This is a genomic window from Pseudomonas sp. USTB-Z (assembly GCF_019691255.1).
Lineage (GTDB): Bacteria > Pseudomonadota > Gammaproteobacteria > Pseudomonadales > Pseudomonadaceae > Aquipseudomonas > Aquipseudomonas alloputida.
On sequence record NZ_JAECZP010000003.1, the window covers coordinates 338,524 to 395,122 of the forward strand.

Annotated in this window: 50 protein-coding genes, 4 tRNA genes and 3 pseudogenes (1 of these 57 cut by a window edge); 20 read left to right on the forward strand and 37 right to left on the reverse strand. The window is 62.2% G+C overall.

The features are described 5' to 3' along the window. Window positions 1-478: 478 nt before the first annotated feature. Complete coding sequence (locus tag I8746_RS05625) at window positions 479-730, forward strand: Lpp/OprI family alanine-zipper lipoprotein (protein WP_003250288.1); 252 nt, start codon at window positions 479-481, stop codon at window positions 728-730. A gap of 132 nt (window positions 731-862) precedes the next feature. On the opposite strand, the gene I8746_RS05630 is transcribed toward I8746_RS05625, so the two are convergent. The 3 genes from I8746_RS05630 to I8746_RS05640 all read right to left on the reverse strand — a co-directional run bounded on the left by I8746_RS05630 (window position 863) and on the right by I8746_RS05640 (window position 2,908). Then, a complete protein-coding gene (locus I8746_RS05630; RefSeq protein ID WP_003250286.1) occupies window positions 863-1,840 on the reverse strand; it encodes a L,D-transpeptidase family protein in 978 nt (325 codons plus the stop codon). A gap of 113 nt (window positions 1,841-1,953) precedes the next feature. Next, window positions 1,954-2,244, reverse strand: a complete 291-nt coding sequence (locus I8746_RS05635) for a hypothetical protein (RefSeq protein ID WP_003250283.1) — start codon at window positions 2,242-2,244, stop codon at window positions 1,954-1,956. 58 nt (window positions 2,245-2,302) lie between these two features. Further along, entirely contained in the window at window positions 2,303-2,908 is a 606-nt protein-coding gene (locus I8746_RS05640; protein WP_003250280.1) for an arylesterase, read from the reverse strand. Between the two features lie 10 nt (window positions 2,909-2,918). On the opposite strand from I8746_RS05640, the gene I8746_RS05645 reads away from it, so the two are divergent. Both I8746_RS05645 and I8746_RS05650 read left to right on the forward strand, forming a co-directional pair. Further along, window positions 2,919-3,605 (forward strand): ABC transporter ATP-binding protein, encoded by a 687-nt coding sequence (locus I8746_RS05645; protein WP_003250278.1) that lies wholly within the window; start codon window positions 2,919-2,921, stop codon window positions 3,603-3,605. Next, window positions 3,602-6,109 carry an ABC transporter permease gene (locus I8746_RS05650; RefSeq protein WP_017147774.1) on the forward strand — a complete coding sequence of 836 codons (2,508 nt, stop codon included), beginning with the start codon at window positions 3,602-3,604 and terminating at the stop codon, window positions 6,107-6,109. Before I8746_RS05645 ends, I8746_RS05650 begins: the two co-directional genes overlap by 4 nt. A gap of 97 nt (window positions 6,110-6,206) precedes the next feature. Here the strand turns inward: I8746_RS05650 and greB are convergent, their stop codons facing one another. The 4 genes from greB to I8746_RS05670 all read right to left on the reverse strand — a co-directional run bounded on the left by greB (window position 6,207) and on the right by I8746_RS05670 (window position 9,219). Continuing rightward, window positions 6,207-6,695 (reverse strand): transcription elongation factor GreB, encoded by a 489-nt coding sequence (greB, locus tag I8746_RS05655; protein ID WP_010953283.1) that lies wholly within the window; start codon window positions 6,693-6,695, stop codon window positions 6,207-6,209. A gap of 11 nt (window positions 6,696-6,706) precedes the next feature. Further along, window positions 6,707-7,015: a hypothetical protein gene (locus I8746_RS05660; RefSeq protein ID WP_003250272.1), complete on the reverse strand. Its 309-nt coding sequence runs from the start codon at window positions 7,013-7,015 to the stop codon at window positions 6,707-6,709. 248 nt (window positions 7,016-7,263) lie between these two features. After that, window positions 7,264-7,701: a DoxX family protein gene (locus tag I8746_RS05665; protein ID WP_003250269.1), complete on the reverse strand. Its 438-nt coding sequence runs from the start codon at window positions 7,699-7,701 to the stop codon at window positions 7,264-7,266. 111 nt (window positions 7,702-7,812) lie between these two features. Then, window positions 7,813-9,219 carry a transglycosylase SLT domain-containing protein gene (locus I8746_RS05670; protein WP_041168497.1) on the reverse strand — a complete coding sequence of 469 codons (1,407 nt, stop codon included), beginning with the start codon at window positions 9,217-9,219 and terminating at the stop codon, window positions 7,813-7,815. 157 nt (window positions 9,220-9,376) lie between these two features. On the opposite strand from I8746_RS05670, the gene I8746_RS05675 reads away from it, so the two are divergent. From I8746_RS05675 to I8746_RS05685, 3 genes are all read left to right on the forward strand, one after another. Then, window positions 9,377-10,174, forward strand: a complete 798-nt coding sequence (locus I8746_RS05675; RefSeq protein WP_221100282.1) for a TatD family hydrolase — start codon at window positions 9,377-9,379, stop codon at window positions 10,172-10,174. A gap of 126 nt (window positions 10,175-10,300) precedes the next feature. Continuing rightward, a complete protein-coding gene (locus I8746_RS05680) occupies window positions 10,301-11,779 on the forward strand; it encodes a methyl-accepting chemotaxis protein (protein ID WP_012053065.1) in 1,479 nt (492 codons plus the stop codon). A gap of 75 nt (window positions 11,780-11,854) precedes the next feature. Continuing rightward, window positions 11,855-12,223, forward strand: coding sequence for an Mpo1-like protein (locus I8746_RS05685; RefSeq protein ID WP_004576795.1), 369 nt, complete (start codon window positions 11,855-11,857; stop codon window positions 12,221-12,223). 41 nt (window positions 12,224-12,264) lie between these two features. Here I8746_RS05685 and I8746_RS05690 read toward each other — a convergent pair whose 3' ends face one another. The 3 genes from I8746_RS05690 to I8746_RS05700 all read right to left on the reverse strand — a co-directional run bounded on the left by I8746_RS05690 (window position 12,265) and on the right by I8746_RS05700 (window position 14,212). Next, a complete protein-coding gene (locus tag I8746_RS05690) occupies window positions 12,265-13,062 on the reverse strand; it encodes an acyl-CoA thioesterase II (RefSeq protein WP_014753842.1) in 798 nt (265 codons plus the stop codon). Between the two features lie 77 nt (window positions 13,063-13,139). Next, window positions 13,140-13,919 carry a CHAD domain-containing protein gene (locus tag I8746_RS05695; RefSeq protein WP_014753843.1) on the reverse strand — a complete coding sequence of 260 codons (780 nt, stop codon included), beginning with the start codon at window positions 13,917-13,919 and terminating at the stop codon, window positions 13,140-13,142. A gap of 14 nt (window positions 13,920-13,933) precedes the next feature. Next, the gene (locus I8746_RS05700; protein WP_003250254.1) at window positions 13,934-14,212 is read right to left on the reverse strand and encodes a lipoprotein; all 279 of its coding nucleotides are present in this window, start codon (window positions 14,210-14,212) and stop codon (window positions 13,934-13,936) included. A 177-nt stretch (window positions 14,213-14,389) separates the two neighbouring features. On the opposite strand from I8746_RS05700, the gene I8746_RS05705 reads away from it, so the two are divergent. Beyond that, a complete protein-coding gene (locus tag I8746_RS05705) occupies window positions 14,390-15,430 on the forward strand; it encodes a patatin-like phospholipase family protein (RefSeq protein WP_003250250.1) in 1,041 nt (346 codons plus the stop codon). Between the two features lie 116 nt (window positions 15,431-15,546). Here I8746_RS05705 and I8746_RS05710 read toward each other — a convergent pair whose 3' ends face one another. From I8746_RS05710 to I8746_RS05760, 11 genes are all read right to left on the reverse strand, one after another. After that, a complete protein-coding gene (locus I8746_RS05710) occupies window positions 15,547-17,418 on the reverse strand; it encodes a SurA N-terminal domain-containing protein (protein WP_012053068.1) in 1,872 nt (623 codons plus the stop codon). Between the two features lie 181 nt (window positions 17,419-17,599). Continuing rightward, window positions 17,600-17,872 carry a nucleoid-associated protein HU-beta gene (gene hupB, locus I8746_RS05715; protein ID WP_003250246.1) on the reverse strand — a complete coding sequence of 91 codons (273 nt, stop codon included), beginning with the start codon at window positions 17,870-17,872 and terminating at the stop codon, window positions 17,600-17,602. 152 nt (window positions 17,873-18,024) lie between these two features. Further along, on the reverse strand, window positions 18,025-20,421 hold the full coding sequence (gene lon / locus I8746_RS05720) for an endopeptidase La (RefSeq protein ID WP_012053069.1): 2,397 nt from the start codon (window positions 20,419-20,421) through the stop codon (window positions 18,025-18,027). A 164-nt stretch (window positions 20,422-20,585) separates the two neighbouring features. Continuing rightward, window positions 20,586-21,869 (reverse strand): ATP-dependent Clp protease ATP-binding subunit ClpX, encoded by a 1,284-nt coding sequence (clpX, locus tag I8746_RS05725; RefSeq protein ID WP_003250242.1) that lies wholly within the window; start codon window positions 21,867-21,869, stop codon window positions 20,586-20,588. A 108-nt stretch (window positions 21,870-21,977) separates the two neighbouring features. After that, window positions 21,978-22,619 carry an ATP-dependent Clp endopeptidase proteolytic subunit ClpP gene (gene clpP / locus I8746_RS05730; protein WP_003259400.1) on the reverse strand — a complete coding sequence of 214 codons (642 nt, stop codon included), beginning with the start codon at window positions 22,617-22,619 and terminating at the stop codon, window positions 21,978-21,980. Window positions 22,620-22,710: 91 nt separating this feature from the next. Further along, window positions 22,711-24,024, reverse strand: a complete 1,314-nt coding sequence (tig, locus tag I8746_RS05735; protein WP_003250238.1) for a trigger factor — start codon at window positions 24,022-24,024, stop codon at window positions 22,711-22,713. A 249-nt stretch (window positions 24,025-24,273) separates the two neighbouring features. Continuing rightward, window positions 24,274-24,573: a DUF6388 family protein gene (locus tag I8746_RS05740; protein ID WP_012053070.1), complete on the reverse strand. Its 300-nt coding sequence runs from the start codon at window positions 24,571-24,573 to the stop codon at window positions 24,274-24,276. Window positions 24,574-24,761: 188 nt separating this feature from the next. Beyond that, window positions 24,762-24,837: transfer RNA gene (locus I8746_RS05745), tRNA-His, on the reverse strand. 36 nt (window positions 24,838-24,873) lie between these two features. Then, window positions 24,874-24,958 (reverse strand) — tRNA-Leu (locus I8746_RS05750). Between the two features lie 52 nt (window positions 24,959-25,010). Then, window positions 25,011-25,086: transfer RNA gene (locus I8746_RS05755), tRNA-His, on the reverse strand. 41 nt (window positions 25,087-25,127) lie between these two features. After that, window positions 25,128-25,204, reverse strand: a tRNA-Arg gene (locus I8746_RS05760). 269 nt (window positions 25,205-25,473) lie between these two features. Here I8746_RS05760 and folD point away from each other — a divergent pair. After that, on the forward strand, window positions 25,474-26,328 hold the full coding sequence (gene folD / locus I8746_RS05765) for a bifunctional methylenetetrahydrofolate dehydrogenase/methenyltetrahydrofolate cyclohydrolase FolD (RefSeq protein ID WP_003250234.1): 855 nt from the start codon (window positions 25,474-25,476) through the stop codon (window positions 26,326-26,328). A 141-nt stretch (window positions 26,329-26,469) separates the two neighbouring features. Here the strand turns inward: folD and I8746_RS05770 are convergent, their stop codons facing one another. Genes I8746_RS05770 through I8746_RS05795 form a run of 6 tightly spaced genes read right to left on the reverse strand, consistent with a single transcriptional unit; the run spans window position 26,470 to window position 32,392 of the window. Next, a complete protein-coding gene (locus tag I8746_RS05770; protein ID WP_003250232.1) occupies window positions 26,470-28,209 on the reverse strand; it encodes an ABC transporter substrate-binding protein in 1,740 nt (579 codons plus the stop codon). A 39-nt stretch (window positions 28,210-28,248) separates the two neighbouring features. Next, window positions 28,249-28,521 carry a DUF2160 domain-containing protein gene (locus tag I8746_RS05775; protein WP_003250230.1) on the reverse strand — a complete coding sequence of 91 codons (273 nt, stop codon included), beginning with the start codon at window positions 28,519-28,521 and terminating at the stop codon, window positions 28,249-28,251. A 12-nt stretch (window positions 28,522-28,533) separates the two neighbouring features. After that, entirely contained in the window at window positions 28,534-29,334 is an 801-nt protein-coding gene (locus I8746_RS05780) for a carbohydrate ABC transporter permease (RefSeq protein WP_003250228.1), read from the reverse strand. 3 nt (window positions 29,335-29,337) lie between these two features. Further along, entirely contained in the window at window positions 29,338-30,204 is an 867-nt protein-coding gene (locus I8746_RS05785) for a carbohydrate ABC transporter permease (RefSeq protein WP_003250226.1), read from the reverse strand. After that, window positions 30,201-31,298 (reverse strand): ABC transporter ATP-binding protein, encoded by a 1,098-nt coding sequence (locus tag I8746_RS05790; RefSeq protein ID WP_012053072.1) that lies wholly within the window; start codon window positions 31,296-31,298, stop codon window positions 30,201-30,203. The genes I8746_RS05785 and I8746_RS05790 overlap by 4 nt, the downstream gene beginning before the upstream one ends. After that, window positions 31,298-32,392: an ABC transporter ATP-binding protein gene (locus I8746_RS05795; protein ID WP_003250223.1), complete on the reverse strand. Its 1,095-nt coding sequence runs from the start codon at window positions 32,390-32,392 to the stop codon at window positions 31,298-31,300. The genes I8746_RS05790 and I8746_RS05795 overlap by 1 nt, the downstream gene beginning before the upstream one ends. Before the next feature lie 223 nt (window positions 32,393-32,615). On the opposite strand from I8746_RS05795, the gene I8746_RS05800 reads away from it, so the two are divergent. Continuing rightward, a complete protein-coding gene (locus I8746_RS05800; RefSeq protein WP_221100283.1) occupies window positions 32,616-34,364 on the forward strand; it encodes a sigma-54-dependent Fis family transcriptional regulator in 1,749 nt (582 codons plus the stop codon). A gap of 106 nt (window positions 34,365-34,470) precedes the next feature. Here the strand turns inward: I8746_RS05800 and I8746_RS05805 are convergent, their stop codons facing one another. From I8746_RS05805 to I8746_RS27465, 3 genes and pseudogenes are all read right to left on the reverse strand, one after another. Then, window positions 34,471-36,159, reverse strand: coding sequence for a bifunctional diguanylate cyclase/phosphodiesterase (locus I8746_RS05805; RefSeq protein ID WP_221100284.1), 1,689 nt, complete (start codon window positions 36,157-36,159; stop codon window positions 34,471-34,473). A 13-nt stretch (window positions 36,160-36,172) separates the two neighbouring features. Next, entirely contained in the window at window positions 36,173-37,048 is an 876-nt protein-coding gene (locus tag I8746_RS27460; protein WP_409077995.1) for a methyl-accepting chemotaxis protein, read from the reverse strand. A gap of 360 nt (window positions 37,049-37,408) precedes the next feature. Then, window positions 37,409-37,738, reverse strand: a pseudogene (locus tag I8746_RS27465) (PAS domain-containing protein); the annotation flags it as partial. Between the two features lie 266 nt (window positions 37,739-38,004). On the opposite strand from I8746_RS27465, the gene I8746_RS05815 reads away from it, so the two are divergent. The 5 genes from I8746_RS05815 to I8746_RS05835 all read left to right on the forward strand — a co-directional run bounded on the left by I8746_RS05815 (window position 38,005) and on the right by I8746_RS05835 (window position 42,487). Then, window positions 38,005-38,319, forward strand: a complete 315-nt coding sequence (locus I8746_RS05815) for a helix-turn-helix domain-containing protein (RefSeq protein WP_012053077.1) — start codon at window positions 38,005-38,007, stop codon at window positions 38,317-38,319. A 227-nt stretch (window positions 38,320-38,546) separates the two neighbouring features. Beyond that, window positions 38,547-39,857 (forward strand): C4-dicarboxylate transporter DctA, encoded by a 1,311-nt coding sequence (locus I8746_RS05820; RefSeq protein WP_012053078.1) that lies wholly within the window; start codon window positions 38,547-38,549, stop codon window positions 39,855-39,857. 44 nt (window positions 39,858-39,901) lie between these two features. Beyond that, on the forward strand, window positions 39,902-40,600 hold the full coding sequence (locus I8746_RS05825) for a FadR/GntR family transcriptional regulator (protein WP_003250211.1): 699 nt from the start codon (window positions 39,902-39,904) through the stop codon (window positions 40,598-40,600). 16 nt (window positions 40,601-40,616) lie between these two features. Continuing rightward, a complete protein-coding gene (locus I8746_RS05830; RefSeq protein ID WP_003250210.1) occupies window positions 40,617-41,285 on the forward strand; it encodes a GntR family transcriptional regulator in 669 nt (222 codons plus the stop codon). Window positions 41,286-41,437: 152 nt separating this feature from the next. Then, window positions 41,438-42,487: a hypothetical protein gene (locus I8746_RS05835; RefSeq protein WP_088512915.1), complete on the forward strand. Its 1,050-nt coding sequence runs from the start codon at window positions 41,438-41,440 to the stop codon at window positions 42,485-42,487. Between the two features lie 39 nt (window positions 42,488-42,526). On the opposite strand, the gene I8746_RS05840 is transcribed toward I8746_RS05835, so the two are convergent. After that, window positions 42,527-42,955 carry a PACE efflux transporter gene (locus tag I8746_RS05840; RefSeq protein WP_012053081.1) on the reverse strand — a complete coding sequence of 143 codons (429 nt, stop codon included), beginning with the start codon at window positions 42,953-42,955 and terminating at the stop codon, window positions 42,527-42,529. Window positions 42,956-43,055: 100 nt separating this feature from the next. On the opposite strand from I8746_RS05840, the gene I8746_RS05845 reads away from it, so the two are divergent. From I8746_RS05845 to mcpA (I8746_RS27475), 3 genes and pseudogenes are all read left to right on the forward strand, one after another. Continuing rightward, window positions 43,056-43,934: a LysR family transcriptional regulator gene (locus I8746_RS05845; RefSeq protein ID WP_003250205.1), complete on the forward strand. Its 879-nt coding sequence runs from the start codon at window positions 43,056-43,058 to the stop codon at window positions 43,932-43,934. 142 nt (window positions 43,935-44,076) lie between these two features. Further along, a pseudogene (gene mcpA, locus I8746_RS27470) lies at window positions 44,077-45,108 on the forward strand (methyl-accepting chemotaxis protein McpA); the annotation flags it as partial. A 258-nt stretch (window positions 45,109-45,366) separates the two neighbouring features. Then, window positions 45,367-45,963 (forward strand): annotated as a pseudogene (mcpA, locus tag I8746_RS27475) (methyl-accepting chemotaxis protein McpA); the annotation flags it as partial. 53 nt (window positions 45,964-46,016) lie between these two features. Here the strand turns inward: mcpA (I8746_RS27475) and I8746_RS05855 are convergent. From I8746_RS05855 to I8746_RS05865, 3 genes are all read right to left on the reverse strand, one after another. Further along, window positions 46,017-47,081, reverse strand: coding sequence for a membrane protein (locus I8746_RS05855; RefSeq protein WP_014753855.1), 1,065 nt, complete (start codon window positions 47,079-47,081; stop codon window positions 46,017-46,019). 112 nt (window positions 47,082-47,193) lie between these two features. Then, a complete protein-coding gene (locus tag I8746_RS05860) occupies window positions 47,194-47,571 on the reverse strand; it encodes a RidA family protein (RefSeq protein WP_003250199.1) in 378 nt (125 codons plus the stop codon). Between the two features lie 12 nt (window positions 47,572-47,583). After that, a complete protein-coding gene (locus I8746_RS05865; RefSeq protein WP_014753856.1) occupies window positions 47,584-48,720 on the reverse strand; it encodes an FAD-binding oxidoreductase in 1,137 nt (378 codons plus the stop codon). A gap of 115 nt (window positions 48,721-48,835) precedes the next feature. Between I8746_RS05865 and I8746_RS05870 the strand changes: the two genes are divergently transcribed. Together I8746_RS05870 and I8746_RS05875 are read left to right on the forward strand one after the other, a co-directional pair. Then, window positions 48,836-49,429: a helix-turn-helix domain-containing protein gene (locus I8746_RS05870; RefSeq protein ID WP_012053085.1), complete on the forward strand. Its 594-nt coding sequence runs from the start codon at window positions 48,836-48,838 to the stop codon at window positions 49,427-49,429. Window positions 49,430-49,554: 125 nt separating this feature from the next. Then, window positions 49,555-50,340: a sulfite exporter TauE/SafE family protein gene (locus I8746_RS05875; RefSeq protein ID WP_003250191.1), complete on the forward strand. Its 786-nt coding sequence runs from the start codon at window positions 49,555-49,557 to the stop codon at window positions 50,338-50,340. Window positions 50,341-50,343: 3 nt separating this feature from the next. On the opposite strand, the gene I8746_RS05880 is transcribed toward I8746_RS05875, so the two are convergent. Then, window positions 50,344-50,883 (reverse strand): histidine phosphatase family protein, encoded by a 540-nt coding sequence (locus tag I8746_RS05880; protein WP_221100286.1) that lies wholly within the window; start codon window positions 50,881-50,883, stop codon window positions 50,344-50,346. A gap of 126 nt (window positions 50,884-51,009) precedes the next feature. Next, window positions 51,010-53,244, reverse strand: a complete 2,235-nt coding sequence (locus I8746_RS05885; protein ID WP_221100287.1) for a TonB-dependent siderophore receptor — start codon at window positions 53,242-53,244, stop codon at window positions 51,010-51,012. Between the two features lie 440 nt (window positions 53,245-53,684). Here I8746_RS05885 and I8746_RS05890 point away from each other — a divergent pair, with 440 nt between their 5' ends. Further along, entirely contained in the window at window positions 53,685-54,884 is a 1,200-nt protein-coding gene (locus I8746_RS05890) for an MFS transporter (RefSeq protein ID WP_221100288.1), read from the forward strand. A 223-nt stretch (window positions 54,885-55,107) separates the two neighbouring features. On the opposite strand, the gene I8746_RS05895 is transcribed toward I8746_RS05890, so the two are convergent. After that, on the reverse strand, window positions 55,108-56,599 hold the 3' portion of the coding sequence (locus I8746_RS05895; protein ID WP_221100289.1) for an ABC transporter ATP-binding protein/permease. Its footprint extends 317 nt past the window's final position; 1,492 of the gene's 1,809 nt are visible here — the last part of the coding sequence; the start codon falls outside the window, past its right edge — the gene reads right to left on this strand; the stop codon is at window positions 55,108-55,110.

Below are 56,599 nucleotides of genomic sequence, written 5' to 3' on the forward strand. Positions count from 1 at the left end.
CCCTTACCTTAACCGATGGTGGTTTATCCGGCACAGAATCCTCTACGCCACCTGTTGCCGCTTCGACCATTGGACGATTGTAATCGTTCGGATCGTCTGGCACTCACAAGATAGTAGGCACCGCGAGCGGGATTGCTCAAGGTGGTGGCGCTTAAAAAAGGTCAAAACGCCGCCCGGGTGACTTTCCCAAGCCCGCGCAACAGCCACCGGATGTTCTAGGGCTTAAGACGCTGATCGACAGTTAAAGTCACCCTTAGTTCAACAAAAAAGTTCCTGTACCACAACCGCTTGCGAACCCTGCACATTTTTTTCACAGACACGTCGCAAATCTTGTCGGCGCGGAGTCAAGCAACATTTTTTTTGCAGTTCTTGCGCTCTGTCAGTTTACTTACTACAAGTAATGGGTACTATGTACGCCGGCCAGTTTCTCTTTCCTGAGAGATGGCTATTTAATAGAAAGTCCTTGAAGGGGAACACGATGAACAACGTTCTGAAATTCTCTGCTCTGGCTCTGGCCGCAGTTCTGGCTACCGGTTGCAGCAGCGTATCCAAAGAAACCGAAGCTCGTCTGACTGCGACTGAAGACGCAGCAGCTCGCGCTCAAGCTCGTGCTGACGAAGCCTACCGTAAGGCTGACGACGCAATGGCAGCCGCTCAGAAGGCTCAGCAGACCGCTGACGAAGCCAACGAGCGCGCTCTGCGTATGCTGGACAAAGCCAGCCGCAAGTAATAATCCTCACGGATTGTTAAGAAGCCGACCCACTTGTGGGTCGGCTTTTTTATTGCCTTTGAATCCGACAAACGCGGCCAGCAGGTACAAAAAGGCCTGCACTAAGGCAGGCCTGGGTGTGTCGAAATCACCTTACTGCAGTTCGGGCGGAATGCTCGACACCATCGGTGCGGCCCCTTGGTTTTCCACCGGCACGGCAATTTCTACCGGCATGCCATCTTCTGCAGCCACCACGTCACGTACCATGTCCCAGTTCATGCGTAGGTTATTGGCCAGGTCTTCACGCTTGAGCAAGGCATTGATAACTGCGGTGTGTTTGTCGACCACTGACGGGTTACCCTGGTCATCCAGCGGCGTGTGTGCCTCAAGATAGACCTTGCCGGCGCTGATACCGAACTTGTAAGGCTCGTTGATGATGCGCACTGGCGTCCCCACCGGCACCATCTTCGACAGTTCAAGCACATTGTTGTTAAGCATGCGGAAGCAACCGTGACTGGTGCGCATGCCAATGCCGAACTTCTTGTTCGAACCATGGATCAGATAGCCCGGTACGCCCAAGGTGAACTTGAACGGCCCCAGCGGGTTGTCCGGGCCAGCCGGCACCACCGTCGGCAGGATGTCACCGTCCTCGGCGTGCTCTTTGCGAATCGAAGCGGGCGGCGTCCAGGTCGGGTTGGGCGTCTTGGCGGTGATCTTGGTGTTGGCGATCGGCGACCCCCACCCCTCGCGACCAATGCCCAGCGGGAAGGTGTACACCACGCTCTCCCCCTTGGGGAAGTAGTACATGCGGTACTCGGCCAGGTTGATGACGATGCCTTCGCGCGGCCCCGGCGGCAGAACGAAACGGGTCGGCAGGATGATCTCGGTGCCGGCACCCGGCAGCCAAGGGTCCACGCCGGGGTTGGCGGCAATCATTTCCAGGTAGCCGAGGTCGTTTGCGGTGCCGATATCGGCGAACGTGTCCTCGTACTTTGCCTTGATCACATGCACCTGGCCGACGATGTCTTCACCGGGCGGTGGCAGTGGCAGCTCCAGCGCAGCAGCGGGGCCCGCTACCAACAGGGCGGCCAGGGACAGGCTACGGGTGACGGCAGGAAAGCGCGGCAACATCCGGTAAATCCTTCGAAAGATGGGTCAAGAGGATCGATTGTACACCCGCGCCGATGCAAGCGGGAGGCATTGGCACGCTGCAAGCGTTTCAGATGATGAAAGGCGCTTGTCGTTCAGCTGCCATGCAGCTCAGGCCACACCGGGCGCATGCCGCGTCGCTGGGCATCGAGGATGGCACGGCACAGCTCACACAGGCGGCCATCGCGGTAAATCGATCGCGGCACCCCCGACCAACGCGGCTGGGCTGGCAGCAGGCCGCCACACAAGGTACGGTCGACCGGCACGCCCAGCTCAAGCTGGCGGGCCACGAGGTGGACGCGGATTTCCTGGCAGGCGAACAGGTCGAGCTGCTCGTCGGGCTCGATCAGTTGGTAGGCATACAGGGACCAGGCAGGGCGCGGCATTTGGAGCACTCGAAACGGGGGGCGCAACATTAGCCGAAAGGCGCCCCCGTTTAAAGCTTCACAGCAAGGGTTTTATCGCTGGCCAGGCATTTTCCAGCAGGCGCTGCTGAGCCCCCTGGGCCGGATGGATGCCATCAGCCTGCATCAGTTCAGGTACGCCCCCTACCCCTTCGAGGAAAAACGGCACCAAGGGAACCTGTTTGTCCGCTGCCAGCTGTTCATACACCTTGGCAAAGGCGGTGGTGTAACGCACACCATAATTGGGCGGCAGGCGCATGCCCAATAGCAGCACCTTGGCCCCTGCCTGACGCGAACGCTCGATCATCGAGGCAAGATTTTGTTGCAATTGTGCAGGCGGCTGCCCGCGCAGGCCATCGTTGCCGCCCAGCTCCAGCACCACCAGGCTTGGTTTATGTGCTGCAAGCAGCGCCGGCAGCCGCGCCTGGCCACCTGCGCTCGTATCGCCACTGATCGAAGCATTGACCACTTTGTCGTCAAAACCTTCGTCCCTGAGACGGGCCTGCAAGAGAGACACCCAGCCCTGACGGCTATCCAGGCCAAAACCGGCGCTGATACTATCGCCAACAACCAGCAGTGTTCCTGCCGCTGCGCTCTGGGCCAGGCAATACAGGGCCAGACCGGCACTCAACCACCACACTCGCATCGGATTCTCCATGAGCCCCAGCATTCTCGTTGCGCAGAACCTTAGCAAAGTGGTCCCCAGCGCGGAAGGTGACCTTACCATCCTCCACGCACTGTCTCTCGACCTGGCCCAAGGCGATAGCCTGGCCATCGTCGGCGCCTCGGGCTCTGGCAAATCGACCCTGCTCGGCTTGCTCGCCGGCCTCGACCGCCCCAGCGCTGGCAATGTCGTGCTCGCCGGCCACGACCTGGGGCCACTGGATGAAGACCAACGCGCCCGTGTGCGCGCCGAACATGTGGGTTTCGTGTTCCAGTCGTTCCAGCTGCTCGACAGCCTCAATGCACTGGAAAACGTCATGCTGCCACTGGAGCTGGACGGCCGCCGCGATGCCCGCGAACAGGCTCGCACTTTGCTGGAGCGGGTCGGTCTGGGCAAACGCCTGAGCCACACACCTCGGCAGCTGTCGGGCGGCGAGCAGCAGCGCGTGGCAATCGCCCGCGCCTTCGCCGCGCAACCTGCGGTGCTGTTCGCCGATGAGCCCACCGGCAACCTCGACAGCCACACCGGCGAACGCATCAGCGACTTGTTGTTCGAGCTGAACAAGGAGCGCGGCACAACCTTGGTGCTGGTCACCCATGACGAACGCCTGGCCCGCCGCTGCCGGCGCCAGATCCGCCTGGACGCGGGCCGCCTTGTGGCGCCGATGGAGGCCCGGTGAGCCGTATGCCGCTGTCCCGCCTGTGTGGCCTGGCACTGCGCCAGTTGCTGCGCGATGTTCGCGCCAGTGAAGTGCGCGTGCTGTTCTTTGCCCTGTTGGTGGCGGTAGCTGCCAGCACCGCCATCGGCTATTTCGGCGCCCGCCTCAACGGCGCCATGCAGCTGCGCGCCAGCGAGTTCCTGGGCGCCGATCTGGTACTGCAGGGCAGCGCCCCGGCCCGCGAGCAACAACTCGATGCCGGCAAGGCACTGGGCTTGCGCCATGCACGCGTGGTCGAGTTCACCAGCGTGGTCGGCGGCGACAATGGCATCCAGCTGTCCAGCGTAAAGGCCGCCGACGGCGCCTACCCGTTGCGCGGGCAAGTACGCAGCGCTCCGGCACCTTATGCCGAAGAAACACCCGGCGGCGGCCCTGCCCCTGGCGAAGTGTGGGTGGAACCGCGCCTGTTGGCAGCACTGGGGCTGGCAATCGGCGACAGCATCGACGTGGGCATGAAAACCCTGCGCATGAGCCGGGTGCTTACCTACGAACCGGACCGCGCCAACAACTTCTACAGCCTTACCCCGCGCGTGATGATGAACCTGGCCGACCTGGAGGCCACCGGCGTGATCCAGCCGGGCAGCCGGGTCACCTACCGTGACCTGTGGCGCGGCGATGCCGAGGCGCTGGCGCAGTACCGTCAGGCCGTGGAAAAAGACCTGGCCGCCAACCAGCGCCTGCGTGACACCCGCGATGGCAACCAACAGATCGGCGGCGCGCTGGGCAAAGCCGAACGCTACCTGAACATGGCCAGCCTGGTAGCTGTGCTGCTGGCAGGCGTAGCCGTGGCACTGTCGGCCAGTCGCTATGCTGCACGCCGACTGGACGCCAGTGCCCTGCTGCGCTGCCTGGGCCTGTCGCGCCACCAGGCATTGGGCCTGTATTGCCTGCAACTGGCCATGCTCGGCCTGGTCGCTGCCCTGGCCGGCGCCTTGCTCGGCTGGCTGGCTCAGCTGGGTCTGTTCCGCCTGCTGCACGGCTTGCTGCCGAGCGTGGTGCCCGCTGGCGGCATCGTTCCTGCGCTGGCAGGTATCGGTACCGGGCTGGTGGCACTGGCTGGCTTTGCCCTGCCGCCGATTGCAGCGCTGGGCCAGGTGCCGCCACTGCGCGTGCTGCGCCGTGACCTGCTGCCGATACCTGCGAGCAGTTGGCTGGTGTACGGCGCCGCCCTGCTCGCCCTGGGCCTGATCATGTGGCGCCTGAGCCTCGATCTGCTGCTCACCTTCGCCCTGCTCGGTGGCGGCCTGGTCGCTGCACTTCTGCTCGGCGGCCTGCTGTTGCTCGGTTTACGCAGCCTGCGCCAGCTGCTGGCCGGTGCGCCACTCACCTGGCGTCTGGGGCTGGGCCAGCTATTGCGCCACCCCATGGCGGCAGCAGGCCAGGCCCTGGCATTCGGCCTGATACTGCTGGCCATGGCCTTGGTCGCCCTGCTGCGCGCAGAGCTGCTCGATACCTGGCAAGCACAGCTACCCAAGGATGCGCCCAACCACTTCGCCCTGAACATCCTGCCAGATGACCGTGAGCCGTTCATCCAACACCTGCACCAGGTCAATGCCGCCTCAGCGCCGCTGTACCCGGTGACGCCCGGGCGCCTGGTGCAAATCAACGAAAAACCGGTACAGCAGGTGGTCAGCAAGGACTCGGCAGGCGAGCGCGCCGTGCAGCGCGACCTCAGCCTGACCTGGGCCGCCGAGTTGCCCGAAGGCAACGTGCTGACCGCAGGCAGTTGGTGGCAAGCCTTGCCAGCCGACAACGATATCCCCGGGGTTTCGGTGGAGGCGGAACTGGCCAGCAGCCTGAAACTGCAGATGGGCGACCTGCTGACGTTCGATATTGGCGGCCAGCAGCGCCAGGCCCGCGTCAGCAGCCTGCGCAACGTGCATTGGGACAGCTTCCAGCCGAACTTCTACATGATCTTCCAGCCTGGCACGCTGCAGGGGCTGCCGACCACTTACCTGACCAGCTTCTACCTGGCACCGGGGCATGACCTGGATGTCGTCGCGCTGTCACGGGCGTTTCCGGCGGTGACCATCCTGCAGGTGGATGCCTTGCTCGACCAGCTGCGCAGCATTCTCGCCCAGGTAACCCTGGCGGTGGAGTATGTGCTGCTGTTCGTGCTGGCCGCGGGGCTGGCAGTGTTGTTCGCTGGCTTGCAGGCCACGCTGGACGAGCGCATTCGCCAAGGCGCACTGTTGCGCGCACTGGGCGCGGCGCGGCCCTTGCTGGTAAAAGCCCGACGTATCGAGTTCGGCCTGCTGGGCGCGGCCAGCGGGCTATTGGCGGCCGTGGGCTGCGAACTGATTACCTGGGTGCTGTACCGCTATGCCTTCGACTTGCAGTGGAGCCCGCACCCGTGGCTGCTGGTGTTGCCGCTGACAGGGGCACTGCTGGTGGGGGGGGCGGGGGTGCTGGGAACGCGGCGGGCGTTGAATGCCAGCCCGCTGGCGGTGTTGCGCGAGGCTTGAGGCCTGGCTGGCAGCGTTTCTGCAGGCGCAACCCTGAGGGCTGAGCGATCGCCTGCCGGGACAGCACATGCCTCACGCTGGCGCAAGACGGGCCCGGTCAGTCCGTCGAGACGCCCTGGCCGTAACGGATGCTGCTCACATACCAGGTCGCTTCACCGGTAGGTGTATGCACCACCACCTCATCACCCTCCTCCTTCTTCAGCAAGGCGCGCGCCATGGGCGAATCGATCGAGATGTAATCGTTGCGCCCGTAGATCTCGTCGTAGCCGACAATGCGAAACTTCATGGTCTCGCCCTCGTCGTTCTCGATCTCAACCCAGGCACCGAAAAACACTTTGCCTTCCTGCTCGGGCGAGTACGCCACCACTTTCACATCTTCAAGCCGCTTGCGCAGGTATCGCACCCTGCGGTCGATTTCGCGCAACAGCTTCTTGTTGTACTGGTAGTCCGCGTTCTCGCTGCGGTCACCCAACGAAGCGGCCCAGGCAACCTTTTGGGTGATTTCCGGACGATACACCCGCCACAGGTGGTCCAGCTCTTTCTTCAGCGCCTCATGGCCTTCTGTGGTGATGATATTGGTGCTCAATAGCGCATTCCTCAGCGGCGGGTAATCAGGCCTTGACGCGCGATGCGGGTGAGATGGCCTATGACTTCGGCGGCCTCGTCCGGTGCCGGCGCCTGGATCACAGCCAGGTCGAAACGGTCATTGCCATACTGTGCGAGGTGGCAGCCGCTGTCGGCGAACTGGATCAGAAAGGCACGCGCCTGCCCCTTGCGCCGTGACAGGCCTTCAAGATGACGCAAAAGGGTGGGTTGATGCCGGCCGCCGAGCAGAATGCGCGGTGTGCGGGACGCCTGGCTGGCAGGCAAAGGGCTTAAACAGACACTGGTACGTGGGCAACTCATGGAGCTTCTCTCCGCCTCGCGAATCCCGCTGGGCAGCGGTGGGAGGCGTCACCGAACCAGCGCTTTAGCGGTATTTCGGACGGCCCGGAGGTGGGGCTTTCCTGCGCCCCGCAAGTAGCTGTTTAAATCGGCGCAGGCGGTATGCTAGAGCGATGAGCCCCAAGTTGCAAGCGACAAGCCGCAAGCAAGAACACGCCGAGTATTGGCCCGCGCTTGCCTGCGGCTCGTAGCTCACAGCGTGCAGCTGATTACCGGGCGATCAGGCGGTCGAGCGAGAAGCGGCCAGCGCCTTCGATCATGACTGCAACAGTGCCGGCCAACAGCGCCAGGGCGAACTCATAGCCGTTGTTGGACATGAACAGGCCGTTGCCGATGTGCACCGAAACGATCGCCACTACCAAGGTCACCGTCAGCGCCAGGGCCGCCGGGCGAGCCAGCAGGCCGACCACCAAGGCCAGGCCGCCGAAGAATTCGGCACTGCCGGACAGCAGGGCCATCAGATAACCCGGCGCCAGGCCGATGCTTTCCATCCATTGGCCGGTGCCTTCCAGGCCGTAGCCACCGAATAGGCCGAAGAGTTTTTGCGCACCATGAGCCATGAAGATGATGCCGACCAGGATGCGGATAACGCTCAAGCCAGCGCCAGCACGTGTAGAGAACAGCGCGTTGAGGGTAGTGTTTTTCATGTCGAAGCGTCCTTGAAGTGAAGCAGTTGTGTGGGTATGGGCGCCATCATAATCAATTCCACTGATATGAAAATCGCAAAAAACCCAACATAACAATCGATAAAATCGATTTTAACGCTTCGCCACGCGCTCCAGTGCCGCGCGTTCGCGGTTGAAGGCCAGGTAGTACTTGTTGATGCTATTGACGAAATTGACCGGTCCCATCCCCACTTGCTCCATGGCGATACGTTCGGTCTGGAAGAACCACTGGTTACCGTTTAGACCTCGCCGTCGAGCCTCTGCGCGCATGGCCTGAACCCGCTCGGGGCCGAGGTTGTAGGCTGCCAGCACAAAGGCCATGCGCTCACGCTCGTTGATCTTGGCACTGGCAAAAAACTTGCGCCGGATAAGCGCCAGGTAACGGGCACTGGCCAGGACATTGCCATCTACCGTTGCAGTGTTGCTCACCCCCACCCGCTGGGCCGCCGAAGGGGTAATCTGCATCAGGCCATGGGCACCGCCAGTACCGCGTGCAGCCGGATTGAGCGTCGACTCCTTGAAGGCCAGCGCAGCCAGGTTGAGCCAGTCGATCTGTTGCGCCTGGCCATGCTTCTGCAACACCGCCCGTACCGATGCCAGACGCTGGCGGTCCTTGCTGGCCAACGGGTTGTGTACCCGGTACTGGCGGCGGTAGATGCGCTCGAACGCCGCATCCTGGTTATCTGGCGCGCGGTAGCCTTGCAGAAAGTGATCAACTGCGGCCAACAATTGCGGGGCATCACGCCCGACATACCAGCGCATGGCTTGCGGCGCACCCAGGCGCACCCGGCTGTCCAGGCGCAGGCGCGGCATAACCCGGGCCCAACGCCGGGCAATGGGCTGCTCGACCACGGTCAGGTGGTAGATGCCTGCCTGTACCATCTCCAGCACATCCTCCACCGCCAGCGTCGAATCGACCCACTCCACTTTGATCGGCGGCCGCTTGCGCAGTGCCAGTTGCTGGTTGACCTGCTGGATCAATGGTCCGGCGGCACTGGCGCTGGTCAACGCCACGGTACGCCCTGACAGCTGTTCGACCTTGCTGAAACTTCGCTCGCCTTTGCGCCCGACCAGCATCAGCGGCACTTGGTCGAGTATCGGCGCGCTGCTACGAACACCATTCACCGTAGTGGGGTCAAGCAGCTCGCCTGGCGCGGCCAGGTCACCCTCGCCGCGGGCCAGGGCGCCCAGCAACTGTTCCTTGGCCCGCGGGATGAGCTTTAGCTGGATCTGCTGGTCGTCGGCAGTACGAGCATTGAGGAAATGCTCCAGGGCACGCAGGCGATAATACTCAATGCCGACTGGCTCGCCCTTGACCTCACCGGAACTGTTGCGGCTCTGGTTGACCAGCACTTTCAGTACTTTGCTGGTACGAATCTGCGGCAGGTCACGCACCTTGGCAGGCGGTATGTGCTGCTGTGGGCCCGGCGAGCGCGCCTGGGCGGGGCCGGTAAAGATCAACCCCAACGTCAGCAGAAAAATGAGCCAGCATCGCTGCATGCGAAAACGTGTCCGTGGTCGGTGAGCGGCATCCATGGGTTGCACCGCCAAGTGATAAACGACGGTAAATGACCACGGCAACAGCATGAAGTTCTTGGTTTTTTCAGAAAAACGCGCTTTTTGCTATGCTGGCCGCCCCGCGGCACGAGATAGCACCATGCAACTGATCGATATCGGCGTCAACCTGACCAACAGCAGTTTCCACGACCAACAGGCCGCAATCGTCGAGCGCGCGCTGGAGGCCGGCGTTACGCAAATGCTGCTGACAGGCACCAGCCTGGCGGTCAGCGAACAAGCCCTGGAACTGTGCCAACAACTGGATACAAGCGGTGCCCACCTGTTCGCCACGGCCGGCGTGCACCCTCACGATGCCAAGGCCTGGGATGCCGACAGCGAGCGCCAGCTGCGACGGTTGCTGAGTGAACCGCGCGTACGCGCGGTGGGCGAATGCGGCCTGGATTTCAACCGCGACTTTTCCCCTCGCCCGCTGCAGGAAAAAGCCTTGGAAGCCCAGCTGACACTGGCTGCGCAGCTGCGCCTGCCGGTGTTCCTGCACGAGCGCGATGCCAGCGAGCGCTTGCTGGCGATTCTCAAGGACTACCGCGACCACCTGACCGGCGCGGTGGTGCACTGCTTCACCGGTGAGCGTGAGGCGCTGTTCGCTTACCTGGACCTGGACCTGCACATCGGCATTACCGGCTGGATCTGCGACGAACGCCGCGGCACCCATCTGCACCCGCTGGTGGGCAACATTCCTCAAGGCCGGCTGATGCTGGAAAGCGACGCGCCCTACCTGCTGCCGCGCAGCTTGCGGCCCAAGCCCAAGAGCGGGCGCAACGAGCCGGCGTTCTTGCCGGAGGTACTGCGCGAGGTGGCCTCGCATCGCGGTGAATCAGCCGAGCACACGGCGGCGCATACGACGGCAACGGCGCGGGCTTTCTTCCAGCTCCCCTGAGTCTCGCGTGTTTCTGCGGGGCGGGTGAGCACAGTTGATATGCATCAACACATGTCTAGGAGGATGAGGGCACAATGATGGCACCTTGCCAATATTGTTTCCGTTCAACTCAGAGAAGACCTGCCCATGGGTGCCTGGCTTAGCAATGTTTCCCTGAAGTACAAGTTCTGGGCCGTCAACGCAGTGGCCTTTGTCACCACCTTGCTGCTGGTGCTGTACGCCGTGCACCTGGAGCAACGCGCACGTGCCGAGGCGGCTCAGGGCCAGGCGGTCGCACAAGCCCAGTTGCTGGCCGCCTGGCCAGCCGGGCAAGCACTGCCACGCCCGGCCAACGTCATCAGTTGGTCAACCGGGCAAACGCCAACCTACGCCGGGGAGGCGCTCGATGCCCTGCGCAACGCCCAAGGCTGGGTAGCATTGCCGAGCGCCTGGGTCCTCGGCGAAAACCCACTGCGTGGCGCACAGGTGCTGCGCAGTGGCGACCAGCAGTTAGCTGTGCTGGCCCAGTCACCCAGTTTGCGCCAGGTCTTCTTCGATCGTTTCAGCAATTACGCGGTGTGTGTGCTGATCCTGATGCTGGCCATGCTCGGCGCCTCCCAACTGCTGATCCGCTTCCTGCTCAGCCAACTCAACACCCTCAAGGACGTGATGCTGCACGTGGAAAAGACCGGCGACCTGTCGGCCCGCGTACCGCTAGCCAGTGGCGACGAGGTCGGCCAGATGGCTGGGGCCTTCAACGCCATGCAGTCCACCTATCACCGCGTGGTCAGCACCGTCGCCCACAGCGCAGCACAGTTGGACTCGGGCGCTGCACGCCTGGCCGCCAGCATGAGCGACGTACGCCATGGCATGCTCGGCCAGCAGAGTGAAACCGACCAGGCCGCCACTGCCATCAACGAAATGTCGGCGACCGTGCACCACATTGCCCAGCACGCCGGTGCCACCCGCGATTTGTCACAAACCGCCGACACCTTGGCCGGCAGCGGTCAAGCGGTGGTCAGCCGAGTGCAGGATTCGATTTCCGGGCTTTCCAGCGGCGTGCAACAAACTGCCGAGATGATTCGACAACTAGCCGAGGACAGCCAGAAGATCAACGGTGTAGTCAGTGTGATCCACAGTATTGCCGAACAGACCAACTTGCTGGCGCTTAACGCTGCCATCGAAGCCGCGCGCGCCGGCGACCTGGGCCGTGGCTTTGCCGTGGTGGCCGATGAAGTGCGCAACCTGGCCAAACGCGTGCAAACCTCCACGGATGAGATCACCACCATGGTTTCGGCCCTGCAGTCGGGCACCCGCGATGCGGTGGAGTTCATGCAGGAGAGCTCGTACAAGGCCGACGACTGTGTGCGTCAGGCACAGGAAGCCGGTGAGGCGCTGGCTGAAATCACCGGTGCCGTGGCGCAGATGCGCGAAAGCAATACCCAGATCGCTGTAGCGGCCGAGCAGCAAAGCCAGGTAGCCGAGGAAATGAACCGCGCGGTGGTCAGCATCCGCGATGTCACCGAGCGGACCGTGCAGCAGACGGTCGGCTCGGCGACCACCAGCAGCGAACTGGCGACCCTGGCCGGCGAACTGAACAAGGCCATTGGCCAGCTCAAGCTATAGTCACCATAGCCAGCTTCGATTGGCCCCCGCGTGGGGGCCGCACTAAGCTTTGGGCATGACCGAGAGGAAATCCCCATGAGCAAACGCCTGCCCAATCTTCCCGCCTGGCAATGGCGCGGCTACCACCATAATCACCGCCACCCGGCCAACCTGGTGCTGCACCTGATTGCTGTGCCGTTGTTCATTCTAGGGACACTACTGGTGCTGTCCGGCCTGTTCGGTTTCGACCTCGGCCAGATCGCGGTGGGCGTGATTGCCCTGGTCGCCGCGCTGGGCCTGCAGCGCCAAGGCCACCGCCTTGAAGCCCAGCAGCCCGAGCCGTTCGCCAACCGCCAGGATGCTGTGCAGCGCTTACTGACCGAGCAGTTCATCACCTTTCCGCGCTTTGTGGTGAGCGGGGCCTGGTGGAGGGCCTGGCGCGAACGGCACAAGCACCGACACTGAGCCAGCTGCCGGAGCACTGCTTGTGAGCAGCCTGGTAAGGATCAGGCGAAAACGGTGACGGTCTGCCGGCTCAAGGCCAACAACTCGCCCTGCGCCGTCCACAACGCTGCGGCAGCATGACCATAGCCATCCCGCGCATGTTCGGTCTCCACGCAGTACCGGCACCATTCCTGGGTCGAAAGCTTCGCCGTTGGCTGGATGAACTCGATGGTCCAGGTCAGCGTACTGCCCGCAGCGGGCTGCTTGAGAAACGGCATAAGGCTGGGCGGCCACGCATCCACCAACGCCAGCAAGTGCGCCTCGTTCACCGGCTCGTCAGCCACATCCCGCAAACGCACCCAGCCGCCCATCTTGCGCGACTGATTGCCACTGAACGGCAGCCCGCCTACTGCCCAGCGCAGGGCCACATGGCGCATGAACTCCGGGGTGACGCCTTTGATATAGGGCAACTCCGGGGCCGCTTCTTCGAGCGCAGGCATTTCAATGGCCGGTAACGCCGGCACTTCGACCACCGAAGGGCGGCCCGCACCGAAATTGCCCTGCACCAAAGTCACCACCTGGCCATCCTGAACCGCGCGGCCCAGCAACGTGCTAACCGCCTTGCCTTCGCGCAAAACCTCCACCTCGAAGCGGATGGGCACATCCGCCGCCGCGGGTGCCACGAAGCTGATGGCCAATGAGCGTACCGGGCGGTTGTCGCTGATCTTGAGGCGCATGATTTCATAGACCATAGCCGCCATCAGCCCGCCAAAGGCAGCGCGCCCCTGGGCCCAGCTGGGCGGAATGCTGACCGAATCCGGGTTGGCCCGTACGGCGTCGAGGAGTTGGTTGAAATTCATTGGCCGGCTCCTGCCTGCAAAGAAAAAGGTCCGCTCATCCTAGCCAGCAAACGCCGGGCAATCAGCCCGCATATCGGTCATTTTCCGTGATAACGCCGCGCCAGCGCCTCTTGCAGGGCGTCCAGCGTCACATCTGACTGGCGCTCCGCCTCATGCAACCCCTGCTCCCAACCAGCCTTGCAGGGGAGCAGGTCGGCATGATCGCGGGCTTGCAGCAGCCATTGCAGGCGGTCGTGCCAATCCCCCAGGTTGCCCTGTGCCTTTTTCAACAGACGTTGCAGTTTCTTCCCAGCGTGATCGAGTTGCGGGTAGGCCTCATCGCCATAGCGCGCACGCTTGATCAGCAAACGCAGGCGGTGGCGATCGTGAGCCGGGTCCTGCAACGCTTTGTGCAACTTGCGCCACTGCTTGACCAGGCGCTTGTCGATGCGTTTGCCCAGCGACTTGACCAGCCCCTCCCGGCCCGCCGCTCGCAGGAACAATGGAAAGGCGTCGAGAATTGCCAATACCCTGGCCAGCTGTGGGCTGGCAGCGACACTGGCGAAAGTCCTGTCTCGCCCCTCCAGACGCCGCTGGCCGGCTGCCGCATGACCGCGCCCGATCAGCTCGGCCGCCAGCACCTCGCGATCACGCAGCGGCGTGGTAAGGGTCCCCAGCGAACGTGCAGCATCCTCCAGCTGCTCCACGCCAGGCAGCCCACGCAGCGGCCTCAGCAGACTGCGCAGGCGCCGCAAGGTGATACGCAGGTCGTGCAAGGCCTCGCTGTCGGTATTGGCAGCCAGGCGTTCACGACAGGCCAGCAAGCGCACCTGCAAGGTCAGTATCTGGGCAACGACATGGTCGAGCATGGCTGACATACGATGCTCCCTGTTCAGCGCCCGGCGCGAGATTCACGAATGTAGAACCGCGCCTTTTCGGCTTTGCGGGTACAGCTTTCGTAGCCTTCGAACTGCTGCTGGGTCTTGGCCCCGGTCAGCAGTGACAAGGCTTTGGAATAACTTACAGCACCGGCAAAGCCTTCGGCCTTGGCCAGGTCCAGTTCCTTCCAGGCGGCATCCAGCTGGGTCGCGCAGCTGTCACGGTAGGCCGTCTTGCCCGCGCAGCCAGCTAGGGCCAAGGCAATCAGTGGAAGGCAGATCCAGGCTTTCATCAGTAATACCTCTATGGAAAAACGGTGGCTGTTCGACGCTCCGACAGCTGGAAAGTGCCATGCCCAGCCGGCTTTGCCTGGCCAGTTTTATTACAGTAGCTCAGCACGATCTACATTGAAGCACAGGCAGCGATGGGTGCATTGTAGGACCATGATGGCACTGGCCGGGGAATGTTCATGAGCAAACGTGTGGCACTGGTACTGGGATCGGGCGGCGCCCGAGGGTATGCACACATCGGCGTGATCGAAGAAATCGAGCGCCGCGGCTACGACATAGCCTGCGTCGCAGGGTGTTCCATGGGCGCGGTGATTGGCGGTATCTATGCCGCCGGCAAGCTGGACGAGTATCGCAACTGGATCGAAAGCCTCGACTACCTGGATGTGCTGCGCCTGGTCGACGTCAGCTTTCGCCTCGGTGCGATTCGCGGCGACAAGGTGTTCGGGCAGATCCGCAAGATCGTCGGCGAGATAAACATCGAGCAACTGCGCATACCCTACACCGCAGTGGCCGCCGACCTTACCAACCAGCAGGAAATCTGGTTCCAGGAGGGTTGCCTGCATCAGGCCATGCGCGCCTCAGCGGCCATTCCCAGCCTGTTCACGCCAGTGATGCAAGGCAACCGCATGCTTGTCGACGGTGGCATCCTCAACCCGCTGCCAATCGTGCCGGTGGTGTCCAGCCATTGCGACCTGATCATCGCGGTCAACCTCAACGCCACCAACCAGAAGCAGTACCAGTTGCCGGTGATCGAGCGCCCGGCGGCATTCAAGATGCGCTTTGACGCCTTGTTGAGCTCGCTGGGTTCACGCTTGCCATTCCGGCGCAAACCGGCGGAAGAGCTGATCCGCATCGAAAAGGAAATCGTCGCCGAGGGGTTGGCACCGCCAAGCCCGTGGCTTGCCGACAGCGCCGACCCGGAAAACCAGCAACCGGCAGCGGCCCCGGAGCGCGAGGGCGCACCGAAGTCGGCCACCGGCTCTTTCATCATCGACAACGTGGGGCCAGCCTCGCTGCTGGACTTGATCAACCAGAGCTTCGAGGTCATGCAGACTTCGTTGGCACAGTACAAGATTGCCGGCTATCCACCGGATGTGCTGATCAACGTGCCCAAGCGGGTGTGCCGGTTTTTCGAGTTCTACAAAGCGCCGGAGCTCATCGCCCTGGGGCGAGAGATTGCACGCGATACGCTGGACAGTTATGAAGGGGTGAAGCGGTAGCACCTGGTTGGCGCCGCACCTGAAGGCGGTGTGGTGCTCGACAATGACCGTGCTCGCGGCTGGCGAAAACGAAACAGGCCGCACGAGGCGGCCTGTTTCTTCATGCAACGAACACCTTAGTAACGGGTGATGTCTGCATTGGCTTCCAGCTGCTTGCGGTAAGCCGCAAAGTCCTGCTGGCCAGCACGGGACGCGAGGTAGCGGCGAATCTGCTGCTTCTCTTCGTCGGTGGCGGTAGCGCCGTCGTTCACACCCTTGAGCTGCAACACCACCAGGCTTCCGTCACGCAGCACCACACTGCCATACACAGGCTTGTCCTTGGCTTGCGGCTTGCCCAGACGGAACAGTGCCTGCAGTTCGGCCGGGTCAATACCGTCCTCGCCACGGGTGACTGCTTCATAGGCTTTCCAGCCTTGGCCTTCGTGAACGCTGCCTGCTGCGATGGAACCGTCACGCAGGCCGGCAATCAGCTTGTCTGCCTTGGCCTTGAGTTCGGCAGTCGCCTTCTCTTTGGCCAGGTGCTCCCTGATGTTCTTGGCCACAGCGTCCAGCGGCAGTTGCTCTGGTTTGCGGTGTTCCTTGACGCGCAGCACCACGGTGGTCTCAGGGTCGAGCTCGATGGCGGTGCTGTTGGCACCCTCATCCAGCACTTCTTCAGAGAACGCCGCCTGCACCACCGCACGGTTGGCGGTAATGCCTTCACCGCCCTCACGGCCGAAGGCCGCGGAGGTGTGCACCTTGAGGTTCAGGTCCTGGGCCGGCTGGGCCAGGTCGGAAGCCTCGTAGGCAGCATCCTGCAGTTGCTTGCTGGCGTCGACATAACGCTGCTCGACCAGCGGCATCTTCAGATCGCGGGTCAGTTTGTCCTTCAGGCTGGCGAAGCTCGGTACTTCTGGCGCCTGGACGCCCAGCAGCTTGATCAGATGGTAGCCAAACTCGGTGCGCACCGGAGCAGATACCTGGCCATTCTGCAGCTGGTACAGCGCCTCTTCGAAGGCCGGGTCGTATACGCCCGGGCCGGCAAAGCCGAGGTCACCACCGCTGGTGGCGGAGCCTGGGTCCTGAGAGAACTCTTTGGCCAAAGCGGCAAAGTCCTCACCCTTGGCCAGACGCTGCTCGATCTCTTCGGCGCGGGCCTTGGCCTGGGCGTCGCTGACCTTGTCGTTGACCTCGATGAGGATGTGCGCGGCATGGCGCTGCTCGGCCAGGTTGGCGATTTCCTTCTCGTACTGGGCCTTGAGCTCTTCGTCGGTCACTTTGACCTGATCGAAGAACGCCGACTTCTTCAGCTCGATGTAGTCGATCACGACCTGGTCAGGCGACATGAACTCCTTGGCGTGCTGGTCGTAGTGCGCCTTGACCTCTTCGTCGCTGACCTTGACTGCGGCCGGGTCGGCCTTGAACGTCAGGGAGGCGAAGTCGCGGGTCTGCTTCTCCAGGCGAGCGAAGGCATCGACCTGTTGATCGGTGACGAAGCTGCTGCCGGCCAGGCCGGTGCGCAGTTGGCCGATGAGCATTTCCTCGCCGAGCATCTCGCGGAACTGCATACGGCCGTAGCCCATCTGGCGGATCACCTGGTCGAAACGGTCAGCGCTGAACTTGCCGTCCACCTGGAACTCAGGGGTCTGCAAGATCACCTGATCCAGCGCGGCCTCGGAGAATGCGAACTTGGCATCCTCAGCACCTTGCAGCAGCAGCTTGCGACTGATCAGCCCCTTGAGTGCCTCCTCTCGCAGCAACTTGTCATCCAGCAGCGCCGGGTCGAAATCCTTGCCCAACTGTTGCATCAGTTGACGGCGCTGCATGTCGGCCGCCTGGCTCAGTTCGTTCTGGCTGATGGTCTGGCCGTTCACCTTGGCGGCGTCCTGGCTATGAGTGGCGGCCTGGAAAATGGCTTCGAAACCGGTCAATGCCATCAACACGACGATAAGGCCGATGATGGTCTTGGCAATCCAACCTTGTGAATTGTCCCTGATATTTTGCAGCATGCGTCCCCCAGAAACGGCTGTACCACTGCGTCGACAACCGCGGAGCGTGGGTAGAATCCTGATAAAAGAAAGGCGCATCCGAGGATGCGCCTTTTCTTAGCAAACGTGTCAGGCGGGAACGTTTGCGCCCCGCCATCACCGTGCTCGGACCAGGCCAGGCCGGGTCCGGCTGAAAGACGACTTAGTTGACGGCGTCTTTCAGGCCTTTGCCTGCCTTGAAACCTGGAACCTTGGCGGCTTCGATCTTGATTGCCTTGCCGGTTTGCGGGTTGCGGCCGGTACGCTCGGCGCGCTCCTTGACCGAGAAGGTACCAAAGCCAACCAGTACCACATCGTCACCTTGCTTCAGGGCGCCGGTGACGGATTCGATGACTGCGTCCAGCGCACGGCCGGCTACAGCTTTCGGGATGTCTGCAGATGCGGCGATAGCGTCAATCAGTTCCGACTTGTTCACTCTAAGTCCCCTTATTTCTCTATTGAGTTTGTTTCTAAGTATGTAATGAAAAGCTTATGAAACGTGTGCTGGGAGGCATGGCGACAATAACGTGCCGCTTTATAGCAAGGCGCCGAAAATACTGTCAAGGAAAGCCCCCCAGCCAAAAACTACTAATGCGTGCTGATTCTTTCCTTAGCATCGCCGTCGCGCTTCTCGTCTTTCGCGACAATCTCCGGAGCCACATCTGGCAAGGGCTCCGGGGCGTATTGCAGCGCAATTTGCAGGACTTCGTCAATCCATTTGACCGGTTTGATCTGAAGATCCTGTTTGATATTTTCAGGAATCTCCTTGAGATCGCGAACATTCTCCTCGGGAATGATCACCGTCTTGATCCCGCCACGGTGTGCCGCCAGCAGTTTTTCCTTCAGCCCGCCAATGGCCAATACCTGGCCACGCAAGGTGATTTCGCCGGTCATGGCCACGTCGGCACGTACCGGAATCTGCGTCAGCGCCGACACCAGTGCGGTGCACATTCCGATACCGGCACTTGGGCCGTCCTTCGGCGTGGCGCCCTCAGGCATGTGAATGTGCACGTCATGCTTCTCGTGGAAGTCGGCAGCAATCCCCAGGCTGCGGGCGCGGCTGCGCACCACGGTCTGCGCGGCGGTAATCGACTCGACCATGACATCGCCCAGCGAGCCGGTCTTGATCAACTGGCCCTTGCCGGGGATGACCACGGCCTCGATGGTGAGCAACTCGCCACCCACCTGGGTCCACGCCAGGCCGGTTACCTGGCCGATCTGATCCTGCTGCTCGGCCAGGCCATAGCGGAACTTGCGCACGCCCAGCAGGTGCTCCAGCTGCTCGCTGGCCACCTTGACCTTGACCTGCTTCTGCCCGGTATGTTCCTTGACCACCTTGCGGCAGACCTTGGCAATTTGCCGCTCCAGGCCCCGCACACCGGCTTCACGGGTGTAGTAGCGGATGATGTCGCGAATCGCCGAGATGTCGACGTCCAGCTCTTCCTTCTTCAAGCCGTTGGCCTTGACCTGCTTGGGCACCAGGTACTTGACCGCGATGTTGATCTTTTCGTCCTCGGTGTAGCCAGGCAGACGGATGACTTCCATCCGGTCCAGCAGCGCCGGCGGGATGTTCATCGAGTTCGAGGTGCACAGGAACATCACGTCCGAGAGGTCGTAGTCGACCTCCAGGTAGTGGTCGTTGAAGTTGTGGTTCTGTTCAGGGTCGAGCACTTCCAGCAGTGCCGAAGCGGGGTCACCGCGCATGTCGCTGCCCATCTTGTCGATCTCGTCGAGCAGGAACAACGGGTTGCGCACACCCACCTTGGTCATTTTCTGGATCAGGCGACCCGGCATGGAGCCGATGTAGGTACGGCGGTGGCCACGGATCTCGGCCTCGTCACGCACGCCACCCAGGGCCATGCGCACGAACTTGCGGTTGGTGGCGGCAGCGATCGACTCGGCCAGCGAGGTCTTGCCGACACCGGGTGGCCCGACCAGGCACAGCACCGGACCGCGGATCTTCTTGACGCGCTTCTGCACGGCAAGGTATTCGAGGATGCGTTCCTTGACCTCTTCCAGGCCATAGTGGTCGGCATCGAGGATTTCCTCGGCCTTGGTCAGGTCCAGACGCACCTTGCTCTGAGCCTTCCACGGCACCTGCACCAACCAGTCGAGGTACGAGCGCACCACGGTAGCTTCGGCCGACATCGGAGACATTTGCTTGAGCTTGTTCAGCTCCGCCTGAGCCTTGGTCAAGGCATCCTTAGGCAGACCTGCGGCTTCGATGCGCTTTTTCAGCTCTTCGACTTCATTGTGGCCTTCATCACCATCGCCAAGTTCTTTCTGAATGGCCTTCATCTGCTCATTCAGGTAGTACTCGCGCTGGCTGCGCTCCATCTGCTTCTTGACCCGGCCGCGAATGCGCTTTTCGACCTGCAGGAGGTCGATTTCGGCATCCAGCAGTGCCAGCACGTGCTCGACACGGGTCGTCAAGTCGACGATTTCAAGAATTTCCTGCTTCTGCTCGATCTTCAGGGCCATGTGCGCGGCCATGGTGTCGACCAGGCGCCCTGGCTCGTCGATGCTGTTCAGCGAAGACAGCACTTCGGCAGGCACCTTCTTGCCCAGCTGAACGTATTGTTCGAACTGCGACAGCAGCGTGCGCACGAACACTTCCGACTCGCGCTCGGCAGTGTCGGTTTCGTCGATCAGGGAGACTTCGGCACGGATGTGCCCTTCAACTTCGGAGAAGCGCTCGACCGCACCCCGCTGTTCGCCTTCGACCAGCACCTTGACGGTGCCATCAGGCAGCTTCAGCAGTTGCAGCACGGTGGCAACGGTACCGACGCGGTACAGGGCGTCCTCACCCGGATCGTCGTCGGCTGGGTTCTTCTGGGCCAGCAGAAGGATCTGCTTTTCGCCCGTCATCGCCGCCTCGAGGGCTTCGATGGACTTTTCGCGCCCCACGAACAGCGGGATAACCATGTGCGGGTAAACAACGACATCGCGCAATGGCAAAAGAGGCAAGTCGAGGGTGGTCTTCATGATTTCGCCTCTACAGCGGCCTTATGGCCGGAAACCGGTGGAAATGATGCTTGGACCTAATGTGGGGGCACGCTTGAGAAATTACAAGCGCTTGCACAGGAAAAGCAGAAAGGGGCCCGTAGGCCCCCTTCTTGCTTGCAACCGAGAACCGGCCATTGCCTGAATCAGGCGTCTGGTGCGGCTTTGGCTTGCGGTTCGCTGTTTTCGTAAATCATCAGCGGCTGCGAGGTACCTTCAATGACGCTCTCGTCGATAACCACCTTGCTGACATCCTTTTTCGAAGGAATCTCATACATGGTATCGAGCAGCACGCCTTCGAGGATCGAACGCAGGCCACGAGCGCCAGTCTTGCGCTCCAAGGCCTTGCGTGCAACGGCCTTGAGCGCATCGCTGCGGAACTCGAGGTCGACGCTTTCCATCTCGAACAGCTTGGCATACTGCTTGGTCAGGGCATTCTTCGGCTCGGTGAGGATCTGCATCAACGCAGCCTCATCCAGCTCGTCGAGGGTAGCCAGTACCGGCAGGCGGCCGACGAATTCCGGAATCAGGCCAAACTTGACCAGATCGTCCGGCTCGACCTCACGCAGGGACTCACCAACCTTCTTGCCCTCTTCCTTGCTGCGCACTTCGGCACCAAAACCGATGCCGCCTTTGGTGGAGCGGTTCTGGATGACCTTTTCCAGGCCCGAGAACGCACCACCGCAGATGAACAGGATGTTGCGGGTATCAACCTGCAGGAATTCCTGTTGCGGGTGCTTGCGGCCGCCTTGCGGCGGGACCGAGGCCACGGTGCCTTCGATCAGCTTCAGCAGTGCCTGCTGCACGCCCTCGCCCGAGACATCACGGGTAATGGACGGGTTGTCCGACTTGCGCGAGATCTTGTCGATTTCGTCGATGTAGACAATGCCCATCTGGGCCTTTTCCACGTCGTAGTCGCACTTCTGCAACAGCTTCTGGATGATGTTTTCGACGTCCTCACCCACATAACCGGCTTCGGTCAGGGTGGTGGCGTCAGCAATGGTGAACGGTACGTTCAACAGGCGTGCCAGGGTTTCGGCGAGCAGGGTCTTACCCGAGCCGGTCGGCCCGATGAGCAGGATGTTGCTCTTGCCCAGTTCGACTTCGTCACCCTTCTTGTCACGCTGGTTCAGGCGCTTGTAGTGGTTGTACACCGCTACGGCCAGCACCTTCTTCGCGCGCTCCTGACCAATCACGTACTGGTCCAGGATGCCGCTGATTTCTTTCGGCGAAGGCAATTTGTGCGCGCTGCTCTCGGCCTGGGCTTCCTGCACCTCCTCACGGATGATGTCGTTGCACAGGTCGACGCACTCGTCGCAGATAAATACCGAGGGCCCGGCAATCAGTTTGCGCACTTCGTGCTGGCTTTTGCCGCAGAAGGAGCAATAAAGCAATTTGCCGCTGTCCTCGCCGTTACGGGTGTCAGTCATTCGATCGATCCAATCCGGTAGGCTTGCAACACAAGATGAAGGCAATTGCGGGCTTTTTCAAGTCCGCAGGTAGGCGCTTTCGACGCCCACCTGCTCTGACCCCCCGGTTCAGGAGGCCAGTTGCCGCTTGTCATAGACCGAGTCGATCAGGCCGTACTCGGCTGCGCGCGAGGCGCTCATGAAGTTGTCACGCTCGGTGTCACGCTTGATGGTTTCGAGATCCTGGCCGGTGTGATAGGCCAGCAGCTCGTTCAGACGGGCCTTGATATTGAGGATTTCCTGGGCGTGGATCTCGATATCGGTGGCCTGACCCTGGAAGCCGCCCAGCGGCTGGTGGATCATCACGCGCGAGTTAGGCAGGCAATGACGCTTGCCCTTGGCACCTGCCGCCAGCAGGAAGGCGCCCATGCTGCAGGCCTGGCCGATGCAGATGGTCGAAACGTCCGGCTTGATGAACTGCATGGTGTCGTAGATCGACATGCCGGCGGTGACGGAACCGCCCGGCGAGTTGATGTACAGATGGATATCCTTGTCCGGGTTTTCCGCCTCAAGGAACAGCAGTTGCGCAACGACGAGGTTGGCCATGTAGTCCTCTACCGGGCCAACCAGGAAGATCACTCGCTCCTTCAACAGGCGCGAGTAGATGTCGTAAGCGCGTTCGCCACGGGCGGACTGCTCGATAACCATCGGGACCAGGCCGCCTGCGGCCTGGATGTCAGAGCTCTGCTGAATATAAGAATTGCGGGACATGTCCTGCGCTCACTCCCAAATAGTCATGGCTTGAATACGCACAAGCCAGCTCGAAGGCTGGCTTGTGGAGGTTTCCTACGAGAGAAGACCGTTACTCAGCAGCGGCAGGCGCCTCGGCTGGTTTGACGGCTTCTTCGTACGAGACCGATTTGTCGGTCACAGTCGCTTTCTGCAGAACAGTATCTACAACTTGTTCTTCCAGCACAACCGAACGCACTTCGTTCAGTTGCTGGTCGTTCTTGTAGTACCAGGCGATGACCTGCTCAGGCTCTTGGTAAGCCGAAGCCATTTCTTCGATCATCTCGCGAACCTTGGCGTCGTCCGGCTTCAGCTCGAACTGCTTGACCACTTCGGCCACGATCAGGCCCAGCACGACGCGGCGCTTGGCTTGCTCTTCGAACAGTTCGACTGGCAGCTGCTCAGGCTTGATGTTGCCACCAAACTGCTGAACAGCCTGCACGCGCAGACGGTTGACTTCGTTTTCCAGCAGGGCCTTTGGCACTTCGATCGGGTTGGCGGCCAGCAGACCGTCCATGACCTGGTTCTTGACCTTGGTCTTGATCGCCTGACGCAGCTCACGCTCCATGTTCTTGCGAACTTCGGCGCGGAAGCCTTCCAGCGTCGATTCCTTGATGCCGAACTGGGCGAAGAACGCTTCGTTCAGTTCTGGCAGTACAGGTGCCGAAACGCTGTTGACGGTGATGGTGAACTCGGCGGCTTTGCCAGCCAGGTCCAGGTTCTGATAGTCCTCTGGGAAGGTCACGTTGACAACGCGCTCTTCGCCAGCCTTGGCGCCTACCAGGCCCTCTTCGAAGCCTGGGATCATGCGGCCGGAGCCCAGCACCAGCAGGGTGCCCTTGGCCGAACCACCGGCAAACGCTTCACCGTCGACCTTGCCGACGAAGTCGATGTTGACCTGGTCGTCATTCTGCGCAGCGCGCTCGACGGCCTCGAAGCGGGTGTTCTGCTTGCGCAGCACTTCCAGCATGTTGTCCAGGTCGCTGTCAGCCACTTCGGCGCTCAGGCGCTCGACCTTGATCGACTCGAGGCCCGCAACAGTGAACTCAGGGAACACTTCGAAGATGGCGACGAACTCCAGATCCTTGCCCTTTTCGAAGGACTTGGGCTCTACAGCCGGGGCGCCAGCCGGGTTCAGCTTCTGCTCGACGATGGCTTCGTAGAAGGAAGCCTGGACCAGGTCACCGAAAGCCTCTTGACGGGCGTCCGCCTCGAAACGCTGACGGATCACGGTCATCGGTACCTTACCAGGACGGAAGCCCGCAATCTTGGCGCGCTTGGCAGTCTGCTGCAGACGCTTGTTGACTTCGTTCTCGACGCGCTCGGCCGGAACGGCGATGGTCATGCGGCGCTCGAGAGCGGAAGTGTTTTCAACAGAAACTTGCATGGATATTCCTCGTTGCACAGACGTTAGCCGGCGTTAGCCCGACTCCAGAATCAAGGGCAAACATTCTAGTGAGTCACGCAGCAGAAGTCACCCCACACGGGACGACTGAAAACAACGCCGGTCGATTAACTTTCAAGGCCCGCACGGCACAGCGCCAGGCCTGCTTCCAATAGGGGCTGCACGGCGCCGGAGGGCGGCCTACAACCGAAATACTTTGTCAAACAACTACCCGCAACGCATTCGCCTCCTTTATTGAGGATCAATGTCGTTGAACTGGCAGTATTCCTCCCATTCCAGCCCCAGCGCCTCGGCTACTTCACGGTGCGTTTCCAGGCGCATGGCCTGCAACTGCTCCGGGGATTCAGCAATCAATTGCAGCGCCAGCTCCCAGGGTTCGATACCCTGCTCCTCGGCGGCATCCTCGAACGCCCACTCGATCTGCTGGGCCTGCTCACGCGCATCCAGCTCGCGGATCTCCTCGAGCAACTGCGGATTGGCGTCGGCAAAGCGCTGCAGCGCCAGGGCCTGACGGGCTTCTTTTGCAATCATCGTGATGTCCTTTGCCGGCCAAACGGGCCGGTGTTTCAACCGGCTGAAATCTAACAGCTTTTATTGGGGTGCCACCAGTGGATTACAAGGGGCAGGAGCTGTTTTGGCCGGGGCGCAACTCATCACCGCTACGCAGCCCCAAAACAAAAAGGCGCCCGATCTCACGATCAAGGCGCCTTTCAGGAATATGGGGTGGACGATGGGAATCGAACCCACGACAACTGGAATCACAATCCAGCGCTCTACCAACTGAGCTACGCCCACCATATTGCGGTCTTGCGGTACAACCTTACAGAAGCATGGTGCGGACGAAGAGACTCGAACTCTTACAGCTTGCGCCGCTGGAACCTAAATCCAGTGTGTCTACCAATTTCACCACGTCCGCGTAACGCTTAAAACAAAGGCGCCAGATGCTATCGAGGCGCCCTTGAAAAATATGGGGTGGACGATGGGAATCGAACCCACGACAACTGGAATCACAATCCAGCGCTCTACCAACTGAGCTACGCCCACCATATTGCATTACAACCTACTTGCTTGCCAAAGCTGCCTAATGGCGCACCCGGCAGGACTCGAACCTGCGACCATCCGCTTAGAAGGCGGATGCTCTATCCAGCTGAGCTACGGGCGCTTAAGCTTGAAGCCTAACCGAACGAGACGCTAACAAGGAACTGTTAAACCACTCATTCTGCCCGACTTAGCCAACCAGTGCTAGGCTGCGCCCGACAAGTGCGGCGAATCTTATAGTCGACCCCGAAAGTCGTCAACACCTTTTTCGAAAAAATTTAAATTATTTAAGGGGTTAGGGGATTTGCCCGACCACCCGCCTTTGCCCTTGGCCCATGTCGTGCGAGAATGCACGTTCTTTATTGTTCCTTCTCGATGGTTAATCACGCGTCTATGACTGCACACCTAATCGATGGCAAGGCTATCGCCGCCAGCCTGCGCCAGCAGATCGCTCAACGTGTCGTGGAGCGTCGCCAGCAAGGCCTGCGTACGCCGGGCCTGGCAGTGATCCTGGTCGGCACCGACCCCGCCTCCCAAGTCTATGTCTCGCACAAGCGCAAGGACTGCGAAGAGGTCGGCTTCATTTCGCAGGCTTTCGACCTGCCCAGCGAGACCACGCAACAAGCCCTGACCGAGCTGATCGACCGTCTCAATGACGACCCGGCCGTCGACGGCATCCTGTTGCAACTGCCGCTGCCGGCACACCTGGACGCCTCGTTGCTGCTCGAGCGCATTCGCCCGGACAAGGATGTGGACGGCTTCCATCCGTACAACATCGGCCGCCTGGCCCAGCGTATTCCACTGCTGCGCCCGTGCACACCGAAAGGCATCATGACCCTGCTGGAAAGCACCGGTCAGGACCTGTACGGCATGAACGCGGTGATCGTCGGCGCGTCCAACATCGTTGGCCGCCCGATGGCCATGGAACTGCTGCTGGCCGGCTGCACCGTGACCGTCTGCCATCGCTTCACCAAGGACCTGGCCGGCCATGTCGGGCGTGCCGACCTGGTGGTCGTGGCTGCCGGCAAGCCGGGCCTGGTCAAGGGTGAGTGGGTCAAGGAAGGCGCCATCGTCATCGACGTGGGCATCAACCGCCAGGAAGACGGCAAGCTGGTCGGCGACGTGGTCTACGAGACTGCCCTGCCCCGCGCCGGCTGGATCACACCGGTGCCGGGCGGCGTCGGGCCGATGACCCGGGCGTGCCTGCTGGAGAACACGCTGTACGCGGCAGAAGAGCTGCACAAGTAATACCGCGTAATGCGAAAACGGCACCTTTTGCAGGTGCCGTTTTTTTTGCCCGTGACAAATGACCTCTTCGCGGACGAGCCTGCTCTTGCAAGCGGTTGTCCGCCCCCAGGGGGCGGGGAAGCCACCACGGTGTTCAGCCGATCACTTCCTGGCCGCCTCCCAAGACTTCAGCAGTTCGTTGTAGCTGACGGTCTCGCCCATGGGCTTTTCGTTGGCCAGCTTGGCTTTCGGCGCACCCGGCTGGTCGAACCAGTACTGGGCGTCCTTCTCCGGATTCAGCTTGGGTGCACACGTCGCCTGGGCATTGGAGCGTTGCAGGCGCTCCATCATGCGGTCCTGGTCGCGGGCCAGCCCATCCAGGGCTTCCTGCGGGGTCTTTTCGCCACTGGCGACTTCGGCGATATGGCTCCACCACAATTGCGCCAACCGCGGGTAGTCCGGCACGTTGGTGCCGGTCGGCGTCCACTGCACCCGCGCAGGGCTGCGATAGAACTCCACCAGCCCACCGAGCTTGGGCGCCAACTCGGTCATGGCCTGGGAGTTGATGTCCGACTCACGAATCGGCGTCAGGCCGACGATGGTCTTTTTCAGCGATACGGTCTTTGAGGTGACGAACTGGGCGTACAGCCACGCCGCCAAGCGTTGCTTCTCGGGGGTGGACTTGAAGAAGGTCCACGAGCCGGTGTCCTGGTAGCCGAGTTTCATACCCTCTTCCCAGTATGGCCCCTTCGGTGAAGGCGCCATGCGCCACTTCGGCGTGCCGTCGGCATTCACAACCGGCAAGCCGGGCTTCGTCATGTCGGCGGTGAACGCGGTGTACCAGAATATCTGCTGGGCAATGTTGCCTTGCGCCGGCACAGGGCCGGCTTCGGAGAATGTCATGCCCTGCGCTTCCTTGGGCGCGTAGGCACGCATCCAGTCCACGTACTTCTGCGTGGCATAGACGGCGGCCGGCCCATTGGTATCGCCGCCGCGGGTCACGCTGGAACCCACCGGATGGCAGTCCTCCACGCGAATGCCCCATTCATCGACCGGCAAACCATTGGGCAGGCCTTTGTCGCCGCCGCCGGCCATCGAGAACCAGGCATCGGTGAAGCGCCAGCCCAGTGACGGGTCTTTCTTTCCGTAGTCCATGTGCCCGTAGACACGCTTGCCGTCGATCTCCTTGACGTCTTCGGTGAAGAACTTGGCAATGTCCTCGTACGCCGACCAGTTCACTGGCACTCCCAGTTCATAGCCGTACTTCTCTTTGAACCTGGCCTTCAACTCAGGCCGTTCGAACCAGTCGGCGCGGAACCAGTACAGGTTGGCGAACTGCTGGTCGGGCAGTTGGTAGACCTTGCCATCGGGCGCGGTGGTGAAGGAAATACCGATGAAGTCCTTCAGGTCGAGGGTCGGCGAGGTGTAGGCTTTGCCCTCGTTGGCCATCAGGTCGGTGATCGATTCCACTTTGCCGTAGCGAAAGTGCGTACCGATCAGGTCGGAGTCGTTGACCCAGCCGTCATAGATGTTCTTGTCCGACTGCATCTGCGTCTGCAGTTTTTCCACCACATCGCCTTCCTGCAGCAGGTCGTGGGTCAACTGGATGCCGGTGATCTCACTGAAAGCCTTGGCCAGCACCTTGGACTCGTATTCATGGGTGGTGATGGTTTCCGACACAACGTTGATCTTCATCCCGCGAAACGGCTCGGCTGCTTTGATGAACCACTGCAATTCGGCCAACTGCTGTTCGGGGGTAAGGGTCGAAGGCTTGAACTCGCTGCCGATCCATTTCTTTGCCGCCTCTTCGTACTGGTCGGCCCAGGCTGTGCCTTGCACGCTGGCCAGTACCAGCAACGCGGCCAGGGTCAAATGTCGCCTGTTGTGTTTGTTGTCGAACATTGTGATCTCCCGTTTCAGTTATCCCACAGGGCCGCTTGCTCAGCCCCAGCGCAACACCACCGCCAGCCACGCCAGCGACAGCAGCGAGGCCACCCACAATGGCCAGTCGCTGACACCGACCACCAGCAGGTGCAGGTAGGCGCTGGCCAGCAGGCCGATGAACAAACGGTCACCACGGCTGGTGACCAGCGGCAAAAAGCCCCGTCGCTCTACGCAGGGGCGACGCAGTTCAAGCAATGTCATGCCCAGCAGCAACAGGCCCACAGCGGCGAAGAACAGCGCTGTCGGCAGGGTCCAGGCCATCCACTCCATGTGTTGCCCTCCTCACACCCGGCCCAGGGCGAAGCCCTTGGCCACATGATTGCGCACGAACCAGATCACCAGCATGCCCGGCAAGATGGTCAGCACCCCCGCCGCCGCCAGCACACCCCAGTCGATGCCCGATGCCGACACCGTGCGGGTCATCACCGCGGCAATCGGCTTGGCATTCACCGAGGTCAGGGTGCGCGCCAGCAGCAGTTCGACCCAGGAGAACATGAAACAGAAAAACGCCGTGACGCCGATGCCGGAGCCAATCAGCGGTATGAAGATCTTCACGAAGAAGCGTGGAAAACTGTAGCCGTCGATGTAGGCGGTTTCGTCGATTTCCCTTGGCACGCCCGACATGAAACCCTCCAGGATCCACACCGCCAGCGGTACGTTGAACAGACAATGGGCCAGCGCCACGGCAATGTGGGTATCGAACAGCCCGATCGACGAGTACAACTGGAAAAACGGCAGCAGGAACACCGCCGGTGGCGCCATGCGGTTGGTCAGCAGCCAGAAGAACAGGTGGCGGTCGCCGAGAAAGCGGTAGCGCGAGAACGCATAGGCCGCGGGCAACGCCACGAGCAGTGAAATCAGCGTGTTCAGGCACACGTAGTACAGCGAGTTGATGTAGCCGCTGTACCAGCTGGCGTCGGTGAAGATCACTCGGTAGTTGTCGAGCGTGAACGCCTGCGGCCACAGGGTCAGGCCGCCAAGGATCTCGGCGTTGCTCTTGAACGACATGTTCAGCAACCAGTAGATCGGCACCAGCAGGAAGAAGAAGTACAGCAGCAGGGCCATTGATTTGCGTGTGCTCATGGCCTAGTCCTTGTCGGCATGGGTCATGGCTGTGTAGAACAGCCACGACACCAGCAGGATGATCAGGAAGTACACCAGTGAAAACGCTGCCGCCGGCCCCAGGTCGAACTGCCCTACGGCCATACGCGTGAGGGTCTGGCTGAGGAACGTGGTCGCATTACCTGGCCCGCCGCCGGTCAGCACGAACGGCTCGGTGTAGATCATGAAACTGTCCATGAAGCGCAGCATCAACGCGATCACCAGCACGTTCTTGAGCTTGGGCAGCTGGATATGGCGAAACACCGCCCAGCCCGAGGCCCGATCGATGCGCGCGGCCTGGTAGTACACGTCGGGGATCGCACGCAGCCCCGAATAGCACAGCAGAGCCACCAACGAAGTCCAGTGCCACACATCCATCACCAGCACGGTGAGCCAGGCGTCGAACGGGTCACCGGCATAGTTGTAGCTGACCCCGAGCTTGGCCAGGGAAGCGCCGAGCAGGCCAATGTCGGCCCGGCCGAAAATCTGCCAGATAGTGCCGACCACGTTCCACGGGATCAGCAACGGGATAGCCATGACGATCAGGCACACCGAGGCCATACGGCCTTTGGTTGGCATGGCCAGGGCGATGCCTATACCCAACGGAATTTCGATCAGCAGTACACAGGCCGAGTAAATGAACTGGCGCAGCAATGCGTCGTGCAGCGCCGGGTCGCGCAGTACCTGGCGGTACCAGTCGGCACCGACGAAGTAGCGGCTGGACTGGTCGAAGATGTCTTGCACCGAGTAGTTGACCACCGTCATCATCGGCACCACCGCGCTGAACGCGACCAGCAGGAACACCGGCAGCACCAGCCACCAGGCCTTGTTGTTCGGCACCTTGTTGTTCATGGCCCGGCCTCCAGCAGCACATCGTCGACATACAGCATCAGCCACTGCGCCGGCAGGCTGACCCAGGCCTTGTCCACAGGCAACGGGCGGTCCTCGCCCAGCCTCGCCTTGAGCGCGACACCGCCCAGTTCGAGGGTGACGATGCGATAGGTACCCAGGTCTTCGACGTCCAGCACCCGTGCCGGGTAGGCACCCTCGAACGGGCTGTCCCACAGCTGCACGAACTCCGGGCGAATGCCCACCTGCAGCCGCCCGCCCGCCAATGCAGCCAGGCGCTCGCACAGACCATCGGGCAGTGCCAACTGGACATCGCCGAACACCACCGCGCCCGCCTCGGCACGCACGTCGATCAAGTTCATGCCCGGGCTACCGATGAAATAACCGACGAACGTATGCCGCGGGCGCTCGAACAGCTCGCGCGGTGTGCCGAACTGGACGATGCGTCCACCGTGCATCACCGCGATCTTGTCGGCGAAGGTCGAGGCCTCCAACTGGTCGTGGGTGACGTAGATCATGGTGATGTTGAACTGCTCATGGATCTGCTTCAGCTTGCGCCGCAGCTTCCACTTCAGATGCGGGTCGATCACCGTCAGCGGCTCGTCGAACAGGATCGCCGACACGTCATCGCGCACCAGGCCACGCCCCATGGAGACTTTCTGCTTTTCATCGGCGGTGAGGTTGCGTGCTTTCTTGCGCAACACGGCAGTCAGCTCGAGCACTTCGGCAATTTCTTCCACCCGGGCACGCACCCGGGCTTCATCGAGCCCCTGGTTGCGCAAGGGGAAGGCCAGGTTGTCGAACACCGTCATGGTGTCGTACACCACCGGGAACTGGAACACCTGGGCGATATTGCGCGCCTGCGGGGACAGCTGGTTGACCGGCTTGCCGTCGAACAGCACCTCGCCATGAGACGGCGTCAGCAGCCCGGAAATGAGATTGAGCAAGGTCGACTTGCCGCAGCCCGACGGCCCGAGCAACGCATAGGCACCGCCCTGTTCCCACACATGTTCGAGTGCGTGCAGGGCATAGTCTGCCTCGCTGGCGGGCTGGCGGCTGTAACTGTGCGCCAGCTGGCGCAGGCGGATTTCGGCCATCACCCTCTCCTCGCCTGACGCAGCCCCGGGGCCTGCACCAACACCCCGGCGCTGTCGAAAACGAACAGCTTGTGCGTGGGGATGAACACGCGTATCGGCGTGTCCACCTGGTATTCGTGCACCCCGGGAAGGTGCAGCACCATGCGCCAGTATTCGTTGCGCACATGCAGAAATGTTTCTGACCCACTGATCTCGGCCAACTCCACCAGCACCGCCAGCTCCAGGTCATCGTCATGGGCCGGCACCAGCGCGATATGGCTGGGGCGCACGCCGAAGCGGTAGTCACCTTCGGCCAGCGGCTCCAGGTCGGCATTGCGGGCAAAGTGCACGGTCTGGGCCAGGCTCACCTCGTTACCCGTGATACGGCCAGACACCAGGTTGATCGGCGGCTCGGAAAACAGCTCGGCAGCCAGCACGCTGCTGGGGCGCTGATAGACCTCGGCGGTGGGCCCGCTCTGCACGATACGGCCTTCGTGCACAAGCGTGGTGGTGCCGCCCAGTGCCAGCGCCTCGTTGGGCTCGGTGGTGGCGTACACAGCAATGCAATGGCGCGCCGCGAACAGCTCGCGCAGCTCCTGGCGCAGGCCTTCGCGCAACTTGTAGTCGAGGTTGACCAATGGCTCGTCGAAGAGGATCAACGAGGCATCCTTGACCAGTGCCCTGGCCATCGCCGTGCGTTGCTGCTGACCACCGGAGAGCTCCAGTGGCAGGCGTTGCAGGTAGGTTTCGATGCGCAGCATCTCGGCAGTTTCCTGCACCCGCCGTCGGATCTGGTCCTCGGCCATGCGCGCCTGGCGCAGCGGCGAGGCGATGTTTTCGTACACGCTCAAGGTCGGGTAATTGATGAATTGCTGATACACCATCGACACATTGCGCTGACGCACCGGCACACCGGTGACGTCCTGGCCATCCATCAGCACCCGCCCCCGGTCCGGACGGTCCAGCCCGGCCATCAGGCGCATCAGGCTGGTCTTGCCGGCCAGGGTGCGACCCAGCAGCACATTGAACGAACCGGGCTCGAAACGCAGTGACGCCTCGACGATCCACGGCTGGTTGTCGACGCTACGGCTGACCTGCTCCAGCACCAGGGACATGGCGTGGCCTTTTTGTGATTGTTGTCTGCCGGCTACAGCCAGTTCCGTGCCAGTCCTTGCCCGGTGCTCTGGTTCGGGGCCTGGGTGGCAGCGCTGGCAAATCGCGGGCGCGCAGGTGAACACAATCACTGCACAACTGGACACTGGCCAGTTTGACAATGAACAGCCGTGAACAACACTGAACGGCGGTCGACCCATGACAACAATCACACAGGACAGGCCCATGGCCGCATCCGCTTCGACCCACACCCGCCTGATCCAGGCTTCCTGGGACCGCTGCCGCGACCACGGCCTGCAGCCGCAGCATGCGCCGGACTTTGACTGCCTGTCCTGCGCCGAGCTCAGCGCCCTGCTGGAGCGGCGCCAAAACCTGCTACGCCTGACCCGCGAGGAAGTGCTACCGCACTATGCGCACCTCTTGGGTAACGCCAGCTACCTGGTGATGCTGGCCGATGCCAGCGGCTGCCTGCTCGACAGCTGGGGCTCGCGGCGTTTCATCGAACCGCGCCAGCACCATGGTTTCAGCGCCGGCGCCCATTGGCACGAACGTGGCGTCGGCACCAATGCCCTGGGCACCACACTGATTTGCGCCGAAGCGATTCACGTCGGCCAGGACGAACACTTCCTGCGCCAGAACCGCTACATGTCCAGCGCCGCCGCCCCCCTGTTCGACGCCGCACGGCAGCTGGTCGGGGTGCTCGACGTAGCCAGCGACGGCTACCTGCCGGCCAGCCAGACGCTTGGGCTGGTGCGCATGATGGGCCAGAGCCTGGAAAACCGCCTGATCCTCGCCGAACATGCTGACCAGCATGCACAACTGATCTTCAACAGCGCCTCCGACAACCTCGACAGCCCTTGGGCCGGCCTGCTGGTGTTCGATGAGCGCGGACAGGTGTTGGCTGCCAATCACCGGGCCGATAGCCTGCTCGGCGTAAACCCGCTGCAGCAAAACATCGAGCAACTGTTCCAGTTACCCCTGCAACAGCTGCTCAGCCATCCCCGACAGCAGCCCTTCGCTCTGCAGGCCACCGGGCGCAACCGCTTTCACTGCCAGTGGCACCCCCCACGCGAAACCATTCGACGCCCCGAAGCCGGCAACGCCGAGCCGCGCCTGGAAAAAGCCTTGAAACAAGCCGGCCTGCTATTGGAGAAGGACATCCCGGTGTTGGTGGAGGGCGAAACAGGCGTAGGCAAAGAAGTGTTCGTCGACACCCTGCACCGGGCCAGCAGCCGCGCCAGGCAGCCGCTGGTTGCCGTAAACTGTGCGGCGATCCCGGCCGAACTGGTGGAGTCGGAACTGTTCGGCTATGACAAAGGCGCGTTCACCGGCGCCCACCACAAGGGCAACCCGGGGCTGATCCGCAAGGCCGACCACGGCATCCTGTTTCTGGATGAGATTGGCGACATGCCACTGCCCACCCAGGCCCGCCTGCTGCGCGTACTGCAGTCGCGCAGCATCCAGCCGCTGGGCAGTGGCGAACCGGTGCCGGTGGATATCCGCGTGGTGTCGGCGAGCAATCGCAACCTGGCCGAAGAAGTGCGCGCCGGGCGCTTTCGCCAGGACCTGTACTACCGCATCGCCGGCCTGACACTGGTGCTGCCTCCCCTGCGCCAACGCGCTGACCGGCGCCAGCTGATTGAGCAGGTGCATGCCCGCTACCGCGAGCCCGGGCAACCTGCGCGGCTGCCCCCGGCCATAATCGACCTGTTCGATCAACACCCCTGGCCGGGCAACCTGCGCGAACTGGTGAGTGTGCTACAGGTCGCGTTGGCCCTGGCGGCCAACGGACCGGTCGGCGTCGAGCACCTTCCAGCGGGTTTTCTGGCCGAGTCGAAAACACCGGTGCCGATAGCGACTGAAGAGACGGACCTGCAGAGCCTGGTCGAGCAAGCCAATGGCAACCTGTCGGCGGTGGCCCGCCAACTGGGTATCAGCCGCACCACACTGTACAAGCGGTTGCGTAAGCGATGAATCGATTGACCCTGAAGCGCGCCGCACAGCAGGTTTTCGAAGCCACCCCTGATCGACAGCAGGTGGCGCCCCCGTGCAGGTCAAGACCACGGCCCGCTGATGAGCTTCAAGGGTCACGCCACTGCACTGGCTGCCGGTAGGCCTGTGCCCAGGCTTGCACGTCACTGGCGGGCATCGGCCGGGCGATGCAGTAACCCTGCGCCAGCTCGCAGCCCAGGCCCATCAGTACCCGACCGTGCTCGACACTCTCCAGCCCCTCGGCAATCACCTCGCGGCCAAACGCCCGCGCCAGGCCGATCACCGCCTCCGTCAGCGCCAGGTCGTCCTGGTCATGAAGGATGTCACGCACGAACGACTGGTCGATCTTGATCGTCTGGGTCGGCAAGCGTTTCAGGTAACTCAAGGACGAATAACCGGTGCCGAAATCGTCCAGCGAGAAACGCACACCCAACGCACGGCAGGCATCCAGGCAGCGGCTGACATGCTGCAGGTTGTCGATGGCCACTGACTCGACGATTTCCAGGTCCAGCAGCACCGGGTCCACCGCCGGGTACGCTGCCAGCAACTGCTGCAGGCGTTCGGCAAAGTCATTGCGCTGCAAATGCCGCGCGGCAATATTCACGCTCAGCGACCAGGGCTGCCCTTGGCGCTGCCAGGCCTGCAACTGGCTCAACGCCTGCCCGATCACCCACTCGCCGATTTCGACGATCAGGTCGGTCTGCTCTACCCAGGGCAGGAAATCGCCAGGCGGCACCACACCACGGCCTGGCCGCTGCCAGCGCAATAAGCCCTCGAAGCCCAGTACCTTGCCACTGCGCAGGTTGACCTTGGGCTGGTAGTAAAGACACAGCTCACCGTTGCGCAGCGCCCGGCGCACGCGCGCCACGGTCTGGTGGGTGGCCTTGAGCTCCTGTTCCTGCGACACGTCGAACCGATGGTAACGGTTGCGCCCGCGCTGCTTGGCCACATACATGGCCTGGTCGGCGTGGCGCACCAGGGTGTCGGCATCTTCGTCATCCTGCGGGTACAGGGTCACGCCGATACTGGCGCTGAGCGACAGTGTATGCTCACGCACCACACAGGGCGCCGCCAAGGCACGCAACACCCGCTGCAGGGCTGCATGCAGCTGGTGCTCATCATCGACATCGCGCAGGATCAGCACGAATTCGTCGCCCGACAGCCGGGCCACGGCATCCCCACCACGCAGGATACTCTTCAGGCGCTGCGCCACTTCCACCAGCAGCAGGTCACCCACGGCATGCCCGTAGCCGTCGTTGACCGCCTTGAAACCATCCAGGTCGAGCATGCACACCGCCAGCGAGATGCCTTCGCGGCGCGAGTAGGCCAGGGCCTGGTTCAGCAGGTCGGACAGGTAGGCGCGGTTAGGCAGGCCGGTGAGCACATCGTGGCCCACCCGCCACTGCAAGGTATGCAGCAGCTGGCGCTTCTCCGTGACGTCAAAGCGGATCGACACATACTTGCGCACCTGGCCTGTCAGCGGATCGACCAGTGGCACCATGGTGCTGTCGACCCAGTACAACGAACCGTCCTTGGACCGGTTGCAGATTTCGCCCTTCCACACCCGCCCGGCGACCAAAGCCCGCCACATGCCGACAAAGAACGTCGGTTCATGCAGCCCGGAATTGAGGATGCGGTGGTTGGCCCCCAACAGTTCTTCACGGCTGTAGCCCGAGATGCTGCAGAACTGCTGATTGACGTAGGTGATGTTCCCACGCAGGTCGGTTTCCGAAAAGATTGCGGCCGCGTCCACGGCCGCGCGATAGTTATCATCCATAAAGCATCCTGCCTTAGCGGTTGAAGCGCTCCACCAGGGCGCGCAATCCGGCGCACACGTGTTCCAGTTCGGTACCGCGCGAGGCGGCGGCGTTGGCGCTGTGGGCGCTGTGCTGGGCAATACCGGCTACGCCGTTGATCTGCCGCGAAACATCTTCTGCCACCGCCGACTGCTGCTGCGAGGCGGTGGCCATCTGCTGGCTCATGTCGCTGATGCGCTGTACCGCGTCACGAATGCCATGCAGCGCCTGTCGGGCTTCCTGCACCTGGGCAACGCCTTGCTCGGCACCGTCGATGCCTCGGCTGGCGATCGCCACGGCTTCCTCGGCGCCACTGCGCAGGGCATCGATGATGGCCTGGATGTGCAGGGTGGACTGGCGGGTCTTGTCGGCCAATGCCCGGACCTCGTCGGCGACCACGGCAAAGCCCCGGCCCTGCTCGCCCGCACGGGCAGCCTCGATGGCGGCGTTGAGGGCCAGCAGGTTGGTTTGCTCGGCAATGCCGCGGATCATCCCGGCTGCCTCGGCGATGGCGCCGGTCTGGCCCGCCAGGTGGCTGACCGCCTGGTTGATCTGCGTCACAGTGCTGGCCAGGTTACGAATGGCCGTGCCGCTGGCATCGGCCACCTGGCTACCTTGCTCGGCCAGCAGGTGCGCCGTGTGTGCCTCGGCGGCGGTCAACTGCACGTGGTTGGCGACTTCGCCAATGGAGGCGGCCATCTGGTTCATTGCAGTGGCGCTCAGGTCGGTTTCGGCACGCTGCTCCAGCAATGCCGTCTCGGTGCTGCGCGACAACTGCCCGGCATCGCGAGCGGCCACGGCCATTTGCCCCGCCAGATCGCTTAGCCGCGTCAATGCGGTTTTCAGGCGTGCCTCTTCGCTGATCAGCATCAGTTGCAACTGCCCGGCAGCACCCGACAGGTCGCTGTAGGTCAAGGCTGCAACCGGGTCGGCGAAGGCACCTTCGGCCCCCTGCACGATCTGCTGCAGCTGCCGCCCGAGGGCATTGCGCGCCCATAGACCGCAGGCCACGAACAGCCCCACGGTCAGCCCCTGCCCCACCAGGCCAGGCCACAACTGATTGGCACCCACCGCCAGCAGCCCACCGGCCAGTGGCAAGGCCAAGGCCTGCGTCAGCAAGCTCAGACGGCGCGGCGCCGACAATGCCGCCTGACCGTTGCGTAGCCGCGCATAGAGGGCTTCGGCACGGGCTACTTGCTCCCGCGTGGGGCATACGCGCACCGACTCGTAACCCACTACCCGCCCACCTTCGAGGATGGGCGTGACGTAGGCATTGACCCAGTAGTAGTCGCCGTTACGGCAGCGGTTCTTGACGATACCCATCCAGCTCTTGCCGGCTTTCAGGTAGCGCCACATCAACTCGTACACCGCCGGCGGCATGTCCGGGTGGCGCACCAGGTTGTGCGGGCTGCCGATCAGTTCGGCCTCGCTGTAGCCACTGATGGCGGCAAACTCAGGGTTGCAGTAGGTGATCAGGCTGGCGGTATCGGTAGCAGAAATCAGCCGCTGATCGGTGGGGAAACGTTGCTCGACCGGGGTTACCGGCAGGTTGAGGCGCACGATGAGACTCCATTCGATGACAAGCCGGTACCCAGTACATCGACGGCCATCGGAACCGATTCATGAGGATCCGTTCCAATGGGCAAAAGCGCTTCCTGCCGTTACGGCACGAGGCCGAACGGTACAAGGAAGGTGACGATGACTGACCGGTCAAGCCATGAATTCTACGAAATTCATCACGTAAATAAAACAAAGGTGATCGATCATGGCGTTGCGCCACATTGATAGATATCGTTAAGTTCTTGATTCTAAATGGGAATTAAGCGATGACGAGATCAGCTTTGGGTATCGCCCTGCGCCGCTACCGCAAGCTGGCGGGCCTGACCCAGGCACAACTGGCTGAACGAACCGGCTTCGACCCCAAGACCATCAGCCGTTTCGAAACCAACACCTACACCCCCAGCATCGATGCAATCATGGCGTTTGCCCAGGTGCTGGGCGTCAAGCCCAAGGACTTCTTCGCTGAACCGGACGACGAAGAGGAGCAGCGCGCCTACCTGTTCGGTGTCATCCACAACGCCCCACCCAAAGATCTTGGCAAGCTGATTGCAGCGGTGGATCAGGCACTGGCCAAGCCCTGAGCTATTTCAAGCGCCCCCTTTTACGGCACGCACCGAACTAGAGCATGGCAGGCTGGGTTGCCCCACAACTAGTCAGACCGGTAAGGCCAAAAAACCTTGCAATCAGGTATTTTTCGCGCTTTTATGGCCTCGCGCTGAACAAACCGGTAAGACCACAATAATTAAGTCCTGCGCTCTTTCGCCCCGTGCGGCTACCGAAGCAAGGACACCGATCAGAGACTCCTCCCATGCTCAAATGGTGCTCGCGTTCGATTTTCCTGCAAGTCGTACTCGGCCTTGCCCTCGGCATCGCCTGCGGTCTGAGCTTCCCCGACCTCTCCCTGCAACTCAAACCCCTCGGCGACGGCTTCATCAAGCTGATCAAGATGCTCATCGGCCTGATCGTGTTCTGCGTGGTGGTCAGCGGCATTTCGGGTGCGGGCGACCTGAAAAAGGTCGGCCGCATCGGCCTGAAGTCGGTGATCTACTTCGAAGTGCTGACGACCCTGGCGCTGGTGATCGGCCTGGTGTTCGCCTTCACCAGTGGCATTGGCAGCGGTGCCAACATTCACCTGGATCAACTGTCCGCCGCCGATGCCAACGGCTTGGCCGAGCGCGGCCAGCACATCCATGGCGCCACGGCGTTCTTCATGGACCTGATCCCCACCTCGGTGATCGGTGCCTTCGCCGACAACAACATTCTTCAGGTGCTGCTGTTCTCGGTGCTGTTCGGCAGCGCGCTGAACCTGGTGGGTGACTCGGCCGCCGGCATTTCGCGACTGATCAACGAACTGAGCCATGTGATCTTCCGCATCATGGGCATGATCGTGCGCCTGGCGCCGATCGGCGTGTTCGGCGCCATTGCCTTCACCACCAGCAAGTACGGCCTGGCGTCGCTGCAGCACCTGGGCGGGCTGGTGGCGCTGTTCTACCTGACCTGTGCTGGCTTCGTGCTGATCGTGCTGGGCACCGTCATGCGCCTGTCGGGCCTGAAACTGCTGCCGTTGATCAAGTACCTGCGTGAAGAGCTGACCATCGTCCTGGGCACCGCCTCTTCCGACGCTGTGCTGCCACAGATCATGCGCAAGCTTGAGCACCTGGGCATCGGCAGTTCCACGGTCGGCCTGGTGATCCCTACCGGCTACTCGTTCAACCTCGATGGTTTTTCCATCTACCTCACCCTGGCGATCGTGTTCATCGCCAACGCCACCGGCACGCCACTGGAAATGACCGACCTGCTGACCATCCTGCTGGTGTCGTTGGTGACTTCCAAGGGGGCTCACGGCATCCCAGGCTCGGCACTGGTGATTCTTGCCGCCACCCTGACTGCGGTACCGGCGATCCCTGTGGTTGGCCTGGTACTGGTGCTGGCGGTGGACTGGTTCATGGGTATCGGCCGGGCGTTGACCAACCTGATCGGCAACTGCGTGGCCACCGTGGCCATTGCCCGTTGGGAGAAGGACATTGACCTGGAGCGTGCGCAGAACGTACTCGACGGCAAGCCTGGCTTTGCCCCCACGCCCCGCAAGCAACCCAATGCCCATCAACAGGAATTCTGAGCGAACGTGGCCGGCATTGATGCCGGCCCTTCCAGGAGCGAAACGTGATCAGCTCATCAACCGTCGTCAACTCAGTGGTGGAAAAACTCCGCCAGGCCCTGGCCCGCGGCCAATGGCGCACCGGCGACATGCTGCCAGGCCAGCGCGAACTGGCCGAACAACTGGGCATCAGCCGCCCCAGCCTGCGCGAAGCGGTAACCGTGCTGGAAACACTGGGCCTGGTGCGCTCGTTACCCGGCAAGGGCGTGTTGGTGCTGGATGCCGATGCCCAGGCGTCGGGCGTGGAAACCAGCGCAGCGGCCAGCCTGGCCGACGTGCTGGAACTGCGCTACACACTCGAACCGTTCATCGTCGGCCTGGTGGCGCAGTCGGCCAACAGCCAGGACATCGGCCAGTTGCGCCTGACCCTGATGGACATGCGCGAAGCGCTGGAGGCCGATGATAGCGAGGCCGGGGTCAAAGCCTACATAGCCTTCCATGAGGCGCTGTTCGCCCTGACCACCAACCCGATTTTCCAGAGCGTGGTGCAGCAGACCGGCAATGCCCTGAAGCAAAGCGCCGACATGCTGCGCAACTCGCCAGAGCACCTGGCCGCGCGGCTGAAGGAAAACGAAGCGGTGGTGCGCGCCATTCGCGAACGCAGCAGCGCCCAGGCCAGTGCCCAGATGCGTCAGCACATCGTGGCCGAAGGGCTGCGCATGGGCATCGCGTTGAATATCCCGGACGAACATCCACATCCATGACCTCAGGAGAGTGCCCATGAACGCCGCCCCCCACTTGCCTGCCCTGCTCGCGGCCGGCGAAACCCGCCTGTCGGCCGAGCAGATTTATCCGCGGCTGTTCGACGCCATTCTCGAACAGCGCCTGCCGCCGGGCAGTCTGTTGCCCGAACAGGCACTGGGCCATGCCTTTGGTGTCAGCCGCACGGTGATCCGCCGCGTGCTGGGGCGCCTGTCCGACCAGCAGGTGGTGGTACAGCGCCCCAGCCACACCGCACATCTGGCTGCACCCGACCCAGACCAGGCACGTCAGGTGCTCAGTGCCCGTCGCCTGGCGGAAACCACGCTGATCACCCTGGCCGCGCAACGCGCCCGGCCGGCGCAGGTGCGCCAGCTACGGCAACTGGTGGAGCGCGAGCGCCAGCACCATGAGCGTGGCGAACGCTGCGCAGCGATCCGCCTGGGCGGCGAGTTCCACCTGAAACTGGCGCAGGTGGCGGCCAATGCACCACTGGCGCGATTTCTCAATGGGCTGGTGCCGATGACCTCGCTGATCATCGCTCGCTACGAAACGCCGTGCTGCGATCACTGCGCGTGGGAAGAGCATGCGGCAATCATCGATGCCGTGGAGCAAGGTGATGCCGAAGCGGCGCTGGGGTTGATGCACAGGCACCTTGACCGTCTGGAAGAAAAGCTCGACCTGGAATAACCCGACCAAACGGACGCGATCGCTCCCACGCAGGCCGCGCTCACGCAACCATCTGCATCTGAGCGGATGCGGGCGATGGGCTGCACAGCAGCCCCAATAACCCCACCCTATACTTCGAGAACCACCCCAGCCTCTACCAGGGAGGCGGTCGCGTGAGTTCTCGAGTCCTCCTGTTGCTCTGCCTTCTGCTGGCCCTCGGCGGTTGTGCCAGCAAGCGCCCCGCTGCCCCGCCGCCACCCACAATACTCACTCCCGCGGCCTGGCAACGCATCGATCAGGAACTGATAGAAGCCTCGGCCGGTGCCGCCGGCTCGGCCAACGACTATGCCCGGCGCTCCATGCGGGTGTGGAAGGAGCAAGTGCAGCAACGCACCGAAAGCGACTTCATCCCCTGGTTCACGGGTTACTGGACCCAGCAGTGGCTGACCCTCAAGGTGGCCTGGTACAAGCTCGACAGTGGCGAGGGTCGGGAACCGGCAGAAAAACGCCTGGCCCTGTACCTGCAGGAGCAGTATCACGCGCGGGTGATCGAGCCGGTAGCCGAGCAGATCAACCCCGAGGGCATCCGCGACCGCGCCTGCGAACTGTACCTGCAACTGCTCGGCCAGCAACTGCCGGCCATCATCAGCCGTTACAACGCGCCGCCCGAGCAGTTCAGCCAGCGCCTCAACCGTATCCCCGCCATCGCCCTGGGGCCACCGGATGCGCGCAATGCCAGCCTGTATCAGCTGCTGCGGGCCAAGTCACTGGACCAGCAGCCGGCCTGGCAAGCCATGCGCCAGCACTTGCATCAGCAGGCCAGCAAAGGCCCCGGCAGGACCGATGTCGGGCTCAACTCGGTGGCCACCCAGGCCAGCGAAAAGCTTGGCGCCACCCTGGCCCCACGCGGTATCGCCAGTGCCGTGGCATCGGCAGTGGGCAAGGTGGCAGGGGCGATGATTTCGATTGCTGCAGCCGGTTACGGGATGATGACCCATGACCGTGATCACCCGCAGATGGTCGAACAACTGCGGGTGATCCTGAACGTGGCGTTGAACCAGGAATGGCAGGAGTTGATGGAGAACCGCCAGAGCGGGGCCATGGCGGGGGTCTATTACCTGTCGGGGCAGGTTGAGGACAGCTTGCTGGCCAGTGCGCCGCGGCCGGTGGAGCAGCAGGTCGAGCAACAGCAAGCGCCTTTGATCATTCGCCTGCCACCTTAGAGGCGGCCTGTGCCGGCTCCTTCGCAGTGCAAGGCTGTATCAAGCTGTGGCCAGGGCAGCGCTTGGCAAGCCAAACACACGATCAAACGCCCAGTTGTAGGCAAAGGTGTAGCACGGCACCAGGATGATGAACGCCAAATCCACCAGCAGCGCCTCCAGCAATGTCATGTCCAGCCACCAGGCAATCAGCGGAATCAAGTAAACCACCAGGGTCAACTGGAAGCCGATGGCATGCACCACCCGCCGCGCCACGCTGCGTCCCCGCTTGGCCTGGCGGCTCTCCCAGTACTCGAACAGGGTGTTGTAGATCAGGTTCCAGAGCATGGCGATGGTGGTGATCATCACCGCCAGCGGCCCGGTATGCGACGCCTGCGTATCTGACAGGTAGGCCAGCCCGAGGGTCGACATGCACAGCCCGATCAGTTCATAGAAAGTCACGTAGACCAGCTTGCGTTTCAATCCCTGCACCCAGGTTACCTCCAAAGACAAAAAGCGACGGGGCGATCATGCTTCAACGCACTTGACAGCAAAAGTCAGCAGCTGTCAGATCAACTGACAGGAGGCTGCCATGAACTTTTCCAGCGACAACATCCAGCTGTTTCTGGCCGTGCTCGACAACGGTTCGTTTTCTTCCGCTGCGCGCGCCCTCAAGCGCGTGCCGTCAGCCGTGAGCATGGCCATTGGCAACCTTGAAGCAGAACTTGGCTATAGCCTGTTCGAACGTGGTCCGCGTGAAGTTCGCCCAACCGCGCAGGCCTTGGCCCTTGAGCCACACGCCAGGCTGATTGCCGAACAACTCGGGCTGCTACAGGTTCATGCCCTGGAGTTGTCCCAAGGGCTGGAGAGCAGCCTGACCCTGGCGGTGGTACCCGACATCGATCACCGCCCGCTGCTGGCGGCCATCGCCAACCTCGGTGAGCGCCACCCCTTGCTGGACATTGCCCTGGTCAGCGCCCCGCAGGAAGAAGCCCTGCACTTGCTGGACAGCGGTCGTGCCGACCTCTGCGTAGCCTTTGCCGGCCTGCAGGTCGATGCCCGCCGCGGCTTCCAGCACATCGGCATGGAGTCGCTGGTAGCCACCCTGTCGCCGGCCCACCCGGCCTTGCGTGAGGGACGTATCCACTACCTTGAGGACCTGACCCAGGTGCGTCAGATTCTGGTGCGCAGCCGCGATCTGCCACTGGCTGACCCTCGCCCGCTGATCGGCGCCACACACTGGTCCACCGACAGCTTCGACCTGGCGCTGCAGATGGTTGAAGCTGGCTTGGGCTGGGGTGATCTGCCGTTGTCGCGGGTCGCGCCGCTGCTGGCCAGCGGGCGTCTGGTGCGCCTGGAGTTCCGCAATACACACAACGCGTTGCAACTGCCCGTGCATATCCTGTGGCGCAAACAACAGCCGCTGCAGCAAGCCGCACGCCTGCTGATCGAGCAGTTGGCTGACCCGTGACTGCCGTCCGTCGAAACGCCTGTAAGAAATTTCTCTAAGCACTTCAATCTTTTACCCCTCGAGCCGATATCTCGGTCGACAGGCCCCGCATCGCGTCATGAGCGCGTTGCGCCCTCCCCTCATTGGCTCAAGGTCTCGAAACATGAACCTGAAATTTCGCCACAAGATCCTGCTCAGCGCCTGCGGCGTCGTGGTCCTGGCATTTGCCCTGTTCACGCTCTACAACGACTACCTGCAACGCAATACCATCCGCCAGAATATCGAAGCCTCGGTGCAGCAGTCCGGTGCACTGACCGCCAGCAGTGTGCAGAACTGGATGAGCGGGCGCATTCTGGTGCTGGAGAACCTGGCCCAGGACATCGGTCAGCAAGGCGCCGGCGACACCTTGGCAGGGCTGATCGAGCAGCCGTCCTACACGCGTAATTTCCTGTTCACCTACCTGGGCCAGGCCAACGGCGAATTCACCCAGCGCCCGGATGCCCAGATGCCCGCCGGTTACGACCCGCGCCAGCGCCCTTGGTATGGCGCCGCCGCCAACGCCGGGCAGACCGTGCTGACCGCCCCGTACCAGGGGGCAGTCGGTGGCCTGATGGTGACCATCGCCACGCCGGTGAAGAGCAAGCGCAATGGCGAACTGATCGGTGTGGTCGGCGGTGACGTTACCCTCGACACACTCGTCGAGATCATCAACTCGGTCGACTTCGGCGGCATCGGTCACGCCTTCCTGGCCGACGCCAATGGCCAGGTGATCGTCAGCCCGAACAAAGACCAAGTGATGAAGAACCTCAAGGACATCTACCCAGGCAGCAACCTGCGGGTTGCCGCCGGCATGCAGGATGTCACCCTCAACGGCCAGGACCGCATCATCTCGTTCGCCCCGGTGGCCGGCCTGCCTTCGGCGCAGTGGTACATCGGGCTGTCGATCGACAGGGACAAGGCCTATGCCGCGCTCAGCCAATTCCGTACTTCGGCGATCATTGCCATGCTGATTGCCGTGGCCGCCATCGCCGGCCTGCTCGGCCTGCTGATTCCGGTGCTGATGAGCCCGCTGACCACCATGGGCCGCGCCATGCGCGACATCGCCGAGGGTGAAGGTGACCTTACCCGCCGCCTGGCCGTGCAGAACAAGGACGAGTTCGGCGAACTGGCTACCTCGTTCAACCGCTTTGTCGAGCGTATCCATGCCTCGATCAGCGAAGTGTCCTCGGCCACCCGCCTGGTGCATGATCTTTCGGAAAAAGTGGTCAGTGCGTCCAATGCGTCGATCAGCGGTTCTGAAGAACAAAGCATGCGCACCAACAGCGTCGCTGCGGCCATCAACGAACTGGGCGCCGCCACCCAGGAAATCGCCCGCAACGCCGCAGATGCTTCGCAACATGCCAGCGGTGCCAGCGAACAGGCGCACGGTGGCCGTGAAGTGGTTGAAGAAGCCATCAGCGCCATGACGGCCCTGTCGCAACGGATCAGCGAGTCGTGCGCGCAGATCGAAACGCTCAACGCCAGCACCGACGAAATCGGCAAGATCCTCGACGTGATCAAGGGCATTTCCCAGCAGACCAACCTGCTGGCACTGAACGCCGCCATCGAAGCGGCCCGTGCCGGTGAAGCCGGCCGTGGCTTTGCCGTGGTGGCGGACGAGGTGCGCAACCTGGCGCACCGTACCCAGGAGTCGGCGGAAGAAATCCACCGCATGATCACCAGCCTGCAGGTGGGCTCGCGCGAAGCGGTGCACACCATGAACACCAGCCAGGTTTCCAGCGAACAGACCGTGCAGGTGGCCAACCAGGCCGGCGAACGCCTGGCCAGCGTGACCCAGCGCATTGGCGAAATCGATGGCATGAACCAGTCGGTGGCGACAGCGACCGAAGAACAGACTGCCGTGGTCGAGAGCCTCAACCTGGACATCACCCAGATCAACGCCCTGAACCAGCAAGGGGTGGAGAACCTCAACGAGACCCTGCGCCATTGCGACCAGCTGGCCCAGCAGGCCGGGCGTTTGAAGCAGTTGGTGGGCAGCTTCAGGATTTAAACGCCGGGTTCAGGCGGCAACGGCCTATGCCTGTTGTCGCCTGTACCAGCCCCTTATGCAGCCACCGCCTTCGCAGCCCTGCCCCGCCGTACCCAGGCCAACAATACCGCCGTCATCAGCACAAAGCCCAGGTAGCCAAACAACGGGTACACTTCGCCCACCAGGCTGATGAACCCCACCAGGCTGCAGCCGAACGCCACCACCCCGGTCACCACCGAGCCCCAGCGGAACTTCGTCGTGCCCGCCGGTAACAGCCGCGAGAGGAAGGAAAACAGCGTGCCCACCGCGGTGTTGACGATCATGCCGAAGATGATCAGGCACATCACCAGCCCCAGCAGTGGTGACACTTCGTTGGCAATCGACAGCATGGGCATCGGCTGGTCGGCCACACTGTCCAGGCGCGACAGCAGCCCGGCACTCATCACCAGCATCAGGCCGCCTAGCGCTGCACCACCGAGCAGGCCTCCCCACACCGCAGCTTTCTCGCCCTTGGCCGAACCGCCCAGAATGGCCAGGATCGGCGCACCCGCGACGATGTTATACGATACATACAAGAACGCCCCCAGCAGCCAATGGCGGGTGCCGGCCTGTTGCTGGCTGGCCACCTGATCGAGCGCAGCAAAGCTCTGCTCGCGGGTGATCACGGCATACAGCGCTATTGCCGAAGCCACCAGGATCAGCAAGGGGGTGATGGCGCCAATTGCAAGTATCATCTTGCGCACGTCCAGGCACACGATACCGACTACCACCAGCGTCACCAGCACGCTGCCAGTCAGGGCCGGGATGCCGAACTGCTGCTCCAGCAAGGCACCACCACCGGCCAGCATGACCACGGTGACGGCGAACATGAAAAAGGTGATCAACCAGTCGACGAACATGCCCAGGTGACGGCCGCAGATGGCCAGGATCACATCCTTGTGCGAGGTGGCCTGCTGGCGATTGCCCAGCCCCGCCAATGCCATGCCGAGGAAGGTGAACAAGGCGGCGCTGACCAACGCGCCAGCCAACCCCCACACGCCGAAATCGACAAAGAACAACAACAGTTCCCGCCCTGAAGCGAACCCCGCCCCCACGATCACGCCGACAAATGCGCCGGCGATCTTCAGCTGCTCTTGCATGTGAACCTCTGGATTTATTGTTGTTTTGTCATCGCCGTCGCATACCGGTTGTAGGGGCGGCCTTGCAGCCCATCGCGACACAAGGCCGCCTCTACACGGGCTCTTTGCCCGGTCAGGCGTCGCCGACGAACGCCTGCACTTCGATCTCCACATCCACGCCCAGGGCCAACGCCGAAGCCACGGTGGAACGCACCGGTAGCGCGGCGCCGAAGAACGCCTTGTACACCTCGTTGAAGCCGGCGAAATGGCGCATGTCCGACAGCCAGACCGTGGCCTTCACCACCTGGTCGAGACGCGCGCCACAGGCCTCCAGGCTTTCGGCGATGCGCTCGCAGGCAGCACGGGTCTGGGTCTGGATATCACCGCGCACCACTTCGCCGCCAGCGCTCATCGGCACCTGCCCGGAGAGGAACAGAAAGCCACCGGCCTTTACGGCGCGGGAAAACGGGAACGGCAAGCTGCTGGGGAAACGCTGAATGTCATTGCTCATGGGATGCTCCTTTCAGGGTTGCTGGAAACGGGCCGGGGACAGGCGCTCGGGCGCCACGCCCTGGCTGACAAGGTCGGGACACACGGGCTGGCCCATCAGCAAGTCGGCGGCCAGGCGCGAGGCCCCCGCTGCCGACTGGATGCCATAGCCACCCTGGGCCGCCAGCCAGAAAAACGCGGGTGCATGCGCATCGAAACCGATCACCAGGTCGCCGTCGGCAACGAATGAACGCAGCCCGGCCCAGGTGTGGCTAGGGCGGCGGATCGCCAAGGTGGTCATGGCTTCAATGTTGTAAATACCCAAGGCCACGTCGAACTCGTCGGGCGCGGCATCCTGTGGCTCAACCGGGTCGGCATTGGCTGGAGACCCCAACAGTTGGCCGGCATCAGGCTTGAAGTAGAAGCTTTCATCGACGCCAATCACTGCAGGCCAGCGGGCAAAGTTTTGTTCTGCCGGGCCGGGGAAGGTGAACGCGCTACGGCGGCACGGTTGCAAGCCGATGCGCGCCACCCCGCACTGCTCGGCCACACGGTCCGCCCAGGCACCTGCAGCATTGACCAGACATCGGGCCTGCAAACGGCTGCCATCAGCCAACTCCACCTGCCACACGCCGTCCAGGTAGCAGGCCTGGATCAGCTCGGCGTTGCAGCGCAGTTCACCGCCGGCGGTGCGATAACCCCGCAAGAAGCCTTGGTGCAAGGCATGTACATCAAGGTCCATCGCACCTGGCTCAAGCACCGCGCCGGCCAGGGTTTCGCCACGCAGGCTGGGTATCAGTGCCAAGGCCGCGTCCCGGTCCAGCAGGCTGACTTCTGTGCCATTGGCCAGGTTCTGCGCGTAAGTTTGCTCAAGCAGTTCACGTTGCTCCAGGCTGGCCACATACAGACAGCCTCGCGGCTCCAGCAGCGGGTGCTCGCAGAAGCCCTGCGGTGGCGCTTCGTAGAAGGCTCGGCTGGCGCGGGTCAGTGCCTGGATCTGTGGGGTGCCGTAAGCCTCCATGAACATGGCCGCCGAACGCCCGGTGGAATGGTAGCCAGGCTGCGATTCACGCTCGACCAGCAGCACGCGCTGCTGACCGGCCAGGCGGTAGCCCAGCGAGGCGCCGGCGATGCCAGCACCGATGATCAGGGTATCGTAGGTCGGGGTCATGCACGCTCCTGCCAGGCAAATTATCATTTATGAGAATTCTAATATATGAGAATTTAGAAATGCGCAAGGGTCCAAGGTAAGATGCCCGACCAACGCCGCATGCCGAGATCCCTGAATGCCTTCAGCTCTACCCCAGCTTGACCGTGCAGTAGTGGGCCAGCGCCTGCGCCAGGTGCGCAAGGCGCGCCAGATGACCCTCAAGCAATTGTCCGAAGCCAGTGGTGTGCCGCTGTCCACGTTGTCGAAGATGGAACTGGCGCAGGTGTCGGTCAGCTATGAAAAACTGGCCGCTGCTGCGCGGGCGCTGAATGTCGATATTGCCCAGCTGTTCCGCGCCAGCGGCACGGTCAGCGCCCCGGTGCCGGTGACCGTGGTGGTTGACTCACTGCCCGCAGCGGCGGGTTATTCGACCGGCACCTACGACTATTATCCAATTGCCGGGGATTTCCCCGCGCGACGCATGACACCGGCTTATGCCCGCATCATCGCCCGGGAACGCGGCCAGTTCGACGATTTTATCCGCCACCCCGGGCAAGAGTTCGCGCTGGTGCTGAGCGGGCGTGTGCGCATCGAGTTCGAGACCGGCGAAGCGGTCAGCATCGGGCCGCAGGAGACGGCGTATTTCGACAGCCAGGTGGGGCACATCTACCTGTCGGAAAGTGATGACGGTGGTGATGCCCATGTCATGGTGGTGATGACTGATCGTTGATCGGTCACGCCCGCCCAAGGCAAACCCGGTTATAACCTAATAACGAACAAGTCTATTTGGCTATAAAAAAATCTATATGCTGACTGGCATCCGATAACGGGCAAAGTTGGGCAGTCGAGTAGCGTATGGATGTAGGTTCTTTCGGTTTCACCATTGCTGGCCTGGTCGTGGGCTTCATCGTCGGTATGACCGGCGTCGGTGGCGGCTCGCTGATGACCCCGATCCTGTTGTGGTTTGGTATCCACCCGGCGACCGCTGTCGGTACCGACCTGCTGTATGCAGCGATCACCAAGGCCAGTGGCGTCTGGGTGCATGCGCGCAACAAGAACATCGACTGGAAGATCACCGGCCTGCTCAGCCTGGGCAGCGTGCCCGCAGCGGCGCTGACCCTGTGGTTCCTCAGCACCCTGCACACCGACACCTCGGCGCTCAACGCCATCATCAAGCAAGGCCTGGCGGTGGTGCTGATCCTGACCGCGCTGGCCATCCTGTTCAAATCGCGCCTGCAGGCCTTCGCCAGCCGCCATGCCGGTGATCACTACCACCTCAGCGACCGTAGCCTGAACACCCTCACGGTGCTGACCGGCGTGGTGCTTGGAATAATGGTCACCCTCACCTCCATCGGTGCTGGCGCCCTGGGTACAGTGGCGCTGTTCCTGCTGTACCCGTTCCTGGTCACCCGTCGCCTGGTCGGTACCGAAATTGCCCACGCCGTGCCACTGACCTTGGTAGCAGGCCTGGGCCACGCGGGCATGGGCAACATGGATTGGTCGCTGCTGGGCTACCTGCTGCTGGGCTCGCTGCCAGGCATCTATCTGGGTAGCCACCTCACCGGGCGAATCTCCGACCGCGTGCTGCGCCCTTGCCTGGCAACGATGCTGCTGCTGATCGGTTACAAGCTGGCGTTCTGAGCCTTAGCCCAGGCGCAACCGCCACTGCCCGGTAAAGCTCAGTTCCAGACGTGACAGCGGCAGCACGTCAATTCGCTGCCCGGCACTCATCGGACACCCAAGCACCTGTACCAGCATGGCGCGTATGACCATCGGGTGGGTCACGGCCAGCCAGTCACCCGGCCTGTCAAAGGCCGCCAGCCAAGCGGCCAGGCGCTGGCATAGCGCAGCGAACGACTCGCCACCATGCACGGCACTGGCCGGATCCCGCAGCCATTCTGCCAACGCCTGCGGTTGCTCGGCTTGTAGCTGCTTCAACGACAAACCCTGCCAACGCCTAAGGTCGCAATCGGCCAAGCCCGGCTCGACCTGTACCGCCCCCGTTAACCACGCCGCCGTCTCGCAGGCCCGCCGCTCTGGCGCACTCAGCAGTTGCACGCCTGATCGGTCGGCGTCTGCCTGTCGGGCTAGCGGCAGGATGCCATCATCCGTATGGTGCAGGCGCCCGTTCTTCTGGGCCTGGGTCAGGGCATGGCAAATCAGGGTCAGGCGGATGGCTTTCACCAGGCATTTCTCGCAGCGGGCTGGGGTGCATGGTTTAGCACGCTGCGAGACGTTTGGCTGCAACAATGTCGCCGGCCATTCGCGATCCGGTTGACTTGCGATTGGGCCGCAGAGCGGCCCTTTGGATCAGAAGTTGATATTCAGCGCAGCAAACACCGCCCTGCCCGGCTGGTTATACGTGTTTGCCCCCGAGCTGCTGGCGTTGCCGCCGCGCAGGATCTGCTTGTCGAAGACGTTGTTCACGCCCACCCGCACGTCGTAGTTGGCATTGAACTTGTACCCGGCGCTCACGTCCACCAGGCCATAGGCCTCGACGTCCTGCTGGGCGGTCTTGTCGTAGTCCTGCTGGGTGCGGTAGTTGTAGGTCGGCGATTTTTGCTTGCCGAAGTAAGTACCCGCTACCTGGAATGACAGCTGCTCGGTGGCGCGCCAGTCGAGGCTGGTGTTGACGGTATATTCCGGGATCACCGACAACGGCTCGCCCGTTTCGCGATCATCGTTGTCGAGCATCCAGGTCAGGTTGGTGTTCCAGTCCAGGGTCGGGGCCAACTCGATGAAGAAGTTGCCTTCGACACCTTCCACCCGCGCCTTGCCGGCGTTGTCCCACTGAGTCACACGGCTGCCGGTACCCATGGTGTAAAGCACATCGGTATCACCGATGATCTTGTTCTTGTAGTCGTTGCGGAAGTAGGTGGCACTGGTGCGCCAGGTACCCCGGTCGTACAGCAGGCCGATTTCCTTGTTGACGCTGATCTCGGGCTTGAGGTCGGCGTTGCCCTGCAGGTAGCAGCCGCCATTGTTGGTCTGTTGCACGCTGCAGCCATTACCGCGGCTGTACAGCAGGTAGTTGGGGTTGGACTGGTACAGGTTCGGAACCTTGTAGGCACGGGCGATACCACCTTTTACCGACAGCGCTTCGGTGAGCTTGTGCGACAGGTTCAGGCTGGGGCTGAAGTTGTCACCGAAGGTTTCGTGGTGGTCAAAACGCAGGCCCGGCGTAAGGGTGGTGTCGCCAACGATGATGTTGTCTTCGACAAACAGCGCATAGCTGCGTGCGGTCATCTTCGAGCTGCTGCGATCGAAGCCGACAAGGCCGTCATTGTGGGTGGGGTCGGAGCTTTGCGGGCGCAACGAACCTTGGTCGTTGAGGGTTTCGTACAGGTACTCGCCACCCAAGGTAAGCACATGTTCTGTGCTGCCCATGGCGAACGGCAGGTTCACCTCACTGCTCAGGCGTGTGTTACGCAAACGGGACATGGCCCCACCTTCGTCGCTTGGGGCACCTTCGGTGCGGCCAGCCAAGCCCTCGTTAAGGCGCCAGTTGCGTACGTATTCGTAGGCCAGTGTGGTCTTGCTGGTACCCCAGGTGAAATCACCGAGGTGGGTCAGGTCATAAGTACTGCGCTGCATCACGTTGGTTTCGTGGCCGTAGAGGCTGGAGACGAAGTCGACGTCTCCGCCGCCGTTGCTGTTCATGGTGTCGCCGGCAAAAATGTTGCCCTGACGGCTGTAGCCGGCACTGGCTTCGAGGCGGTGCTCGTCGTTCAGTTTCCAGCTGAGCAGGCCGTTGATGTCCTTGTTGCGAACGCCTTCTCGCCCCGCAACCAGGGCGCTGGTGGCATGCCCGGCGTTGATGTCCAGATCGTCGGCGTCAGTCTTGGCCAGGCCACCGTACAGGCGCACACCCAGGTTATCGGTCAGGCCGCCACCGAGGTTGAAGTTGGCTCGCCGGCTGGCGCCTTCTGCGCTGTCTTCGGGCAGTTGCGTGTACAGGCTGACGCTCCCTTTCAGCTCGTCGGAAGGACGCTTGGTGATGATATTGACCACCCCGCCCATGGCGCCGGAGCCGTAGCGTGCGGCGGCCGGGCCACGCAGGATCTCGATGCGCTCGACCGCTTCGGCCGGCACCCAATTGGTTTCACCCCGAGTATCACGGTCACCGTTCCAGCCATAGCGCACAGCGTTGCGCGCGCTGGATGGCTTGCCGTCGATGAGGATCAACGTGTTCTCCGGGCCCATGCCGCGCAGGTCGATCTGCCGGTTGTTTCCGCGTGCGCCACTGGCACTGTTGCCGGTCAGGTTAACCCCGGGCTCGCGGCGGATGATGTCGGACAGGTCATTGGCCGGTGGGTGGCGCTTGATGTCCTCGGCCGTGATGATCGACGTGCCCAGGGCCTGTCGCGCCTCGCGCTCGGCGGTGATCAGGGTGTCCTGGATCACCAGCGCGTTGTCGGCGACGGGCGCTTCCACTACCTCACCCGCACGCAGCTCCTCAGACTCTGCCGCAGTCGCCAGCATGGACGGCGACGCCAGCGCGACGAACGCCAGGGCCAGGCTGTTGGATGAAGTTCTGCACTGCATGGGTACATCTCCTGCGATTCATGAGCGAAAAGGCACATCCCTGTCGGAAACCGGGAGCCCTCGCCCACCGGCCCCGCACTCAGTTTGGCGGCCAACAGGGGTGGTAAATATAGAGAGTCGCAAATGCGAGTAAATCTTATTTACGAAGTTTACATGTTTGTAACTGAACTTTGCTGAACCGTGATCTTTGGCACAGCGAGGCTCGCGAGCCTCCCTGTGGGAGCAACGGTCTTGCTCAACATTTGATAAGCCTTCGCGCTCGCCTGTAGGAGCGGGTTTACCCGCGAACACCGGCGAAGGCACCCTATGACGGAATGACCACCCTGCATTCATGGACAGTTCAGTCATGTCCGCAGGCTGTTGCTGCCATCCACCTATCCGATTTGCATCCTGTGTGCAGGCATCTACAGTTTCGACGTACAACGCTGCGGAGAGACCAGATGCGTGGCGATGACAACAGCTGCGCGAACACTGCCAAAAGCCCGCCGAAGATGCCCCGCAGTATCTGGGCGCTGGGCTTCGTGTCGATGTTGATGGACATTTCCTCGGAGATGATCCACGCCCTACTGCCCCTGTACATGGTCAGTGTGCTCGGCGCTTCGGTGATAGCGGTGGGGCTTATCGAAGGAATCGCCGAGTCGACTGCATCGTTCACCAAGGTGTTCTCTGGCGCCCTCAGCGACCGACTGGGTAAACGCAAGCTGCTGACAGTGATCGGCTATGGCCTGAGTGCGCTGATGAAGCCGGTATTTCCCATGGCCCCCGGACTTGAGTGGCTGACTGCGGCACGCTTCGTCGACCGTGTCGGTAAAGGCATTCGGGGGGCACCGCGTGATGCACTGGTGGCCGATGTTACGCCGGTCGAGCTGCGCGGCGCGGCGTTCGGCCTGCGTCAGGCGCTCGATACCGTGGGCGCTATCCTCGGGCCATTGCTGGCGATCGTGTTGATGTGGCTGACAGCGAGCCATTTCCAGACCGTGTTCTGGGTAGCTATTATCCCGGCGTTCGTGGCGGTGTATATCCTAGTTGCCTTCGTTCACGAACCTGAAGCCTCAGCTATGGGGCGTCCGGTACGCTCACCGTTGGCACTGCACGCGCTGCGGCGCCTCGGGCCGGTCTATTGGCGCCTGATCGGTCTGGCCACGTTGTTCACCCTCGCCCGTTTCAGCGAGGCGTTCTTGCTGCTGCGGGCTCAGAACATAGGCCTGACACCGCTGTGGGCGCCGGCGGTACTGGTATTGATGGCGATGGCCTACTCACTGTCGGCCTACCCTGCCGGCGTGTTGTCGGACCGAGTGGGGCGCCGTGGCGTGCTGATGGCCGGGCTAGGCCTGCTGATCACTGCCGACCTGCTGCTGGCCCTTTTGCCAGGATGGGTGGGGCTTGCCTTTGGGGTAACGGCCTGGGGCCTGCACCTGGGCTTCAGCCAAGGCATCTTCTCTGCCATGATTGCCGACAGCGCCCCCGCCAACTTGCGCGGTACCGCCTTCGGCCTGTTCAACCTGCTGACCGGTGCGGCGCTGCTGATAGCCAGCGTGGTTGCCGGATTGCTATGGGAGAGTGCGGGGTTCCAGGCAACCTTCCTGGTGGGTGCAGGGTTTGCCGTCACCACCCTTGCAGGACTGACGCTGCTGCGCTGAACCTGGCTAGCCTGGCGGTTCACGGCTGCGGCGCACGCAGGTTGAACAGTTCCATCCTGTAACCCGAACGCTCCCGCCGCAGAGGCCGAACGCCTGGCCAGGGAGCGCCGCCTGCCGGTGAAGGCGTTCGAGTGGTTCGGGTCACCAAGGATGTCGGCAATGCACGCAGTGAAGGGGCCAAGCTGATCGCGATGCTGGATGGCGATCTCCCCCTCAAGCCGAGCTAGGCCAGCGCAGCCTCCTGCTCCAGCAACGACCAACCGCCATGCCCATCCACCTCAAGCCGGTGAGTATGGAACGCTGCCAGCGTGCTGCGGTGGCCGACACTGACCAGCAATGCACTTGGCATTTCCGAGCGCAACAACGCATACAGGGCATGCTCGAGCCCCTCATCCATCGCCGAGGTGGACTCGTCGAGAAACACCACCTCAGGCCGGTTGAACAGTACCCGGGCGAACGCCAGACGCTGCTGCTCGCCCACCGAGAGGATGTGTGACCAGTCACAGCTGACGTCCAGACGCTCGGCCAGGTGGGCCAGGTTGACCTGGCGCAATGCCTGCTGCATGAGCAACTCATCCTTGGAATTGCTGGCTGCCGGGTAGGCAATGACGGTACGCAAGTCACCCAGCGGCAGGTACGGGCGTTGCGACAGGAACAGTGCCTGATGCCCCGTTGGCCGCCTGACCTTGCCTTCGGCATACGGCCAAAGGCCCGCCAGGGCACGCAGCAGCGTGGTTTTACCACTGCCCGATGGCCCTTTGATCAACAACGCCTGACCGGCGTGCAGGCTCAGGTCCAGGTCGGCGATAAGGGCATGTCCGTCCGGGCGCAGTACCTGTAATCCCGCAATCTGCAGCGCATGCGCCTGGTCTTCGGTCGTGACGCGCGGCAACGCACTTGCCTGCTGGTTGGCATCGAGAAAGCCGGTGAGACGGTCAAGGGTCGCGCGGTACTGCGCGAACGCATCGTACGACTCACGGAAGAACGACAAAGAATCCTGCACCTGCCCAAAGGCCTGGGAAGTTTGCATGACGTCGCCCAGCTTGATCGCCCCACTGAAGAAGCGCGGCGCCTGAAGAATGAACGGAAACACAACGGCCACCTGACTGACACCCAAGTTGAAGCCACTGAACTTCAAGTTCCGGTACACCAATGCCCAGGCATTCACGATCAAGGCAGCAAAACGGCCGAGCAACGTGCCCCGCTCGACTTGCGAACCTTGGTAGAAGGCAATGTTCTCGGCGTTCTCACGCAGACGCATCAATGCGTAACGGAAGTTGGCGGTGAGTTTCTCGTTGAGGAAGTTAAGCCGGATCAACGGGCGCCCAAGACGGAAGGCGACCCAAGTGGCGACGATGACATACAGGTAAACGGCAAATACCATCGCCCGAGGGATCTCTACGCCGGCCACCGTCAACGGTGCCGACAACCCCCAGAGGATGCCGGTGAACGCCACCAGCGAAACCAGCGCACTGACTGCGCCTAGGGCAAGGGTGACCGAGTTGGTGACGAAAGCGTTAACGTCCAGTTCGATACGTTGGTCAGGGTTGTCCACTGGCTCGGCAAGGAACTGGCCACGGTAATAGGCATCGCCCTGCATCCAGTCGTGGGTCAGGCGCTCGGTCAGCCAGACCCGCCACTTGATACTGAATGCCTGGCTGACATAGAAGGTGAACAGCGAGCGCAGCACATGGATGGTGGCCAGCACCCCGAAG

Bases quoted from the DNA above. Each gene is read 5' to 3' on its own strand.
- I8746_RS05690 (WP_014753842.1), bottom strand. From the start codon at position 13,062: ATGAATTTCAACCAACTCCTCGACGCCGTACGGGCCAACCCGGATTCG.
- folD (WP_003250234.1), top strand. From the start codon at position 25,474: ATGACTGCACACCTAATCGATGGCAAGGCTATCGCCGCCAGCCTGCGC.
- I8746_RS05680 (WP_012053065.1), top strand. From the start codon at position 10,301: ATGGGTGCCTGGCTTAGCAATGTTTCCCTGAAGTACAAGTTCTGGGCC.
- clpP (WP_003259400.1), bottom strand. From the start codon at position 22,619: ATGTCCCGCAATTCTTATATTCAGCAGAGCTCTGACATCCAGGCCGCA.
- I8746_RS05645 (WP_003250278.1), top strand. From the start codon at position 2,919: ATGAGCCCCAGCATTCTCGTTGCGCAGAACCTTAGCAAAGTGGTCCCC.
- I8746_RS05845 (WP_003250205.1), top strand. From the start codon at position 43,056: ATGAACTTTTCCAGCGACAACATCCAGCTGTTTCTGGCCGTGCTCGAC.
- I8746_RS05740 (WP_012053070.1), bottom strand. From the start codon at position 24,573: ATGATTGCAAAAGAAGCCCGTCAGGCCCTGGCGCTGCAGCGCTTTGCC.
- I8746_RS05780 (WP_003250228.1), bottom strand. From the start codon at position 29,334: ATGAGCACACGCAAATCAATGGCCCTGCTGCTGTACTTCTTCTTCCTG.
- I8746_RS05665 (WP_003250269.1), bottom strand. From the start codon at position 7,701: ATGAAAAACACTACCCTCAACGCGCTGTTCTCTACACGTGCTGGCGCT.
- I8746_RS05865 (WP_014753856.1), bottom strand. From the start codon at position 48,720: ATGACCCCGACCTACGATACCCTGATCATCGGTGCTGGCATCGCCGGC.
- I8746_RS05710 (WP_012053068.1), bottom strand. From the start codon at position 17,418: ATGCTGCAAAATATCAGGGACAATTCACAAGGTTGGATTGCCAAGACC.
- lon (WP_012053069.1), bottom strand. From the start codon at position 20,421: ATGAAGACCACCCTCGACTTGCCTCTTTTGCCATTGCGCGATGTCGTT.
- I8746_RS05685 (WP_004576795.1), top strand. From the start codon at position 11,855: ATGAGCAAACGCCTGCCCAATCTTCCCGCCTGGCAATGGCGCGGCTAC.
- I8746_RS05640 (WP_003250280.1), bottom strand. From the start codon at position 2,908: ATGCGAGTGTGGTGGTTGAGTGCCGGTCTGGCCCTGTATTGCCTGGCC.
- I8746_RS05890 (WP_221100288.1), top strand. From the start codon at position 53,685: ATGCGTGGCGATGACAACAGCTGCGCGAACACTGCCAAAAGCCCGCCG.
- tig (WP_003250238.1), bottom strand. From the start codon at position 24,024: ATGCAAGTTTCTGTTGAAAACACTTCCGCTCTCGAGCGCCGCATGACC.
- I8746_RS05770 (WP_003250232.1), bottom strand. From the start codon at position 28,209: ATGTTCGACAACAAACACAACAGGCGACATTTGACCCTGGCCGCGTTG.
- I8746_RS05795 (WP_003250223.1), bottom strand. From the start codon at position 32,392: ATGTCCCTGGTGCTGGAGCAGGTCAGCCGTAGCGTCGACAACCAGCCG.
- I8746_RS05670 (WP_041168497.1), bottom strand. From the start codon at position 9,219: ATGCAGCGATGCTGGCTCATTTTTCTGCTGACGTTGGGGTTGATCTTT.
- I8746_RS05635 (WP_003250283.1), bottom strand. From the start codon at position 2,244: ATGCCGCGCCCTGCCTGGTCCCTGTATGCCTACCAACTGATCGAGCCC.
- I8746_RS05630 (WP_003250286.1), bottom strand. From the start codon at position 1,840: ATGTTGCCGCGCTTTCCTGCCGTCACCCGTAGCCTGTCCCTGGCCGCC.
- I8746_RS05830 (WP_003250210.1), top strand. From the start codon at position 40,617: ATGAACGCCGCCCCCCACTTGCCTGCCCTGCTCGCGGCCGGCGAAACC.
- I8746_RS05870 (WP_012053085.1), top strand. From the start codon at position 48,836: ATGCCTTCAGCTCTACCCCAGCTTGACCGTGCAGTAGTGGGCCAGCGC.
- I8746_RS05820 (WP_012053078.1), top strand. From the start codon at position 38,547: ATGCTCAAATGGTGCTCGCGTTCGATTTTCCTGCAAGTCGTACTCGGC.
- I8746_RS05805 (WP_221100284.1), bottom strand. From the start codon at position 36,159: ATGGATGATAACTATCGCGCGGCCGTGGACGCGGCCGCAATCTTTTCG.
- I8746_RS05660 (WP_003250272.1), bottom strand. From the start codon at position 7,015: ATGAGTTGCCCACGTACCAGTGTCTGTTTAAGCCCTTTGCCTGCCAGC.
- I8746_RS05675 (WP_221100282.1), top strand. From the start codon at position 9,377: ATGCAACTGATCGATATCGGCGTCAACCTGACCAACAGCAGTTTCCAC.
- I8746_RS05695 (WP_014753843.1), bottom strand. From the start codon at position 13,919: ATGTCAGCCATGCTCGACCATGTCGTTGCCCAGATACTGACCTTGCAG.
- I8746_RS05705 (WP_003250250.1), top strand. From the start codon at position 14,390: ATGAGCAAACGTGTGGCACTGGTACTGGGATCGGGCGGCGCCCGAGGG.
- I8746_RS27460 (WP_409077995.1), bottom strand. From the start codon at position 37,048: ATGCTGATCAGCGAAGAGGCACGCCTGAAAACCGCATTGACGCGGCTA.
- I8746_RS05875 (WP_003250191.1), top strand. From the start codon at position 49,555: ATGGATGTAGGTTCTTTCGGTTTCACCATTGCTGGCCTGGTCGTGGGC.
- I8746_RS05860 (WP_003250199.1), bottom strand. From the start codon at position 47,571: ATGAGCAATGACATTCAGCGTTTCCCCAGCAGCTTGCCGTTCCCGTTT.
- clpX (WP_003250242.1), bottom strand. From the start codon at position 21,869: ATGACTGACACCCGTAACGGCGAGGACAGCGGCAAATTGCTTTATTGC.
- I8746_RS05700 (WP_003250254.1), bottom strand. From the start codon at position 14,212: ATGAAAGCCTGGATCTGCCTTCCACTGATTGCCTTGGCCCTAGCTGGC.
- I8746_RS05775 (WP_003250230.1), bottom strand. From the start codon at position 28,521: ATGGAGTGGATGGCCTGGACCCTGCCGACAGCGCTGTTCTTCGCCGCT.
- I8746_RS05625 (WP_003250288.1), top strand. From the start codon at position 479: ATGAACAACGTTCTGAAATTCTCTGCTCTGGCTCTGGCCGCAGTTCTG.
- I8746_RS05800 (WP_221100283.1), top strand. From the start codon at position 32,616: ATGGCCGCATCCGCTTCGACCCACACCCGCCTGATCCAGGCTTCCTGG.
- I8746_RS05790 (WP_012053072.1), bottom strand. From the start codon at position 31,298: ATGGCCGAAATCCGCCTGCGCCAGCTGGCGCACAGTTACAGCCGCCAG.
- I8746_RS05855 (WP_014753855.1), bottom strand. From the start codon at position 47,081: ATGCAAGAGCAGCTGAAGATCGCCGGCGCATTTGTCGGCGTGATCGTG.
- I8746_RS05885 (WP_221100287.1), bottom strand. From the start codon at position 53,244: ATGCAGTGCAGAACTTCATCCAACAGCCTGGCCCTGGCGTTCGTCGCG.
- I8746_RS05785 (WP_003250226.1), bottom strand. From the start codon at position 30,204: ATGAACAACAAGGTGCCGAACAACAAGGCCTGGTGGCTGGTGCTGCCG.
- I8746_RS05815 (WP_012053077.1), top strand. From the start codon at position 38,005: ATGACGAGATCAGCTTTGGGTATCGCCCTGCGCCGCTACCGCAAGCTG.